General features: G+C 67.5%; 43 protein-coding genes and 1 pseudogene (1 of these 44 cut by a window edge). 19 read left to right on the forward strand and 25 right to left on the reverse strand.

Features of this window, described 5'->3' with window-relative positions; all coding sequences use genetic code 11:
• From rpsM to ACWDTD_RS02300, 4 genes are all read right to left on the reverse strand, one after another.
• Positions 1–239 carry the 5' portion of a 30S ribosomal protein S13 gene (gene rpsM / locus ACWDTD_RS02285; RefSeq protein WP_449745422.1) on the reverse strand. Its footprint begins 130 nt before the window's first position, so 239 of the gene's 369 nt are visible here — the first part of the coding sequence; it begins with the start codon at positions 237–239; its stop codon lies beyond the left edge, outside the window.
• A 181-nt stretch (positions 240–420) separates the two neighbouring features.
• Positions 421–534, reverse strand: coding sequence for a 50S ribosomal protein L36 (gene rpmJ / locus ACWDTD_RS02290; protein WP_005207978.1), 114 nt, complete (start codon positions 532–534; stop codon positions 421–423).
• A 74-nt stretch (positions 535–608) separates the two neighbouring features.
• A complete protein-coding gene (gene infA / locus ACWDTD_RS02295) occupies positions 609–830 on the reverse strand; it encodes a translation initiation factor IF-1 (protein WP_005170487.1) in 222 nt (73 codons plus the stop codon).
• A 270-nt stretch (positions 831–1,100) separates the two neighbouring features.
• On the reverse strand, positions 1,101–1,619 hold the full coding sequence (locus ACWDTD_RS02300; protein WP_449745423.1) for a flavodoxin domain-containing protein: 519 nt from the start codon (positions 1,617–1,619) through the stop codon (positions 1,101–1,103).
• A gap of 180 nt (positions 1,620–1,799) precedes the next feature.
• Here ACWDTD_RS02300 and ACWDTD_RS02305 point away from each other — a divergent pair, with 180 nt between their 5' ends.
• The 5 genes from ACWDTD_RS02305 to ACWDTD_RS02325 all read left to right on the forward strand — a co-directional run bounded on the left by ACWDTD_RS02305 (position 1,800) and on the right by ACWDTD_RS02325 (position 8,814).
• Complete coding sequence (locus tag ACWDTD_RS02305) at positions 1,800–5,051, forward strand: carboxyl transferase domain-containing protein (protein ID WP_449745424.1); 3,252 nt, start codon at positions 1,800–1,802, stop codon at positions 5,049–5,051.
• 34 nt (positions 5,052–5,085) lie between these two features.
• Entirely contained in the window at positions 5,086–6,867 is a 1,782-nt protein-coding gene (locus tag ACWDTD_RS02310; protein ID WP_449745425.1) for an AMP-binding protein, read from the forward strand.
• The gene (locus ACWDTD_RS02315; RefSeq protein WP_449745426.1) at positions 6,864–7,493 is read left to right on the forward strand and encodes a TetR/AcrR family transcriptional regulator; all 630 of its coding nucleotides are present in this window, start codon (positions 6,864–6,866) and stop codon (positions 7,491–7,493) included. Before ACWDTD_RS02310 ends, ACWDTD_RS02315 begins: the two co-directional genes overlap by 4 nt.
• A gap of 200 nt (positions 7,494–7,693) precedes the next feature.
• Entirely contained in the window at positions 7,694–8,089 is a 396-nt protein-coding gene (locus ACWDTD_RS02320) for a phage holin family protein (RefSeq protein ID WP_449745427.1), read from the forward strand.
• Complete coding sequence (locus tag ACWDTD_RS02325) at positions 8,086–8,814, forward strand: SIMPL domain-containing protein (protein ID WP_449745428.1); 729 nt, start codon at positions 8,086–8,088, stop codon at positions 8,812–8,814. The genes ACWDTD_RS02320 and ACWDTD_RS02325 overlap by 4 nt, the downstream gene beginning before the upstream one ends.
• Before the next feature lie 64 nt (positions 8,815–8,878).
• On the opposite strand, the gene ACWDTD_RS02330 is transcribed toward ACWDTD_RS02325, so the two are convergent.
• Positions 8,879–9,724: an LLM class F420-dependent oxidoreductase gene (locus ACWDTD_RS02330; protein ID WP_449745429.1), complete on the reverse strand. Its 846-nt coding sequence runs from the start codon at positions 9,722–9,724 to the stop codon at positions 8,879–8,881.
• Between the two features lie 94 nt (positions 9,725–9,818).
• On the opposite strand from ACWDTD_RS02330, the gene dtd reads away from it, so the two are divergent.
• Complete coding sequence (dtd, locus tag ACWDTD_RS02335) at positions 9,819–10,268, forward strand: D-aminoacyl-tRNA deacylase (RefSeq protein WP_449745430.1); 450 nt, start codon at positions 9,819–9,821, stop codon at positions 10,266–10,268.
• A 30-nt stretch (positions 10,269–10,298) separates the two neighbouring features.
• A complete protein-coding gene (gene fdhD, locus ACWDTD_RS02340; RefSeq protein WP_449745431.1) occupies positions 10,299–11,150 on the forward strand; it encodes a formate dehydrogenase accessory sulfurtransferase FdhD in 852 nt (283 codons plus the stop codon).
• A gap of 58 nt (positions 11,151–11,208) precedes the next feature.
• Here the strand turns inward: fdhD and map are convergent, their stop codons facing one another.
• The 9 genes from map to rpsH all read right to left on the reverse strand — a co-directional run bounded on the left by map (position 11,209) and on the right by rpsH (position 16,875).
• Positions 11,209–12,003, reverse strand: a complete 795-nt coding sequence (gene map, locus ACWDTD_RS02345) for a type I methionyl aminopeptidase (RefSeq protein ID WP_449745432.1) — start codon at positions 12,001–12,003, stop codon at positions 11,209–11,211.
• Positions 12,004–12,055: 52 nt separating this feature from the next.
• A complete protein-coding gene (locus tag ACWDTD_RS02350; RefSeq protein WP_449745433.1) occupies positions 12,056–12,610 on the reverse strand; it encodes an adenylate kinase in 555 nt (184 codons plus the stop codon).
• Positions 12,607–13,926, reverse strand: a complete 1,320-nt coding sequence (gene secY / locus ACWDTD_RS02355; RefSeq protein ID WP_449745434.1) for a preprotein translocase subunit SecY — start codon at positions 13,924–13,926, stop codon at positions 12,607–12,609. The genes ACWDTD_RS02350 and secY overlap by 4 nt, the downstream gene beginning before the upstream one ends.
• 264 nt (positions 13,927–14,190) lie before the next feature.
• Positions 14,191–14,631 (reverse strand): 50S ribosomal protein L15, encoded by a 441-nt coding sequence (rplO, locus tag ACWDTD_RS02360; protein WP_449745435.1) that lies wholly within the window; start codon positions 14,629–14,631, stop codon positions 14,191–14,193.
• 5 nt (positions 14,632–14,636) lie between these two features.
• Positions 14,637–14,816 carry a 50S ribosomal protein L30 gene (rpmD, locus tag ACWDTD_RS02365; protein WP_449745436.1) on the reverse strand — a complete coding sequence of 60 codons (180 nt, stop codon included), beginning with the start codon at positions 14,814–14,816 and terminating at the stop codon, positions 14,637–14,639.
• Between the two features lie 5 nt (positions 14,817–14,821).
• On the reverse strand, positions 14,822–15,472 hold the full coding sequence (gene rpsE, locus ACWDTD_RS02370) for a 30S ribosomal protein S5 (RefSeq protein WP_449745437.1): 651 nt from the start codon (positions 15,470–15,472) through the stop codon (positions 14,822–14,824).
• A 46-nt stretch (positions 15,473–15,518) separates the two neighbouring features.
• Positions 15,519–15,923, reverse strand: a complete 405-nt coding sequence (rplR, locus tag ACWDTD_RS02375; protein ID WP_449745438.1) for a 50S ribosomal protein L18 — start codon at positions 15,921–15,923, stop codon at positions 15,519–15,521.
• A 3-nt stretch (positions 15,924–15,926) separates the two neighbouring features.
• Entirely contained in the window at positions 15,927–16,463 is a 537-nt protein-coding gene (gene rplF, locus ACWDTD_RS02380) for a 50S ribosomal protein L6 (protein WP_449745439.1), read from the reverse strand.
• A gap of 13 nt (positions 16,464–16,476) precedes the next feature.
• The gene (rpsH, locus tag ACWDTD_RS02385; RefSeq protein WP_449745440.1) at positions 16,477–16,875 is read right to left on the reverse strand and encodes a 30S ribosomal protein S8; all 399 of its coding nucleotides are present in this window, start codon (positions 16,873–16,875) and stop codon (positions 16,477–16,479) included.
• Positions 16,876–17,571: 696 nt separating this feature from the next.
• Here rpsH and ACWDTD_RS02390 point away from each other — a divergent pair.
• From ACWDTD_RS02390 to ACWDTD_RS02420, 7 genes and pseudogenes are all read left to right on the forward strand, one after another.
• Positions 17,572–18,321: a DUF2127 domain-containing protein gene (locus ACWDTD_RS02390; protein WP_449745441.1), complete on the forward strand. Its 750-nt coding sequence runs from the start codon at positions 17,572–17,574 to the stop codon at positions 18,319–18,321.
• A 103-nt stretch (positions 18,322–18,424) separates the two neighbouring features.
• Positions 18,425–19,546, forward strand: coding sequence for an endonuclease domain-containing protein (locus ACWDTD_RS02395; RefSeq protein WP_449745442.1), 1,122 nt, complete (start codon positions 18,425–18,427; stop codon positions 19,544–19,546).
• Positions 19,528–20,190 carry a MarR family transcriptional regulator gene (locus tag ACWDTD_RS02400; RefSeq protein ID WP_449745443.1) on the forward strand — a complete coding sequence of 221 codons (663 nt, stop codon included), beginning with the start codon at positions 19,528–19,530 and terminating at the stop codon, positions 20,188–20,190. Before ACWDTD_RS02395 ends, ACWDTD_RS02400 begins: the two co-directional genes overlap by 19 nt.
• Positions 20,190–23,435: a helicase HerA domain-containing protein gene (locus tag ACWDTD_RS02405; protein ID WP_449745444.1), complete on the forward strand. Its 3,246-nt coding sequence runs from the start codon at positions 20,190–20,192 to the stop codon at positions 23,433–23,435. Before ACWDTD_RS02400 ends, ACWDTD_RS02405 begins: the two co-directional genes overlap by 1 nt.
• Before the next feature lie 111 nt (positions 23,436–23,546).
• Entirely contained in the window at positions 23,547–23,876 is a 330-nt protein-coding gene (locus tag ACWDTD_RS02410; protein ID WP_449745445.1) for a LuxR family transcriptional regulator, read from the forward strand.
• A 292-nt stretch (positions 23,877–24,168) separates the two neighbouring features.
• Complete coding sequence (locus ACWDTD_RS02415) at positions 24,169–24,783, forward strand: DUF4262 domain-containing protein (RefSeq protein WP_449745446.1); 615 nt, start codon at positions 24,169–24,171, stop codon at positions 24,781–24,783.
• 179 nt (positions 24,784–24,962) lie between these two features.
• A pseudogene (locus tag ACWDTD_RS02420) lies at positions 24,963–26,053 on the forward strand (esterase/lipase family protein).
• A 165-nt stretch (positions 26,054–26,218) separates the two neighbouring features.
• Here ACWDTD_RS02420 and ACWDTD_RS02425 read toward each other — a convergent pair.
• From ACWDTD_RS02425 to rplN, 4 genes are read right to left on the reverse strand one after another with little or no spacing between them, the layout of a single operon-like run.
• Positions 26,219–26,404: a type Z 30S ribosomal protein S14 gene (locus tag ACWDTD_RS02425; RefSeq protein ID WP_449745447.1), complete on the reverse strand. Its 186-nt coding sequence runs from the start codon at positions 26,402–26,404 to the stop codon at positions 26,219–26,221.
• A 1-nt stretch (position 26,405) separates the two neighbouring features.
• Positions 26,406–26,984, reverse strand: a complete 579-nt coding sequence (gene rplE / locus ACWDTD_RS02430) for a 50S ribosomal protein L5 (RefSeq protein ID WP_449745448.1) — start codon at positions 26,982–26,984, stop codon at positions 26,406–26,408.
• 1 nt (position 26,985) lies between these two features.
• On the reverse strand, positions 26,986–27,303 hold the full coding sequence (gene rplX / locus ACWDTD_RS02435) for a 50S ribosomal protein L24 (protein ID WP_449745449.1): 318 nt from the start codon (positions 27,301–27,303) through the stop codon (positions 26,986–26,988).
• A gap of 1 nt (position 27,304) precedes the next feature.
• On the reverse strand, positions 27,305–27,673 hold the full coding sequence (gene rplN / locus ACWDTD_RS02440; protein ID WP_449745450.1) for a 50S ribosomal protein L14: 369 nt from the start codon (positions 27,671–27,673) through the stop codon (positions 27,305–27,307).
• A gap of 482 nt (positions 27,674–28,155) precedes the next feature.
• On the opposite strand from rplN, the gene ACWDTD_RS02445 reads away from it, so the two are divergent.
• A complete protein-coding gene (locus ACWDTD_RS02445; RefSeq protein WP_449745451.1) occupies positions 28,156–29,154 on the forward strand; it encodes an alpha/beta hydrolase in 999 nt (332 codons plus the stop codon).
• A 42-nt stretch (positions 29,155–29,196) separates the two neighbouring features.
• Here ACWDTD_RS02445 and ACWDTD_RS02450 read toward each other — a convergent pair whose 3' ends face one another.
• Both ACWDTD_RS02450 and ACWDTD_RS02455 read right to left on the reverse strand, forming a co-directional pair.
• Entirely contained in the window at positions 29,197–29,583 is a 387-nt protein-coding gene (locus ACWDTD_RS02450) for a LuxR C-terminal-related transcriptional regulator (RefSeq protein ID WP_449745490.1), read from the reverse strand.
• Positions 29,584–29,761: 178 nt separating this feature from the next.
• Complete coding sequence (locus ACWDTD_RS02455) at positions 29,762–30,439, reverse strand: response regulator (RefSeq protein WP_449745452.1); 678 nt, start codon at positions 30,437–30,439, stop codon at positions 29,762–29,764.
• Positions 30,440–30,554: 115 nt separating this feature from the next.
• Between ACWDTD_RS02455 and ACWDTD_RS02460 the strand changes: the two genes are divergently transcribed.
• A complete protein-coding gene (locus ACWDTD_RS02460; RefSeq protein ID WP_449745453.1) occupies positions 30,555–31,310 on the forward strand; it encodes an acetoacetate decarboxylase family protein in 756 nt (251 codons plus the stop codon).
• Between the two features lie 90 nt (positions 31,311–31,400).
• Positions 31,401–32,414, forward strand: coding sequence for a pirin family protein (locus ACWDTD_RS02465; protein WP_449745454.1), 1,014 nt, complete (start codon positions 31,401–31,403; stop codon positions 32,412–32,414).
• 76 nt (positions 32,415–32,490) lie between these two features.
• Here the strand turns inward: ACWDTD_RS02465 and ACWDTD_RS02470 are convergent, their stop codons facing one another.
• Positions 32,491–33,147 carry a CE1759 family FMN reductase gene (locus ACWDTD_RS02470; protein ID WP_449745455.1) on the reverse strand — a complete coding sequence of 219 codons (657 nt, stop codon included), beginning with the start codon at positions 33,145–33,147 and terminating at the stop codon, positions 32,491–32,493.
• Entirely contained in the window at positions 33,144–34,244 is a 1,101-nt protein-coding gene (locus ACWDTD_RS02475; protein ID WP_449745456.1) for an LLM class flavin-dependent oxidoreductase, read from the reverse strand. Before ACWDTD_RS02475 ends, ACWDTD_RS02470 begins: the two co-directional genes overlap by 4 nt.
• A gap of 164 nt (positions 34,245–34,408) precedes the next feature.
• Between ACWDTD_RS02475 and ACWDTD_RS02480 the strand changes: the two genes are divergently transcribed.
• Together ACWDTD_RS02480 and ACWDTD_RS02485 are read left to right on the forward strand one after the other, a co-directional pair.
• Positions 34,409–34,915 carry a DUF4878 domain-containing protein gene (locus ACWDTD_RS02480; RefSeq protein ID WP_449745457.1) on the forward strand — a complete coding sequence of 169 codons (507 nt, stop codon included), beginning with the start codon at positions 34,409–34,411 and terminating at the stop codon, positions 34,913–34,915.
• A gap of 122 nt (positions 34,916–35,037) precedes the next feature.
• The gene (locus ACWDTD_RS02485; RefSeq protein WP_449745458.1) at positions 35,038–35,601 is read left to right on the forward strand and encodes a DUF4190 domain-containing protein; all 564 of its coding nucleotides are present in this window, start codon (positions 35,038–35,040) and stop codon (positions 35,599–35,601) included.
• A 20-nt stretch (positions 35,602–35,621) separates the two neighbouring features.
• On the opposite strand, the gene ACWDTD_RS02490 is transcribed toward ACWDTD_RS02485, so the two are convergent.
• The 3 genes from ACWDTD_RS02490 to ACWDTD_RS02500 all read right to left on the reverse strand — a co-directional run bounded on the left by ACWDTD_RS02490 (position 35,622) and on the right by ACWDTD_RS02500 (position 48,508).
• Positions 35,622–35,975, reverse strand: coding sequence for a hypothetical protein (locus tag ACWDTD_RS02490; RefSeq protein WP_449745459.1), 354 nt, complete (start codon positions 35,973–35,975; stop codon positions 35,622–35,624).
• A gap of 244 nt (positions 35,976–36,219) precedes the next feature.
• Positions 36,220–36,450: an MbtH family protein gene (locus ACWDTD_RS02495; protein ID WP_449745460.1), complete on the reverse strand. Its 231-nt coding sequence runs from the start codon at positions 36,448–36,450 to the stop codon at positions 36,220–36,222.
• 10 nt (positions 36,451–36,460) lie between these two features.
• Positions 36,461–48,508, reverse strand: coding sequence for an amino acid adenylation domain-containing protein (locus ACWDTD_RS02500; RefSeq protein WP_449745491.1), 12,048 nt, complete (start codon positions 48,506–48,508; stop codon positions 36,461–36,463).
• Positions 48,509–48,511: the final 3 nt, after the last annotated feature.

Consider the following 48,511-nt stretch of genomic DNA (forward strand, 5'->3'; position numbering starts at 1 on the left):
CGACGGATGTCGGCCTGCACCTCGCGGCGGAGGTCACCCTCGACCTTCACCGAGGATTCGATGTATTCACGCAGCTTGGTGACATCTGCGTCGGTGAGGTCCTTGGCGCGCAGGTCGGGGCTGAGCCCGGTGGCGTCGAGGATCTCCTTGGAGGTGGTACGACCAACCCCGTAGATGTAGGTGAGTGCGATCTCCAGCCGCTTTTCGCGGGGAAGATCCACACCTGCAACACGTGCCATGTGGCGGTTTCCTTTTCATGTCAGAGGTCTGCTCCTAGTCCGTCCTGAACGCTGTCAGGCTCCGGCCTCTGAACCGGAGGTGGGCGACGACTCGTCTGTCGTCGCTGGTGCTGGGAGTTCCTGTGTTATTCGGTTGTTCAAGCGACCCGGAGTGGGTGCCGTGAGCCCTGCGGCCCGGTGATCAGCCCTGACGCTGCTTGTGACGCAGGTTCTCGCAGATCACCATGACCCGACCGTTACGGCGGATCACCTTGCACTTCTCGCAGATCGGCTTGACGCTCGGCTGAACCTTCACGTCCGCTTCTCCTTGCTGGTTGTGCAGGCACGGCGAAACCGCGCCTGTTGTTCTCCCCGACGTGCGGGAAAGTCTTACTTGTAGCGGTAGACGATCCGCCCACGACCGAGGTCGTAGGGCGACAGTTCCACGACGACCCGATCCTCGGGCAGGATGCGGATGTAGTGCTGCCGCATCTTGCCGCTGATGTGGGCGAGAACCTTGTGACCGTTCTCCAGCTCAATGCGAAACATCGCATTGGGCAGGGGTTCGATGACTCGTCCCTCGACCTCGATGGCCCCGTCTTTTTTCGCCATGTCCTCCGCGATCCTGGCCGCGCGATCCCCGTTCGCCATGGCGAACGGATCACCGCGTTGCCCGGTTGAATCCGTGTTTGTCCGCTACTGTGATGACACCCGCCTCACGGCAGGGTCATCACCGTCCACGCTGGCGCCGGAGTCGCGCGCCGGGTGATGACACGCGTAGACCGGCACGGCACGCGCACCGACGATCCATGTTACGCGAACTGCGCGAACAGTCCAAATAGCGGTCCGGGCCGCATTCCCGGCACCCGCCGGGGCTGCGGATCAGGTGCGTGCGGCACCCAATTCGGCCGCGATCCCGTCGGCCCAGTGGCGGATCTGATCCCAATCGCGCGCGTCCCGCAGGCCCTCCGGCGTGTTCTTGGCCATCCCCTTCTCCACGAAGCCCCGCGGATCGGTCGGCATCCGCCCGCCGAACACCGTGTGACCACGCAGCCCGACCGACTCGGCGAGCTCGAGCACCTTACGTGGCTCGAGCCACTTCGAATCCTCCGCCAGATCCTGCTCGACGTGATCACCGACCGGACCCGAGCTGAAGATCCAGAACGGAACTCGTCCGAGTTCGGCTCGATGGTGTTTCAGGAACGCCGTCGCCTCCCTGCGCCAGCGCCCCATGTACACCGCGCTGCCCACAATGACCGCATCGTGGTTGCCGACGGTTGCCTCCCCCACCTCCAGACAATCCGTGTCGAGGCCGTGACCACGCAGTTCCTCGGCGATGGCCTCGGCGATCTCGGCGGTGGAGTGGTGTTTGGTCGCGTAGGCGACGAGAACGGTGCCCATGACCCGATCGTCCTCCTTATGACACGGGTGAGCCAGGGCACAACGACCGCGGTCGGGTTGCACCACACCGTCGCGGCCGGGCCGGGCATTGCCTGTTCCGGACACCGCGTGCGATGGCGTACTGTACTGACAGTGACGTCAGCGTCAGCGGCGGAGTCAGCATCGGCGAGGAGTGAAAACATGGCCCGGATTCTGGTGGCGAATCGCGGCGAGATCGCCGTGCGGATCGTGCGCGCGATCCACGAACTCGGCGACACCGCCATCGCGGTGTACGCCGCCGACGACGCCGATGCCCTGCACGTCCGGATGGCCGACGAGGCCCACCGGCTGCAGCAGAGCGGCCCCGCGGCCTACCTCGACGCCGCCGACCTTGTCGAGACCGCGGCGCGCTGCGGCGCGCACATGATCCACCCCGGCTACGGATTCCTGAGCGAGAACGCGGCGTTCGCCCGGGCGGCTCGCGAAGCCGGGATCGTGTTCATCGGGCCTCCTCCCGAGGTGCTCGACGTGTTCGGCGACAAGACCGCCGCGCGGGCTCTGGCCGCCAAGGCCGGTATCCCCATCGCCCCCGGCTCACCGGGCCCGGCGACTCTCGACGACGCGCAGGCATTCTTCGCCACGCACGGACCGCTGATGATCAAGGCGGCCGCCGGCGGTGGTGGCCGCGGCATGCGCGCGGTGCGGCACGAATCCGAGCTGGCCGAGGCCTACACCCGATGCGCTTCGGAGGCGGCGGCGGCCTTCGCCGACGACACCCTGTTCGTGGAGAAACTCATCGAGAATCCGCGCCACATCGAGGTGCAGGTCATCGGCGACGGGCACGGAGCACTCACCCACCTGTGGGAGCGCGATTGCAGCATCCAGCGTCGCCATCAGAAAGTGATCGAGGTGGCGCCCAGCCCCGATCTACCCGGGGACGTTCGCCGGGCCGTTCTCGACGCGGCGATCGCACTGGCGGGACTCGCCGGGTACGAGAACCTGGGTACCGTCGAATTCCTGGTCTCCGGCGACGAGTTCTATTTCATGGAGGCCAATCCCCGCCTGCAGGTGGAGCACACGGTCACCGAGGAGATCACCGGGATCGATCTGGTGACGACGCAGATCCGCATCGCCCGCGGCGAACGCCTCGCCGACTGCGGACTGGCGACACCACCCGCCCCACGCGGATACGCCGTGCAGGTGCGGGTCAACTCCGAGACACTCGACGAGCACGGCGAACCCCGGCCCGACGCGGGGGTACTGAACGAGTTCGCACCGCCCTCGGGTCCGGGCATCCGCGTGGACACGGCCGGCCATCCCGGCGCGACGGTGTCGCCCCGATACGACCCGCTGCTGGCCAAGGTCGTCGCGCACGCGGGGTCCTTCGCCGGGGCCGCCCGGCGCGCCGCGGAGGCGATCGCCGACTTCGTCGTCGAGCCGGTTGCGACCAATCGTGCACTGCTGCATGCGATCCTGACCGATCCGGAGTTCATTGCCGGCACCTGGGACACCACCTTCGTGCCCGGCCGTCTGTCGGATTTGGCCGGTCACGAACTTCCCGGCACCCGACCGGTCGCCGAACCCGCGCCGACGGCCGGGCCCGTCGCGGCGGAACTGCCCGCCGACGCACACGTCATCTCGGCACCCATGTCGGGTGTCGTGGTGTCGATCGACGTGCAGGCCGGCAGCGAGGTCGGCGCCACTGCGTCGATCGCGGTGCTCGAGGCGATGAAGATGGAGCACGTCGTGCGTGCCGGCGACGATGTGCGGGTGACCCGCGTGCTGATCGCTCCGGGCGACCTCGTGGCATCGGGTGCACCGCTGGTCGTGGTGGAACCCGCCGACGTCACGGCCGCCGGGGTTGCGCGTGCGCTCGAGCCGGACAACCCCGAGCCGGACGATCCCGATTGGTCGGCCGAAGTGGCCGAGATCGATCGCCGCGTCGCGTTCGCCGAAACCATGGGTGGACCGGCGAAGATTGCACGGCAACATGATTCGGGACGCCTCACGGCGCGTGAGCGCATTGCGCGCCTCGGCGACGCCGGCAGTTTCACCGAGATGGGTGCGCTGTCGGGCTTCCCGACGGTCGACGATGCGGGCCACACGGTCTCGGTGTCGCCCACCAACTTCATCGCGGGCACCGCCCGCATGGACGGACGGAAGGTCGCCGTCGGCGTCGACGACTTCACCGTGCGCGGAGGCGCCGGCGATGCGGCGATCCACGCCAAGCAGATCTTCCTGGAGCGCTACGCCAACGAGATGCGTTTACCGATGGTGCGCCTGCTCGACGGCCAGAGCGGCGGCGGCAGCGTGAAGATGGCGCTCGACGCCGGCTACACGTATGTCCCGTTCAATCCGGCGTGGGATGTGGTGGTGGACAACCTGTCGCTGGTTCCGGTGGCCGCGGCCTGTCTGGGTCCCACCGTGGGTCTGGGCGCTGCCCGGCTGGTGATGTCGCATCTCTCGGTGATGGTCGACGGCGTGGGTCAGGTGTTCACCGCGGGCCCGCCCGTGGTGCGCAGCGCCACCGGGGAGAATCTCACCAAGGAGCAACTCGGTGGTTCGGATGTCCACCGCGACAACGGAACCGTCGAACGCATCGTCGCCACCGAGGACGACGCCTTCGAGACCATCCGCCGCTTCCTGTCGTACCTGCCGACAAGTGTCTTCGAGACCCCACCGGTCACCGAGTGCGCCGATCCGCCGGCACGACGAGAAGAGTCACTGCTGTCGGCGGTGCCGCGCAATCCGCGACACCCGTATGCGATCACCCCGATCCTCGACGCGGTCTTCGACGCCGGGTCGGTGTTCCGCTACGCCGAATACGGCGGCGGAACGCTCACGGCGCTGGCACGGCTGGCCGGCCATCCCGTCGGCGTCATCGCCGCGGACCCTTTTGCGGGAGCCACCATGTCGGCGTCGGGCGCGCTGGCGATCACCCGGCTGGTGGACCTGTGCGAGACGTTCCACCTGCCGATCGTCAGTCTCACCGACCAGGCAGGCATGACGATCGGGCTCGAGGCCGAACGTCGCGCCACGATCCGGCACGGCGCGCGGGCCATCACCGCCGTGTACCAGGCACGGGTACCGCAAGCCGAGATCATCGTGCGCCGCGTCTACGGCGTGGGCGGTGCGGGCATCGTCAACCGTCATAGGGCACAACGCAGTTGGGCATGGCCGTCGGGCGACTGGGGTTCACTGCCGATGCAGGGCGGCGTGGAGGCGGCGTTCGGCGCGCAGATCGGGGCGGCCGACGACCCGGAGGCCGAGGCGGACCGCATACGCGGCATGCTCACCGCGCTCACGTCACCGTTCCGCACCGCGGAGAAGTTCGGTGTCGCCGACCTCATCGACCCGCGCACCACCCGGGAGTTGCTGTGCGACTGGGTGTCCGACGCCTATCGAATCGTGCCGACACTGCTCGGACGCCCGTCCTACGGCACGCGTCCCTGACCGCCCCCGACCGCCACCTCACCACAGGAGAATCATGTCCCCCTCGTCTGCGATCGACCCCCGGCACCCCGATCCCGCATCCCTGCTCGCGGTGCTCGCCGCCGATGGCGAGATCATCACCGAACGGCTCGACCATTGGGTCGGCGTCACCCCCGAGGCGCCGCTTCTGCACTACGGCGAGGAGTCGCTCACGTTGAGCTACGCCGAGTTCGGCGACCTCACCGACCGCATCGCCGGGAACCTCGCCGCGCACGGCATCGCCAAGGGTGACCGGGTCAGTGTGCTCACCACCAACTCCCACATCGCCGCCGTCCTGATGTTCGCGATCTGGAAGGCGGGCGCGGTGTACTGCCCCGTCAACTTCGCCTACACCGGGCGGCTGCTGGCCTACCAGCTCGACGACACCGCACCGGCGCTACTGATCACCGACGCGACGCACCTGCCCGCCGTCAACGACGTCGCCGTCGAACTGCGCCATCTCCCCACCGTCGTCGTGTACGCACCCGAACCCGGCGCCCATGACCATGTGGCCGACGTCGCCGCGGTGAATGCCCGCTTCGCGACGTCGGCGTGGGCCGATCTCGTGGCGGCCGCCCCGCGCCCCGCGGTCACCGTCGGCTTCGACGATCCGGCCAACATCGTGTACACCTCGGGCACCACCGGACCGGCCAAGGGCGTGGTGCAGCCCTATCGGTGGATGGCGCAGTACACCTTCGGGTTACGGGCTCCGCTCACCGCCGACGACGTGATCTACAGCGACCTGCCCATGTACCACGTGGGCGGCGCCATCGCCAACGTCGCTCGCGCGGCGTGGGTGGGATGCTCGGTGGCACTGTGGGATCGGTTCAGCCCCAGCGATTTCTGGCGACGCATCGCCTCGTGCAACGCCACCACCGCGATCCTGCTGGACGTGATGATCCCATGGCTGATGAACGCCGAGCCGCGCACCGACGACCGCGCCAACACGCTCAACAAGGTGTACATGCAGCCCCTGCCGCTCCATCACGCCCACGTGGCGCAGCGCTTCGGATTCGATTTCGTGCTGGCCGGTTTCGGCCAGACCGAGTCGGGCGCGACGGTGAGCGCCTTCATCGAGGAGACCACTGCCGGAGCAGGCACACCCGACGAGCACTACCGCGGACTCGACCACGCCGACATCATCGACCGCGCGCAGCAGCGGGGGATCCGTGTGCTGAGCGGAGCCCAGGTGACGCGCAAGGGGTTCATGGGCAGCCCCGGTCCGTTCTGCGAGGTCACGATCCGCGACGATCACGACGGCGAATGCGGTGTGGAGGAACCGGGCCAGCTGGCGGTGCGACCCCGCTTGCCGGCGCTGACGATGCTCGGCTACCACAACAAGCCGGAGGCCACGGTGGCGGCGTGGCGCAACCTGTGGCTGCACACCGGCGACGCCGCGGTGCGCGCCGCCGACGGCACCATCTACTTCGTCGACCGTCTGGGCGACCGCATTCGCGTTCGGGGCGAGAACCTTTCGTCGTTCCAGGTGGAGGATCTGGTGAATCAGCATCCGGCGGTGCAGTACTGCGCCGCCTTCGCCATCGCCTCCGAGGCCGGGGATGAGGACGACGTGGTGGTGTTCGTGGTACCCGCCGAGGGTGTCGTGCTCACCGTCGAGGACATCGATGCGCACGCCGCAGCGGTGATGCCGAAGTACATGCGTCCGCGTATCGTGCGGATCGTGGACGACCTGCCGCGCACCGCGACCAACAAGATCGAGAAGTACCGCCTGCGCACGCAGATCGTGAACGAGCGGGCGCAGCAACCGAGCGTGTCACCCGGGTCGCGGCCGTCGTGACCGAGGCGGCCTGGGCGCGGGCGCGCACCTCCCGCGAGGGAAAGGAACACGAGACCCGAAGCCACCTGCTGCGCCGAGCCGCGGAGGTGTTCGCCGCACGTGGGTACGCCCACACCACCATCGCCGACATCACCGACGCCGCCGGGGTGTCGCGGGCGTCGTTCTATCTGTATTTCACGTCCAAGGCCGACGTCTTCGCGTCAGTGGCGGCCACGGTGCGCGACGATTTCCTTGCCGCACACGAGATCCGCGACGTCGACGAGAGTGATCCGGTGGCGCTGGGCCGCGCCTCCACCGCGGCATTCCTGACCGCCTACGCCCGCCATCTCGACCTGATGACGGTCATCGAACACCAGGCGCTGGCCGATGAGTCGATCGCGTCCATCTGGCGTGAGATCCAGGAACGGCCGCGACGTCGGGTGGTGCGCTATCTGCGTCGTCTCGCCGATTCCGGGGAGGCCGACCTCGCCGCCGACCCCGAGTCGGTGGCCGACGCAGTGTTGGGCATGTTCGAACGTTTCGCTCACCGTCGCCTCACCGATCCCCGCGAATTCGACCGCGCGGCGTCGTCTCTCAACGCCATGTACCTGCGCCTTCTCGGCATCGAGGGCGCCGACGACGAATAGTTCCCGCACGCGGCAGCCCCCAACATGCGGTCAGCCACCGCCAGCGCCTCATTTGACGTTTGGCTGCAACCGGTTCCGCGTCACGTGGCGACACGCTGGCCCGAACGATCGCATCACCCGACGCATGGTCGAACTCGGCCTGTGAGGCGCTTCGGGAAGAACTGCGCCGCGCGGCGTCGACTTTGGCAAGATGACCGGACATGCGTGCATTTCTGATCGAGGCCGGCCTCACCGGTTTCGCCCTGTGGATCGCCACACTCATCGTGCCCGGACTCGACTTCGTGTTCCCCGCGAATTCGTCGGTGCTGACGCAGTTCGGCGTGGTGGTGCTGGTCGCCCTGATCTTCGGTGTCATCAATGCGTTCATCAAGCCGATCGTGCAGATCCTCTCCATCCCGCTCTACATCCTCACGCTGGGGCTGATCCACATCGTGATCAACGCGTTCATGATCGAGATCACCGCCTGGATCACGCGCAACACCACTCATTGGGGCCTGGAGGTGGACAGCTTCTTCTGGTCGGCAATCCTCGGTGCCCTGGTGATCTCGATCGTCGGTTGGGCGATCTCGATGCTGCTCAAGGAACCGGTGCGATGAGGCGGCCGGTGCCGCGGGCAGTAGCGGCACTCGCCGCGACACTGGTCCTGCTCGCCGTCACACTTCTGGCGGGTTGCGGCGGCGACGACGGTTCGGACAAGACCAGAACCGTGACGGTTGTCGGGAGCGGAAAAGTGACCGGAGTTCCCGACACCCTGCGCGCGGACGTGGGCGTCGAGGCCACCGGGCCCGACGTGTCGACGGCACTCAACGAGTCCAATGCCACGGTCAAGAAGGTCACCGACGCCGTGGTGGCGGCCGGGGTGGACCGCAAAGATGTCGCGACCCAGAATGTGTCGCTGACCCCGCAGTACTCCACACCCGCTCCCGGCGGTACCAACGAGATCACCGGCTATCAGGCGTCCAACACGATCCGCATCACGATGCACGACACCGCGAAGGCGTCGCAGGTACTGTCGGCGGCCGCCACCGCCGGCGGCGACAGCACACGCATCAACAACGTGGCCTTCTCCATCGACGACGATTCGACATTGCTCGAGCAGGCCCGCAAGGCGGCGTTCGACGATGCGCGCACCCGCGCATCGCAGTACGCCTCGCTGGCCGGTGATTCGCTCGGCAAGGTCATCACGATCACCGAGTCGTCGGGCGACGCGCAACCGCAGACGCCGCAGCGCTCCTCCGACGTGGCCGTGTCCGCGGTGCCGTTGGAACCGGGCCAGCAGACGGTGTCGTTCACCGTGACCGTCACCTATGCGCTGACGTGAGTTCGGCCCGGCGATCAGTGCCGTATTTCGGTGTCACCTGCTGACACCGAAGTACGGCACAAGGTCAGGACGCGCCGATGATCGCGGCGAGCTCGTCGACCGGTGTCTCCGAACCGAGGACCTGCACGGCCACGTGGTTCGCCCCGGCGGCGAGGTGCTCGTCGATCTGGCTGCGCACCGCCGCGGCGCTGCCGTGGGCGACCAGCGCGTCGATGAGGGCGTCGCTGCCGCCGTCGGCGATGTCGGCGTCGGTGTAGCCCAGGCGCTTGAGGTTCGAGGTGTAGTTGCGCAGGTGCAGGTAGGGCTGATCGACCGGCGGGCGTCCCACCGCACGCGCCGCGGTGGGATCGGTGTCGATCACCACCTTGTGTTCGGGCGCGAGCAACGCGTCGGCGCCGAGGATCTCGCGGGCCTGCGCGGTGTGTTTCGGTGTCGTCAGATAGGGGTGGGCTCCCAGCGAACGCTCCGCCGACATGCGCAGCATCCGCGGTCCCAGCGCGGCGAGCAGGCGTCGCTCCACCGGGACCTTCTTGCCATCGAGCGCGTCGAGATAGTGTCCGACGGCCACGAACGGTGACGTGTACTCGGCCGTCGCCTCGGGATGACCGGCACCGATACCGAGATAGAAGCGCCCCGGGAAGTCCCGCTCGAGCTGGTGATACTCACCCGCGATGGCGTCGGGATCGGTGTTCCAGATGTTGACGATGCCGGTGGCCACCGTGAGCCGCTCGGTGGCCTCGAGGACCTTCCGTACCGGCCCGAGATGCTGGGGCGAACCACCCAGCCAGATCGTGCCGTACCCGAGGTCCTCGATCTGCCGCGCCTCGTCGGGCGAGAACCGATTGAACCAGCCCCACGCTCCATGGGTGCCGAACCGTGCGATGTGCTCGTGCCGCGTTGCTGCGCTCATGAGATCGGCAACCGCCTAGGTGTGCGGCCTATTCCGGTCTCACCGTGGCGACACCGGGTGTTCACCCCGGCGCTCATCTGTGATGCTGGTCGGCATGCGAGCGGTCATCCAGCGGGTCAGCGAGGCGTCGGTGTCGGTCGACGGTGAGGTCGTCGGGGCCCTCGACCTCGCGCCGGGCACGCTGGGCCTCGTCGCGCTCGTCGGGGTCACCCACGACGACACCGTCGATCACGCCGCGAAACTCGCCGACAAGATCTGGCGGCTGCGGATCCTCGACGGGCCCGATGGGCGTGAGCAGTCCGCCGCCGATCTCGACGCCCCGATCCTGGTGATCAGCCAGTTCACGCTGTATGCCAACACGGCGAAAGGGCGTAGGCCGTCGTGGAATGCGGCGGCCCCGGGACCGGTCGCCGAGCCACTCGTCGACGCCGTGGTCGATGTGCTGCGGAAGGCGGGCGCGGTGGTTGCCACGGGACGTTTCGGCGCGCACATGCACGTGCAGCTGGTCAACGACGGCCCGGTGACGCTGGTACTCGACGTGTGAGGCCCCCCGGCCGGACTACGCTGGCATGCCATGGGACGTATCACCGCGCGCCGCCGGGTGATTCGCGTGCGTCGCGACGCCGAACCCGTCACCCGGCCCGACGCGCTCGCCGTCGAGGAACCCCTCGAGATCCGGATCGGCGGGTCGAGGCTGGCCGTCACCATGCGCACCCCCGGCCACGACGTCGAGTTGGCCGCAGGTTTCCTGGTGTCCGAGGGCGTGCTGCTGCACGCGGCAGACCTGTCCACGGCCCGCTACTGCGCGGGCACCGACCCGGACGGGCTCAACACCTACAACGTCCTCGACGTGACGCTGGCCCCGCACGTCGCCGTGCCCGACCCGTCGCTCGCACGCGATTTCACCATCTCCAGCGCGTGTGGCGTCTGCGGCAAGGAGAGTATCGAATCAGTCACCACGCGTTCATCTTTCGATGTATCCGCGGACGAGCTCAGCGTCGACGCCGACGTGGTGCTCGACCTTCCCGATCGGATTCGTGAGCAGCAGAAGGTGTTCGAGAAGACCGGCGGGTTGCACGCGGCGGGCCTGTTCGATCCGGTCACCGGTGAACTGCTGGTGCTGCGCGAGGACGTCGGACGGCACAACGCCGTCGACAAGGTGATCGGCTGGGCGCTGATGCAGGATCGGTTACCCCTGCGCGGACACATCCTGCAGGTGTCGGGACGCGCAAGTTTCGAACTGGTCCAGAAGGCCGTGATGGCCGGTATCCCGATGCTGTCGGCAGTGTCGGCGCCGTCGTCGCTGGCCGCCGACCTCGCCGACGAGCAGGGACTCACCCTGGCCGGCTTCGTGCGTGGTGAGTCGATGGTGCTCTATACCCGCGCCGACCGTGTACGGACGACCGCACTGACCCCGAATCGATGACTGTGCCGTAGATCGGTGCCGACTATTGACACCGATCTACGGCACAAGCGATCACACGTTAGAGCGGACGCTGCGTGAGGATGCGTGGTCCGTCGGCGGTGACCGCGACGGTGTGCTCCCAGTGCGCGGCGCGCGAGCCGTCGTCGGTGACCACGGTCCAGTCGTCGTCGAGGACGGTGGTGTCGGTGGTGCCGAGGGTGAGCATCGGCTCGATGGCCAGGGTGGAACCGATCACCAGGAGCGGTCCGCGGCCGGGATCGCCCTCGTTGGGCAGGAACGGGTCGAGGTGCATCTCGCGGCCGATGCCGTGTCCGCCATAACCGTCGACGATCCCGAAAGATCGCCCGAAACGGCTCTCCGCCTTGTGTGTTCCGGTTTCGATGGCATGGCTGATGTCGGTCAGCCGCGCGCCGTCGACCATCGCGGCGATACCCGCCTCCATGGACAGGCGGGTGGCCTCGGACAGTTCCTCGTCGGCAACCGACAACTCCCCCACCCCGAACGTCCAGGCCGAATCACCGTGCCAACCATCGAGAATGGCGCCGCAGTCGATGGAAACCAGATCACCCTCGGCCAGCACCACATCCGCTGACGGGATGCCGTGCACCACAACGTCGTTCACGGAGCTACAGATCGAGCCGGGAAACCCGTGGTAGCCCTTGAACGACGGGACGGCACCGGCCTCGCGGATCACCGTTTCGGCCACCTCGTCGAGGTCGAGGGTGCTCACCCCGGGGGCCGCGGCGTTACGCACGGCGACCAGCGCGGCCCCGACGATCGCGCCGGCCGCGGCCATCGCGTCGAGTTCGCCGGCGGTGCGGAACGGTACGCGCTTGGGTTTACGAAATCCCATGGCTACCGTCCGCCCACCGGAGGCGACACGACCGACGATGACATGAGAACGGTCAGGACACGCCCGCACCGAGCGCGCTGAGCACACGCTGATGCACGTCCTGGATGTCGCCCACCGCGTCGACGGTCTTCACCGCGTCGCCGTAGTACTCGAGCAGCGGCGCGGTTTCCTTGTTGTAGACGTCCATGCGGTTGCGGATCACTTCTTCGGTGTCGTCGGCGCGACCGCGGGCCAGCATCCGCTCCACCACCACGTCGGTGTCGACGACGAACGAGAGCACCGCGTCGAGCGGGTTGCCGAGGTCGGCGAGGATCTCCTTGAGCGCATCGGCCTGCGCCGTCGAGCGGGGGAACCCGTCGAGGATGAAGCCCTTGGCGGCATCGGGCTCGGCCACTCGGGCACGCACCATGTCGACGGTGATCTCCGGCGGCACCAGGTCGCCCGCGTCGAGGTAGCGCTTGGCCTCGACACCGATGGCGGTGCCCTGCGAGATGTTGGCGCGGAAGAGGTCGCCGGTGGAGATGTGCGGGATGCCCAGCGCCTCGGACAGGAGTTCTGCCTGGGTGCCTTTGCCTGCGCCGGGGGGGCCGAGAAGAACGAGTCTCACTTGAGGAATCCTTCGTACTTGCGTTGCATCAATTGACTGTTGATCTGCTTCATCGTGTCCAGTCCCACGCCGACCATGATCAACACGGCCGTGCCCCCAAATGGCAGGTTCTGCACACCACCGCTGTTACCGATCTCGAGGAACAGGTTTGGCAGTACCGCGATGATACCCAGGTAGATCGAGCCGGGCAGAGTGATACGGCTCAGCACGTACCCGAGGTAATCGGCGGTGGGTTGCCCCGGCCGGATGCCCGGGATGAAGCCGCCGTACTTCTTCATGTCGTCGGCCCGCTCTTCCGGATTGAACGTCACCGCCACGTAGAAGTACGTGAAGAAGATGATCATCAGGAAGTACACGGCGATGTACACCCAGTTGCTGGGATCGGCCAGATACGTCTGCACCCAGGTCTGCCAGCCCGACTCGGTGCCGTCGGAACTCTTGGTGAGCTGGACGATGAGCTGCGGCAGATACAGCAGCGACGAGGCGAAGATGACCGGGATGACGCCGGCCTGGTTGACCTTGAGCGGCAGGTAGGTCGACGAGCCGCCGTACATCTTGCGACCCACCATCCGCTTGGCGTACTGGACGGGGATGCGGCGCTGGCCCTGCTCGATGAAGACCACACCGGCGACGATGATGAGGGCCGCCACGCAGACGAGACCGAAGACCAGTCCGCCGCGGCTGGTGAGGATCGCGCGACCCTCGGCGGGGATACGCGCGGCGATACCGGCGAAGATCAGCAGCGACATACCGTTGCCGATGCCGCGTTCGGTGATCAGCTCACCGAACCACATGACGAGGCAGGCGCCCGCGGTCATCACCAGCACGATGATCGACAGGCCGAAGATGGACTGGTCGGTGAGCACCTGGCCGCACTCCTGCGGAAGCAGGGTGCCGCGGTCGGCGAGCGCCACGATGCCGGTGGACTGCAGCAGGGCCAGCGCCACCGTGAGGTAGCGGGTGTACTGCGTCATCTTGGCCTGGCCGGACTGGCCTTCCTTGCGGAGCTGCTCGAACCGCGGGATCACCACGGTCAGCAGCTGCACGATGATGCTGGCGGTGATGTAGGGCATGATGCCGATCGCGAACACCGACAACTGCAGCAGCGCGCCGCCGGAGAACAGGTTGATCAGCGAGTAGACCTGGTTGCCGCTACCGCTGTTGATGCGGTCGATACAGGCGCTGACCACCTTGTAGTCGACGCCGGGTGACGGCACGGTCGCGCCGAGGCGATACAGCACGATGATGCCGACGACGAAGAGGATCTTCTTCCTCAGGTCGGGCGTCCGAAAGGCCGCGACGAGGGGGGAAAGCACTAACTCCTCCTAGGAACGACCACGCGTGTCCCCGGGGTACCTGTCCCCGGGCGAGCGCGGCGTGCTCGGCAATCGACGTTGATCGGTGGTTGCGGTCGGTGTGGCTCGGGCCCCACGGGGCCAGAGTCCCGCTGTCTGCGGTCCGGCAACCCCTGTGACTCTACCGTGACCGGATGAGTGGACTTCACCGGTGGCCCACCGGCACCGCGGCGGGCGGCAGTGAAGTCTGCCGCCCGCCGCGGAACGGGATATGGGTGAACCGGATCAGAGCTCGGTGACGCTGCCACCGGCAGCGGCGATCTTCTCCTTGGCCGATGCCGTGAACTTGTTGGCGGTCACGTTGACGGCGACACCGAGTTCGCCGTCGCCGAGAACCTTCACCAGCTTGTTCTTGCGCACCGCACCGGCGGCGACGAGTTCGTCGACGCCGATGGTGCCGCCCTGCGGGAAGAGCCGGGCGATGTCGCCGATGTTGACGACCTGGTACTCGACCCGGTTGGGGTTGGTGAAGCCCTTGAGCTTCGGCAACCGCATGTGGATCGGCATCTGGCCGCCCTCGAATGCGGCGGGCACGTTCTTGCGTGCCTTGGTGCCCTTGGTGCCGCGACCGGCGGTCTTGCCCTTGGACCCCTCACCGCGACCCACGCGGGTCTTCTCGGTCTTCGCGCCCGGAGCGGGGCGAAGGTGATGCAGTTTGATGGTCATTGCTGTTAAACCTCTTCGACTGTCACGAGGTGCCGGACCACGTTGATGAGACCGCGGTTGATCGGGGTGTCCTCGCGGGTGACGGTCTGGCGGATGCCCCTCAAGCCGAGGGTGCGCAGGCTGTCACGCTGGTTCTTCTTGGTACCGATGGTGCCCTTGACCTGGGTGATCTTGAGTTCGGCCATGGCTATCAGACTCCTTGTCCCGCTCGGGCCCGCAGCATGCCGGCCGGGGCAACGTCTTCGATCGGCAGACCGCGACGGGCCGCGACCTCTTCGGGACGCTGCAGCATCTTCAGCGCGGCCACGGTGGCGTGCACCACGTTGATCGCGTTGTCGCTGCCGAGGCTCTTGGCGAGCACGTCGTGCACGCCTGCGCATTCGAGGACGGCACGCACCGCGCCACCGGCGATCACACCGGTACCGGGGCTGGCCGGACGCAGCATCACCACTCCGGCAGCGGCTTCGCCCTGCACGGGATGGGTGATGGTGCCGGCGATCAGCGGCACGCGGAAGAAGTTCTTGCGAGCCTCTTCGACGCCCTTCTGGATCGCGGCCGGGACTTCCTTGGCCTTGCCGTAGCCGACGCCGACCATGCCCTGGCCGTCGCCGACCACCACGAGGGCGGTGAAGGAGAAGCGTCGACCACCCTTGACCACCTTCGACACGCGGTTGATGGTCACCACGCGCTCGAGCTGGTTGCGGTCCTGTTCGCGTCCGCCACGGTCGTCGCGACGGCCACGGCCGCCGCGGCGATCGCCGCGCTGGTCGCCACCGGCGGTGGCGTTGTTGTTGTCGTTTCCGGCGGGTCCGTTTCCGCCGTCACGCTGACGTCCGGGCATCAGAGGTTCCCTCCGGTCATGTTGGTGAAGCTGTAGAAAATGGTCATCAGAACTGCAGGCCTCCCTCGCGGGCGGCGTCGGCGAGCGCGGCGATACGGCCGTGGTAGTCCTTGCCACCACGGTCGAACACGACGGCGTCGACGCCGGCTGCCTTGGCGCGGGCGGCGATCAGCTCGCCGACCTTGGCGGCCTGCGCGGACTTGTCGCCACCGGCGGCGCGCACGTCGGCCTCGATGGTCGACGCCGCGGCCAAGGTCTTGCCGGCCAGGTCGTCGATCAGCTGCACGTGGATGTGGCGGCTGGAGCGCTTGACCACCAGGCGGGGACGCTCGGGGGTGCCGGCGACCTTTTTGCGCAGGCGGAAGTGTCGATTCGCGGTCGCGGTGCGACGGCGGGTCGACACGTCCTTGCCGAGCGGCTTGCGAACGGTCTTGGTTGCTGTATCACTCATGGCTTACTTACCCGTCTTTCCGACCTTGCGACGGATCTGCTCACCCTCGTAGCGAATGCCCTTGCCCTTATAGGGGTCCGGACGACGCAGGCGGCGGATGTTCGCCGAGATCTGGCCGACTTGCTGCTTGTCGATTCCCGACACCGAGAACTTGGTGGGCGACTCGACGGCAAAGGTGATGCCCTCGGGCGCCTCGATCGGCACGGGGTGGCTGTAACCGAGCGCGAACTCGAGGTCGCGGCCCTTGGCCTGCACGCGGTAGCCGACACCGAAGATCTCCATCTTGGTGGTGTAGCCCTGCGTGACGCCGGTGACCAGGTTGGCGACCAGCGAGCGGTTCAGGCCGTGCAGGGCACGGTTGCGGCGCTCGTCGTTGGGGCGGGTCACCACGATGGTGTTGCCCTCCTGGGCCACCTCGATGGGCGAGGTGACGGTGTGGCTCAGTTCGCCCTTGGGACCCTTCACGGTGACCGTGGAGCCGTCCACGGAGACGGTCACACCCGCGGGGATCTCGATGGGGTTCTTACCGATACGCGACATGTGTAGGCCTCCCTTACCAGACGTAAGCGAGGACTTCGCCGCCCACGCCCTGGTTGGCTGCCTGACGGTCGGTGAGCAGGCCCGACGACGTGGAGATGATGGCCACGCCGAGGCCGCCCAGCACCTTGGGCAGGTTGGTGGACTTTGCATACACCCGCAGGCCCGGCTTCGACACGCGACGCAGACCGGCGATGGAGCGCTCACGGGAGGGGCCGTACTTGAGGGAGACGACGAGGTTCTTGCCGACCTCCGCGTCCTCGACGCGGAAATCGGTGATGTAGCCCTCGCGCTTCAGGATCTCGGCGATGTTCACCTTGAGCTTGGACGACGGGAGGGTCACCTCGTCGTGGTACGCCGAATTGGCGTTACGCAGACGTGTCAAGAAGTCTGCGATCGGGTCAGTCATGGTCATGGTTGACCGTCAACCTTTCTCGTAGCGGTTCCCATGCAGCGCCGGTCGGAGGGAAATCCCTCATGACCTGCGGTGGGCCTTCCACGAAGTGGATAGTTGTGTAAGGTTCTCGCCGCCGATGCCCTTGGTTTTTCACCGGCACCGGCGACTATTCACTGTGGCCGTGAACCCCGCGTGTGTACGCATACTTGCGACTGCGGACACACCCAAGGCGCACAGGCAACCGTTCTAGTGTAGAGAATCTGCTGGCCACACCCAAATCGACGACCGCGAACCCTTCGCGGCACGCGGAGTCACTCCGCGCGGTGCGGACGGAACGCCATCACGCAGATACTGGAGCCCTCCGAGAGTTTCGCGCCCGTATCCCCCGGCGCACCGTCGCGGTGGACACGCTCGCCGACCCGACGAGCGTCGTCGAAGCGGTGGCTTGTGGCGGTTCCGAGGTTCGCCATCGGGGGTTCATCGAGCACCGACCGTCTCATCGCGGTAGATCTCGACATCACCTCACACACCTCGTGGAACCGCATGGTGTGGTCGACGGAGCGTCAGGCGATCGGCGACTTCCGGGATCTGTTGTATGCCACCAGCACTGGGTTGACCGGCGATGTCGGCGCACCGGGACACAAGGGTAGTCGAGAGGGTGAGATGACCGCGGCGTCGTGACGCTTCCACCACGGGCAGAGCTACCCTGCTGCGGTGAACTGGGAACTGGTCTCCTGCGGTCTGCGCGGCCACGAAACCTACCGCCCCGACGAAGCGGATCTCGCCGACCACCTCCGCTCGGACACCGCCGTCGGCGATGCGTGGCGGTGTCTGCGATGCGGAGACTTCGTCGTCGGCGACCCGCGCAGCAGCGGACCGGCCGATCACGCGCCGGAGGTCCCCCGCGGTCGCATGCTGCGCGATCTGATCATCATGCGGTTACTGGCAATCGAGCGCCTGATCCGCGGCATCTTCCTGGTGATTGCCGGGTCGTTCGTGATCGAGCTGCGCAACAGCCAGCAGACGCTGCACGAGAAGTTCGACGCCGAGATGCCGCTCCTCAAACCGATCGCCGACCAGATCGGCTGGAACATCGACGACTCGAAGGTCGTGCAATGGATCGAGAAGGCCACAACGCTGTCCACGACGACCATCGTTCTCGTCGGCTGCGCAGTGCTGGCCTACGGACTCAGCCCGCTCGTCGAGGCATACGGGTTGTGGTTCGCCAAACGCTGGGGTGAGTACTTCGCAGTGATCGTCACGAGCATCTTCATCCCCCTCGAGATCTACGAACTCGTCGAGAAAGCAACAGTGTTCAAGGCTCTGCTGCTCGCGATCAACGTGGCCGCGGTCGTGTGGCTGATCTGGAGCAAGAGACTGTTCGGAGTACGCGGCGGCGAGACCGCGTTCCACGCCGAGCACAGCGCCGAGAGCCTCCTCACCGTCGAGCGGGCGGCGGGCTGACCGGAGCCGCACCGCGACACGTGACGGGAGCAGCGCCGCGGCGGCGCTCCGCCACGCAGCTCGCCCGCACACCTGTCGGCTGCGGCGACTATATTCACCTCCGATGACCCACGCCGACAGTGATGTGCCGCCACTGGTCGGCCATGCGATCCGTCCCGGACGGGTCTTTCGCCTCGCCGACGTACACGGTTCGGCGATCGATGAACTCGCCGACGCCGTCGCATCTCAATTGCCGGTGATCCTCGACTACCGCGGCCCCGATGAGCGGACCGCACGGCAGGTCACCGCTGAGATCCTCGACGCGCTCGAATCGACACTCATCACCTTGTTTCCGGCCTGGCTACCCCACAGGTCATCGGGTGATCGAGTCGACGTCGACGAGGCGGAAACCCTCGCGCGCCAACTGTGCGCTCACGTCGGCCTGGCCACTGCGGTCGTCGTACCACTCGCGCGTTCCGGCGCTTCCCACAACTCCACGACGCCGCATGCGGTGCCGGAACAACGCGCAGCGACCCTCGTCGCGTTACTACGCCACTTCTATGGGCGCGGCGAGGTCGTGCTGGCGGTGCGCGCGAGCAGCACGCTCTCCGAGTCCGCTCAGCAGGCGGCCGCGGCGGCCTGTGCGTGGCTTGCCGAACACGGCCGCATCACCGTCTGGCTCACAGCCGACGCACTGCCTGTGGTGCGCCGAATCCCTGTGCTACGCCTCGGCGTCGCCGTCCCGACCGACCCGATCCCGGCCGACCCTCTCCCGACCGACCCGATCCCGACCGACCCGATCCCGATCAACACCGAGCGACCGATCCTGATCGTCTCGCGGCCAACAGGCGCTCCCGCCCCGCACAGTGCTGCCGAGCAGGCACTCGAACACGCGCTGGCGCAGCATGAATGGGCACGCGGCCGGGTGTGGAACCGCTGCCCCTCCGATCTCGCGGCGCTGTCGGGCGTTGCCGTGGTCGACGTCCTGTGGCCGGATGAGCGCGTCGTCGTCGAGGTCGACGGCCCCGACCACCGTCGCGCCGACAAGTACGCGCGCGACCGCAGTCGGGACAACATGCTGCAACGCCACGGCTACCTCGTACTGCGCTATCCCAACGAAACAGTCCTCGACGATCCATTGTCGATCGTGGCAGAACTGCGCGACGTTCTCACTCATCGAAACCCGAATACCGGATCACTGCACCGGACACTCATGAAGGAGTCACCGTGGACCACCCGGAGCTGACACCGAGCCAGAGCGCGGTGCTCTTCGTCCTGATGGCGGAGTCGGCGGAGGTGTCGACGCCGCGCCTGCGCGAGCTGGGCCCCAACCTGGACAAAACCGCGCGACAGCGGTTGATCGACCACGGCCTGATCGAGTCGCGCAAGGGCGACCGCAACGCGTTCTACCACTCGCTCACCGATCGCGGATGGGCCTGGTGCGCAGACGAGTTGCGCTCCGGTCCACCAGCCCGCTCGTTGCCGCCGGTCCGCGCGCTCTACGCCGTACTCAACGCGATCGGACGACATCTCGACGCCGAGGACCTGCGTCTGTACGAGATCTTCGGGCGTTCGCGTCCCGTCATCGAGGGCGCTCCGACAACCCCGCAGACCGACTCGGCCTCCGGCGCGGTCACCCCCCGGATCGTCGCAGCCTACGAGTCATTGGCTGCGCGCCGCGGGGCACTGGTCGACGTCGGCGCGCTGCGTTCGGCACTCCCCGATGTGAGCCGCACCGAATTCGACGCGGCGATTCTCACGTTGCAGGACCGCCCCGGAATCAGCCTGATACCGCAGGACGACCGCGCCCGTTTGCGCGAGGCCGACCGAACCGCAGCCGTTGTGGTGGGCACACAACCGTGCCACCTGTTCGCCATCGAGGAGGCCTGATGGACAACGGAATCCGGCAGGCACTCGAGTCGATTCGTCTCGACTGGGCCGATACCCCCGACGACGTCTGGGGCACGTCGGGGGCTTATCACGTAGCAGGCCTGCACGAGCAGGTCACCGACGAGACGATGCGCAGTTTCGTCGACGCGCAGCGGGCGGAGTCGGCAAGTCCCATCGGCGTGGTGATCCGCGGCGAAGCGGGATCGGGAAAGACGCACCTTCTGGGCCAGATCCGCCAACGTGTGCAGGAACGCGGCGGCTACTTCTTCCTCGTCAAATTGCTGGATGGCAGCGACTTCTGGAAGTCGGTGACGGTCGCAATGCTTGAAAGCCTCAGTCGTCCGGGTCTCGATCATCCCACCCAACTCGCGCAACTCCTCGACCGCCTCGCCCGGGAAGCCGGGGTGACCGAATCTACGCGCGCCGCAGTCGTCGGCGATTCATCGCTGACCGCGTCCGCGCTCGAAGAGTTCGTGGCAGGCGTGTATCGGCATCATCCCCATCGTCGACGCTCACAGCACATCCTGCGCGCGCTGGTACTGACCGCGTCGCAGGATTACGACGCGAGGGATCTCGGTGAGGCCTTCCTTCACCTCGACGTCGACGACGCAGACGATTTGGCCCAGTGGGGTATCCGCAACGCGACACTCGGGTACCAGGAAATGGTGCAGAACATCTCGCGCATCGTCGCATTCGACTCTGCCGCAGTCCTGGCCGTCGACCAGATCGACACACTCATCGAAGCGGGATGGTCAACGGCCGCAGACGAGAACTCCGTGGTCAATCGCGTGGCTCACGGCCTGATGGCGTTGCGCGAGAACATGAGTCGCACGACAACCGTCGTTTCGAGCATCACAGCCGCCTGGGAACACCTGGAGAGCCGCGTGATGCGCTCCGCGGTCGAGCGCTTCCGCACACCGCCGATGCTGCAACGGCCGCCCTCCGCCGACTTCGCGCGTGAACTCCTGGCCAAACGCTTCGCACCAGGCTTCGCGGAGGTCGGGTTCACACCACCCCGACCCTACTGGCCGGTCGACGACGCTGCCCTCGCCGACGCTCAGCGCTACACCCCGCGCGAGATCATGATGGCTGTCGACCGTCAGATCGCGGTGCTGCTGCGCAGTGACACGTTCACACCGATCACGGCCCTCACCGCGCCCGAGGCTGCTGCGCGAGTCGTCCGCGAGACCACGAGTGAGCGGGAGACCACCTCCTCGCTCGCAGGCGATACCAGTTCGACCACACCTGATCTCGCGATGATCGAGAAGCGCTACCGCGAACTGATCGAGCTCGCCGATCCAACCGACGCACTCGACTACACAACAGAGGATGCCGTCGTGCCCGACTTGCTGGCGGCCGGTCTCGGCGCATGGATCGAAGCACTGCCCACCAAGGCCGGGGAATGGCATCACGATCCCAAGCCCGGCACAAAAGCCGTGCTGCACGGCCGAATTCGCCATGTCATCGATCCGGCCCGGGAGTTCGACGAGTCGTGGAGCTTCCGCGCTCTCGCCGCCACACACCCGCGCTCGGTGCAGTCACGCCTCACCAATGCGAACAATGCTGCCGGGCTCAGCCTGGGCGAGGTCGAGCGTACCCTCGTGGTGCTCCGACGCCAGCCGTGGCCGACTGGACCCAAAACCGCCCAGTTGGTAGACGAGTTGCGTGCGCGCGGAGGTCGCGTGATCGCGTGGACCGACGACGATATTCGCCGGCTCATGGGACTGGCGCAATTGCGGTCCGAGCGATCACCGCACCTGCACGAGTGGATCGTCGAACGTAACCCGGCAGCCGAGATCGACTTCCTCACCGAGGTTCTCGCACCCGGATTGGACAAGGCGATCACCACCGACACCGAGGCTCCGGAGGTCGAGCACGCGCACGAAGGGGAAGCGCAGAAGGCACAACCCGGCACCCACGCCGCCGACAGTCACACCTCGACCGAATCGATCACCCCCGACGAGCCGAGCCCTCCCACCGAATCACGTACGTCCGGTCCGCAGCGTGCCCTCGACGTGCTACCCATCGGCGTTCGAACCGCGAGCGGTGAACCCGTAGCGGCGCCACTGGAGTCGTTCCGCAAACATGTAGCGATCTTTGCGGGTTCCGGTTCCGGAAAGACCGTTCTCATTCGACGAATCGTCGAAGAGGCCGCTCTGCAGGGGGTTTCGTCGATCGTCCTCGACATCAACAACGACCTCGCGCGGCTTGGCACCCCCTGGCCCGACGGCACCCGCGAGTGGGCCCCTGGCGAACACTCGCTCGCCGACCGCTACTTCGCCGACACCGAGGTGGTGGTGTTCACTCCCGGGCGACGCTCCGGCCGCCCTTTGAGCTTCCGACCGCTACCGGAATTCGCCTCGCTCGAGAGCGATACGGACGAGTTCACCGCCGCCGTCGACTCTGCGGTCGGCGCTCTGCTGCCAAAGGCACGCCCCACCGAACGAGGGGCCCGCGCCACACGCTACGAGGCGGTATTACGCCAGGCAATGGTGTACTTCGGCCGCCGGGGCGGCGGAACCCTGCAGTCCTTCGTCACTTTGCTGTCTGAATTGCCCGACGGAGTCAGCACCCTTGCCGACGCACCTCGACTGGCGATCGACCTTGCCGAGAATCTGAAAGCGTCAATGGCCAACGATCCCCTGCTCGACGAGGACGCGACTCCCGCCGACCCGGGCCTGCTACTCACTCCGTCGTCGGGATATCGCGCGCGTGTCTCCGTCATCAATCTCGCGGGCCTCGGCAGCGAGTCCCGGGTCGCGAATTTCGTCGGGCAACTGCAGATGTCATTGTTCGCATGGATCAAGAAACACCCCGCCGCAGACCGTCCATTGGGCGGCATTCTGGTGATGGACGAGGCACAGAACTATGCACCGTCGCAGGGCGTCACGACCGCGACGCAGAGCACTCTGGCGCTGGCATCTCAGGCACGCAAGTACGGATTGGGACTGATCTTCGCAACCCAGGCGCCGAAGGGAATCCACGGGCGGGTGTCGGGCAATGCGTCGACCCACTTCTTCGGAAAACTGAACCATCCCAATCAGATCGAGGCAGCCAAGGATCTCGCGAACAGCAAGGGGAGCCCGATCCCGGATGTCGGACGATTGTCGACCGGGAGGTTCTACACCGCCGTCGACGGCGGCCGCTTCGTCCAGGTGCAAACCCCACTGTGCCTGAGCTACCACCCTCAGAGCCCACCGACCGAGGACGAGGTTATTGCCATCGCTCGCACACCGCGCGCCTGACGGCGCGCTCACATCATGAGATTCCGGGCGCGGTGCCGCAGGTCGACGACACGCAGGTGTGAAGTCCGCTAATGCCGCACGTCCGTCGTGCATCACGTGCCATCGTGAGACATGGACTCCACCCGACTCCCAGCCCTCGCCGACGAACTCATCGCCACAGCGCGCACCGCACACAGTCGCAGAGCCGGTCACACCCTCCATGGCGATTCGTCACGTCACCTGCGTCAGACAGTGATCGCCCTTGCAGCCGCCGCCGAACTCGCCGAACACGAGAGTCCCGGTGAGGCAACCCTGCAGGTCCTCCGTGGCGACGTCACCCTCACCGCGGGCCCTGACGACTGGCACGGCACGGCGGGTGACCTCGTCACCATTCCCGACGCCCGACACACCCTGAGGGCGAACGACGACTCCGCAGTGCTCCTCACCGTGCTGGCGCACTGACCCGAGCCGTCTCCCTTGGCCCTCCGTCATACTTACCCGTCATACCGATCAAAGACAGTGGCCCCGCTTCCCTGTCGGGAAGCGGGGCCACTCATCGAGAAGCGTTACCGCAGAAGCGGTGTCAGCAGGTGGAAGAGCCCGCCGACTGAGGACGAGGTCGAGGAAATAGCACGTCGCACATTCCGCTGATCTGCTACTCGACTCCATTCACACCCATCGTTCGAGGTATCCATCGGACTTGTCGGACCGGCGTGATCTCATGGTCACACCCGTTCGAACAAAGGAGCGAATCATGTCCGATCACGCATCAGCCATCCGTGGCATTCCGCGCTGGCATCCCAATCCGCTGGTGCAAGACGCACTGCATCGCATCCGCTCATACGGTTGGTCGGTCACCGCCGTCTCCGAGCTCTGCAAATACTGCGCGGATGAAGGCAAAACGCCCGAGGAGATCCCCGATGCCGCGTTCGCCTACACCGCCGGTCTGGTGCTGCACGATCAGCCGGAGCTCCTGGTCTTCGGCCTCGATGCCATCACCGCGAACGGTGTTCTCAACGAGCTCGGAGACACCCTTCACCGATGCGACTGGCGGAGCCTGGTGGCCGCGGACACCGAGATCGCCTTGCGATCACTCGACGTACCGGTGCGCCTCATCGAGGTGATCGACAAGGACGACATGACGATTGCGAATGAGTTGTTCCCCGACGCACCTGCGGTGCAGGTCGTATGGCCCGACGACCACGGCATCTACCCGTGGGACGAGCGGTACGGACTCGATCACGTTCACCAACCGATCAAGGGGCTTCTCCCCGACCCGAATATCCGAACCGTCGGTCCGCGGGTGATCTCACGCAGTTACGGACCCAACCGACAACAACGCCGTCGACGTCGCCCCACTGCCGGGTGACGCAGGCAACGTGTGGCCCCACCCTCCATGTGGACGGCGGGGCCACACATCAAAAGCTGTGATCGCAGAATGCACGTGATCGAAGTGTGCGATGTGCCACGCTGCTAGGCGCTACATAGTAATGTTCCGGTTCGCGGTGGCAAAGGGTCAGCCGCATTCAGCCGAAAGCGCCCCGAGTGATTACTACGCCGGTACACCGACATTTCCGCATCCACCGTCTCGCCACATTCTGTGCGGCAGTCGCGGCAGCCGTGACAATCGGAATCGGGCTCGCGGGCCCGGCAGCCGCGGCCACGCAGCAGCAACTCGCCAACTACATCTCCGACGGGCTCCGCAAACCAGTCGTCGCCGAGACCTTCTTGCTGAACGGGCCGAGCACCTGGTTCACCCCCAAAGGCAACGGGCCCGAGCAGGATTCGTTCCTGCCCGCCTTCGCTTACGGGCTCACCAGTCCCACCGTCGGCCCCCCGGGCGCGAACGACTGGTCGTGCAAGCCGACGCAAGGCAAGAACCCGATCGTCCTTGTTCACGGCACCTGGGAGAACGCCTACAACAACTGGGCGATGATCTCACCCGCGCTCAAACGCGCCGGCTTTTGTGTTTACGCACTGAATTACGGAATCCAGTCCACCGCTGCCGGCGGCGGAGTCGTCGCAATGTTGCCGGGCGCCTACGCCACGGGTGACATCGTGAAATCCGGAACCCAGATCGCCGAATTCGTGGACAAGGTACGCCGATCCACCGGAGCCGCCAAGGTCGACATGGTCGGCCATTCGCAGGGCGGAATCTCGCTGCGACAATACATCCGGTTCGATGGGGCGCCGACAAGGTGGCGCGCGTGGTCACCCTGGGTGCGACCAACAATGGCACCACCTTCGACGGCATAGGAACGCTCGGGCGCACCGTCAACAACCTCGGTATCGACGTCCTCGGTCCCGTCGCGCTGGGCGTGGGGGTGGCGGGCATCCAGCAGGTCTACGACTCGCCGTTCATCAGGAACCTGAACGCCGGCGGCGTGTACGCAATCGGGGATATCAAATACACGATCGTCGCAACCCGTTATGACGAGGTCACCACTCCGTATTACTCGACCTTCTTCCCCGCTGGCACCAAGAACACGCGCAACGTAACGCTGCAGGACGGCTGCACTCAGGACACCTCCGATCACGTGTCGATGGTGTACTCCCCACGCACCACGTCGATCGTGCTCCGTGCCCTGGGCGCCGACGTACCTCTGGTGTGTGCGCCCAATGCGTGGGTGTTCGGCTGAGATCGCCTCCAACGACGAATCGGCCCCGCCTCCCATCACGGTAGGCGGGGCCGAATCGTATGTTGTTGTGTCGCTGGTGGTTTCGACAAGCTCAACCAGCGGTCAGACACTCAACCAGCGGTAGGGCGCTCAACCAGCGGTCGAGCTCATCTCACCGGCGGAAAGTCACCAGCTCGACTTCTGCACACCCGGGAGCTCGCCGGCGTGCGCCATTTCGCGCAGGCACACACGGCACAGACCGAACTTGCGGTAGACCGCGCGCGGACGACCGCAGCGGTTGCACCGGGTGTAGGCCCGCACGGCGAACTTGGGCTTCGCGTTGGCCTTGTTGACCAGAGCCTTCTTTGCCATCTCAGTTGTCCTTCACGGAGTTGTCTTTGAACGGGAAGCCGAGGTGACGCAGCAACGCACGGCCCTCGTCGTCGGTGGTCGCCGAGGTGACGACGGTGATGTCCATACCCCGCGGCCGGTCGATCTTGTCGATGTTGATCTCGTGGAACATCGACTGCTCGTTGAGGCCGAAGGTGTAGTTGCCGTTGCCGTCGAACTGACGATCCGAGAGTCCGCGGAAGTCGCGGATACGGGGCAGCGCGATGGACACGAGCCGGTCGAGGAACTCCCACATGCGGTCGCCGCGCAGCGTGACGCGCGCACCGATCGGCATGCCCTCACGCAGCTTGAACTGAGCGATGGACTTGCGGGCCCGACGGATCTCCGGCTTCTGACCGGTGATCAGGGCGAGGTCGGCGACAGCGCCGTTGATGAGCTTGGCGTCACGGGCGGCATCGCCGACACCCATATTCACCACGACCTTCACCACACCCGGGATCTGCATCACGTTGGCGTAGTCGAATTCGGTGTTCAGCGCGTCCTTGATCTCGGCACGGTAGCGCTGCTTCAGCCGGGGCTGGGTCTTCTCAGTTGTGGTCATGTCAGATGTCCTTCCCGTTCTTGCGGGAAATCCGGACCTTCTTACCGGTCTCCTCATCCACGCGGTAGCCGACGCGGGTGGGGTTGCCGTCGGAGTCCACCACCATCACGTTCGAGACGTGGATGGGGGCCTCCTGGGTCACGATGCCGCCAGAGGATGCGCCACGCTCGTTGGCCGAGGCGGCGGTGTGCTTCTTGATGCGGTTGACGCCCTCGACCAGGACCCGCTGCTCCTTCGGGAAGGCCTGGATGACCTTGCCCTTGGCGCCCTTGTCCTTGCCCGAGATGACGATCACGGTGTCACCCTTGTGCACCTTCATGTCAGATCACCTCCGGTGCCAGCGACACGATCTTCATGAACTTCTTCTCACGCAGCTCGCGGCCCACCGGGCCGAAGATGCGGGTACCGCGGGGGTCGCTCTCACCCTTGAGGATGACGGCGGCGTTCTCGTCGAAACGGATGTAGCTTCCGTCCGGACGGCGGCGCTCCTTGGTGGTGCGCACGACGACCGCCTTGACGACCTCTCCCCGCTTGACGTTGCCGCCGGGGATGGCGTCCTTGACAGTGGCGACGATGACGTCACCAATGCCGGCGTAGCGCCGAGACGAGCCGCCCAGCACGCGGATGCACAAGATTTCCTTGGCTCCGGTGTTGTCGGCGACCCGCAGGCGAGATTCCTGCTGAATCACTCGTTAGTCTCCTTGACCTGGATGTCGTCGACACGGCGAATCCACCGGGGTGGATCACCGCATCTGTGCGCCGGATTTCCGACCCGACGCACACGGTCTGTTGCCGCCGAACACGCGCCTGCCTGGGCTTTTGCATCCGATCGATGATCCGATGCAACAGTCCAGTGGGTTCGCGGGCCGACTCGCGGCGCGTAGCGCACCGCAGGCAACCCCACAAGTGTAGGCGAATCCGCAGGTGGGGGCCAAATCGCGTCCACCTCGACATCACCGCCGGGCCGGGCACGGGGGGTTATGGAGACCCGCGGCCACGTACGCGGCCCGATTCGGTAAACGCGTACGGTACAGCCACCGCGTCTACCGAATCGCACCGCGTCGACGGCTAACGCGCGCGATCACACCCCGCAGTCACCGCGACGTCGTCGACATCGCTGACAATGTAGGTTGTCGATAGCCAATTGCGACGACCCGACGACGGGAGGCCCATGCGCCGACTTCGACTGCTGTGGGTGGCCACTCTCGCCGCGGTGATGGCGTGCCTGGCCGGCACCGCGGGTCCCGCGCTCGCCGCACCCGCCACCTCCCACATCGAGAGCCTCACCGACGACGATCCGCAGCAGGTCACCGCGATGGTCTACTCGGCGGCGATGAGCCGCACCATCCCGGTGACGGTGCTGACCCCCAAGGACCGTCACCGTCGCGCCCCCACGCTGTACCTGCTGAACGGGGCCGGCGGCGGCGAGGACTCGGCCACCTGGGACGCCCGTACCGATTACAAGAAGTTCTTCGCCGACAAGAACGTCTACGTCGTGACCCCGATCGGCGGCGCGTTCTCGTACTACACCGACTGGCAGCGCGACGATCCGGTACTCGGCCGCAACAAATGGCAGACCTTCCTCACCAAGGAGCTGCCGCCGCTGCTCGACGCGCACTTCCCGACCACCGGCAAGAAGGCCGTCGCCGGCATCTCGATGGCGGGCACCACCGTGTTCAACCTCGCGCTGGCGGCACCGGGGCTTTACACGTCGATCGCCTCGTTCAGCGGGTGCGCGCGCACCAGTGATCGGTTGGGCCAGCAGTACATCCGCTTCGTGGTGCAGGACCGTGGCGGGGGCAACATGGTGAACATGTGGGGCCCACTGGACGGACCCGGCTGGCGTGTCAACGACCCCTACCTGAACGCAGAGCGGCTGCGCGGCACCAAGATCTACATGACCTCGGGCACCGGACTACCCGGACCGCACGAGCAACTGAGCGATCCGAGTATCGGCGGCGACGGGCTGGTGCTGGCCAACCAGGCGCTGCTCGGCGGTGTCATCGAGCTGGCCATCGACCAGTGCACCCGCCAGATGGCCACGCGACTGGCGCAGCTCCACATCCCGGCCCACATCAACCTGCGGTCCACCGGCACGCACTCGTGGGGCTACTGGCAGGACGACCTGTATCAGACGTGGCCGCTCCTGGCACGCGACATCGGCGCCTGAGATCGGGGTCGGGATCGGCCGGCGGGCGGCCGATCCTTCACCTCACCAGCGGTCGAGTGTGGTGTGTCCGTCTTGCAGCGCGCGCACGAACAAGTGGGTCTTGGTGGGCGCCGGGCGGCCGACCGCGGTGTACTTCACCCGAATCCTCGCCAGGTGGGTACTCACCGTCGAGGAGGAGATGAAGAGGGCTTCGGCAGCCTCTTCCTTGGAATCGGCGGCGAGCCACGCGAGCAGCACCTCCACCTCGCGATCGGAAAGATCGGGTCGGCGCACCGGCGGTGCAGCCGGTGCGGCGGGCCGATAATCCGCGATACGGGTGACCTGCGCCGCGCCTTGCTTCACGGGGGCCCACCGCCTCGACTGGCCGGACTCCGATCCCCCTCCGAGCGGTGCTCGATAGGGAGATCCGGGAACTACGCTCACGAGCAACGTCCTCACTGACTCAACAGACAACAACAGAGATCCCCGACTCTGAGAAGATGGTATGAAGTCGCTGTTCAGGACGGTAGACCCAGAAATGGGGTCTTGGTTGCAGTTGCAAGTTTTGTCTAATTCACGGCGTTGACGCAGGTGAGGCTCACCGTGACACGCGCGACCCTCGTGCCGATCACTGGCCGCGCTGCGCATCCTCACGCCGGGGCACCGGCAGCCAACCGTCCTCGATGGCCCGCTTGTAGAGATCGACCTTGGTGCGCGTGGGTCGTCCCGCCTCCGCATACTTCTGCCGGATGCGTTTGAGGTATTCGTTCACGGTCTCGGCGCTCACTCCCAGCGCCGCGCTCACGCCGGCCGACGTCTCGCCGGACGCATAGAGCGCCAGCACCTTCTGTAACTGTGGGCTCAGATCCACCCCGGCGATGTCGGGGTCGCCGTCGATTGCCGCCGCCCATTCGGTGGTCGGTATCGCCCGGCCGGCCCCGGCGGCCCGGATGGCGTCGATGATCTCCGCCTCCGACGCAGACTTGAGCACCATGCCCAACGCGCCCGCACGCGCGGCCGACCTCATCAGAGGCGGATGCTCCCCCGACGTATAGACGACGACGCGCGCGTTGTGTTCGGCCAGGCGCAGCACGTTCTCGCGCGGGGTGGTTCCGTCGGCGAGGCGCAGATCGAGAAGGACCACATCGAGATCGGACGTGATCGCGAGCAACTCGTCGACCGTCGGAGCCGTCGCGGCGAGCACGAGGTCGGCCTCGTGTTCGAGGATCGCCTCGATACCCCAGATGGGTGACCGGTGGTCGTCGACCATCCCCACGCGCACCGTTTCGGCTCGGTCACCATTCATCGACGAGGTCGCCTCCCACCCGATCGTTCCGGGATTCAGTACACCGCACCGAGAGCGATCGCACAGAACTGCAACGTGTTACATTTTGCGTCATGCGTCATTCCCGGAGGCAACAGTGACGACCGGCTCGACGCACGACGTCCTGGGCACCACCGTGGCCATGCCCGTCGAGATCCGCGACGCGCGATGCTTTGCCGCCGCATTCACCGCCGACGCCGCCGCCTTGCAGCGGGCCATGAACGATCCGGAGCATCCGGATGTTCTACGGCCACTGCAGATCCGCCCGGGTCGCGGCCTGTGCATGCTGGTGTTCGTCGACTACGTGGACGGCGACCTCGGACCGTACAACGAGTTCGGTGTGTGCCTTCTCGTGGACGATCCGGCCCACCGGTCGAGCCCGCTCGGCGCACTGGCGTCGCTGGCCCGCGGCGATGCGCATGCGATGGTGCAGCGACTACCCGTCGACGGCGAGTTCACGTGCGCCGCCGGTCGCGGAATCTGGGGCTTCCCGAAGTTCATGGCCCAGTTCGAGGCCGATCACGACGGACCGCACAAGCATGCGAGGGTGTCCGAGGACGGCGAGTTGATCGCCGATCTACGCCTGGGCCGCGGAGTTGCCGTCCCGGTGCCCTCGGCCGGCACCGAACTCACCGCGTACGCGCGCATGGACGGCACGCTGCGTTCGATCCCGTGGCGACTGGGGTCGCTCACCGGCGTACGCGCCAGACCCGCGGGTGCGACCCTGCGTCTCGGCGACCATCCCATCGCCGACGAACTGCGCTCGCTGCGCCTGAGCCGACACGCGCTGATGACGATGTCGGTGGCGCATCTGGAGATGACCTTCGCCGACGCCACGGTCGTACCGGACTGACCCTCGTCCGGGCGGACCCTCGTCCGGGCTGCGCCAGTCCGGCGGCCCGTAGACTTGCCGCACGAGTTCCATGTGCCGAAAGTGAGCGCTATGAGCAACCTCGAGGTCCACCCGTCGGAGGTCGAGTGCCACACCGTCACCGAGGACGCCGACCCCGATCGTGACGGGTCGATCCGCGTCGACATCCTGACCGCCCGCGACGTCCCGCTGGGCGGGCCGCGGGCGATGACCGTGCACCGCACCCTGCCGCAGCGATCGCGATCGCTGATCGGGGCATGGTGTTTCGTCGACCACTACGGTCCCGACGACGTCTCCCGCACGGGTGGCATGGATGTGCCTCCGCATCCGCATACCGGATTACAAACCGTGAGTTGGCTGTTCACCGGCGAGATCGAGCACCGCGACACCTTGGGCAATGTGGCCATGGTGCGCCCGGGCGAGCTCAATCTGATGACCGCGGGCCGCGGCATCGCCCATACCGAGGTCTCCACGGCCGACACCACGGTGCTGCACGGAGTGCAGTTGTGGGTGGCGCTGCCCGCCGACGCCGCCGACACCGCCCGCGACTTCGTCCACTACGTCCCACCGGAGATCACCGTCGGCGCGGTGCGGGCCCGGGTGTTCCTGGGTGCACTGCTCGGCGATGTGTCGCCGGTGCACACCTTCAGCCCACTGCTGGGTGCCGAATTGCTGCTGCCGCCGGGCGCCGAGATCGAGATCGCGGTGAATCCGTCGTACGAACACGGCGTCCTGGTCGATCAGGGCGTGGTGGAGGTGCGTAATTCCGCAGGCAGCGCGATCTCTCGTACCGAGATGGGATATGTCGGCGTCGGAGCGCGAAACCTGGTGCTGGTCAACGTTTCCGACGACATCGCCCGCGTGGTCCTGTTGGGCGGGGAACCGCTGCGCGAGAACATCATCATGTGGTGGAACTTCGTCGGCCGCAGCCATGACGACATCGTCGAGTTCCGCCGGGAGTGGATGGCGCACAGCGAGAGATTCGGTCAGGTGCAGGGCTACGAGGGCGACGTGCAGCATCTGCCCGCCCCCATACTGCCCGGAACACGACTGCGTGCCCGGGAGAACACTCCCGGGCACGCATGAGTCCATCGAGAAGCAGTGATCGGTATGGCTTTTGCGTCGGATTCCGACGCAAAAGCCATACGGACCGGTGTGGCGATCAGGCCCCGCCGAGCAACCGGGCGAAGTTGGCGATTCCATCGGCTTCTTGCCGGTCCGCCGGACGCGATGACGAGACCGGGTCAGAGGACGTACTGGCGCCGGCATGTGGCGGAGTCAGCGCGACGAGCTGGGCGGCCGCACGTGTGATGCGGTCGGCCAAAGGCACGGTATCGGTGGAGCCGCCGGCCCAGTCCTCGGCCGCGGCGTACACGCCGGTCGGGACCACCACGGTCCGTAGATACGCGAACAACGGCCGCAGCGCGTGGTCGAGCACCATCGAGTGTCGCGGGCTGCCGCCGGTGGCGGCGATCAGCACCGGCTTGTCACGCATGGCATCGACGTCGACGAGGTCGAAGAACGACTTGAACAGCCCCGCGTAGGAGGCGTTGAACACCGGCGTGGCCGCGATCAGCGCGTCGGCCCGCTCGACGTGCCGGATCGCGTCGGCGACGGCGCCGCTGGGAAAACCGCCGGCCAGCGACCGTCCGATATCCACTGCGAGATCGCGCAGGTCGATCACCTCGACGTCGACGCGATCTCCGCGGGAGGTTGCCATTCCGGTCGCGGCCTCGACAAGCCGGTCGACCAGCATCCGGGTCGACGACGGATCGCTCAGGCTGGCGTTGACGGCGACCAATCGCGTGGTGTTGCTCATGCGTTGACCTCCTCGGTGGTGTCGGCGGCGGTGCGGGCGGCGACCAGCGACGCGTGGGTGGGTGCGTCGGGCACGTCGGCCGGACGTCCCTGCGCGAATCCCTTCCGCAGTTCGGGGAGCACCTCGCCGAGTTCGTCGAGCTGCTCGAGCACCGTCTTCAGCGGCAGTCCGGCGTGGTCGACGAGGAACAGCTGCCGCTGATAGTCGCCGAAGGACTCCCGGAACGACAGCGTGCGGTCGATGAACTCCTGCGGACTACCCACGGTCAGCGGGGTCTCACGGGTGAAGTCCTCCAACGACGGCCCGTGACCGTACACCGGCGCGTTGTCGAAGTACGGACGGAACTCGTTGACGGCGTCCTGCGAGTTCTTGCGGATGAAGAACTGACCGCCGAGCCCGACGATCGCCTGATGCGCCTGCCCGTGGCCGTAGTGCTCGTAGCGTTCCCGATAGAAGGAGATCAGGCGCTCGAAATGCTCCTTGGGCCAGAAGATGTTGTTGGCGAAGAAGCCGTCACCGTAGTAGGCGGCCTGTTCGGCGATCTCCGGGCTGCGGATCGACCCGTGCCACACGAACGGTGCCACGTCGTCCAGCGGCCGCGGGGTGGAGGTGAACGAGGTCAGCGGAGTGCGAAACTTGCCCTCCCAGTTCACCACGTCCTCGGTCCACAACCGGTGCAGCAGGTGATAGTTCTCGATGGCCAGCGGGATGCCCTGCCGGATGTCCTTGCCGAACCACGGATAGACCGGCCCGGTGTTGCCGCGGCCCAGCATGAGGTCGACGCGGCCGTCGGTGAGGTGCTGCAGCATCGCGAAATCCTCGGCGATCTTCACCGGATCGTTGGTGGTGATCAGCGTGGTCGCGGTGGACAGTTGCAGCGTCGACGTCTGCGCGCCGATGTAGGCCAGCGTCGTCGTGGGTGACGACGAGAAGAACGGCGGGTTGTGATGCTCACCGATGGCGAAGACGTCGAGACCGATGTCCTCGGCCTTCTTCGCGATCGTCACCATCGCCTTGATGCGCTCGTGCTCGGTCTGCGCGACACCGGTGGTGGGGTCCGGGGTGATGTCGCTGACGGAGAAGAGTCCGAATTGCATGTCGTGCCTCCTGGTGGACGTTCGGTTCGGAGTGTCATTCATCCTAACCGGACTATAGTCCGCTTAATTCCCGACCGTCGGCCGCGGCAAGTTGGCCGACCGCCGGGGCCGCCCGACCCGCGTGGGGTTAGTGTGTGCTTACTAAACCCTCGGGAGGAGTAGCAATGAAGCTTCGCACATCGGTCGTTGCGGCCCTGATGGCCGGCGCGACCGTCATCGCCGTGGCGGGATGCTCGGACAGCGACACGGTCAGTGACGCCACCAGCAAGGCATCCACCGCGATCGCATCCAAGGCCAGCGAGGCCGCGGCGGCCGTCGCGGGTCTCACCAATTCCGACGCGCAGGAGATCCTCCGCAAGGCCGTGGACCCGAACACCTCGGCCACCGACCTCGAGACCGTTGTCGACACCACCAATCCCGCCACCAAGGCGGCCATCATCGCCTACGCGAAGGGCTCGTCGATGGGCGGTTACACGCCTGATGTGTACACGGTGACGTCGGTCAAGAAGACCGGGGACAACACCGCCGACGCCACCGTGGAGGTCAAGAGCCCGCACACGCCGCAGCCGGTGGACATCACTCTGGGTTACGTGAAGGTCGACGACACGTGGAAGCTCTCCGGCGATGCCGTCACCCAGCTCTCCTCGATGATGGGTCAGCACGGCGGCTGAGCCTGCCTTATCGACACACCACGCGCCGCACCGGAAGACATTCCGGTGCGGCGCGTTCGCGTTCACCTCGGTCGTGTCCACAACCCGCCGGTAACATGAGTTCTGAGGTTGAGGAGGCCCCGATGCGAACCGATCACCCGACGCACCCCATCGCTGCACCGGTGACCGATCGCCACGTGCGCTGGCCCGCCTCGAACACCCTCGACCCGTTTCCGGTCGCGGATGAGTCCGCAGTGACGCCACCCGCACCCTCGGTTGCGGCACCGGCGGCCGTTTCCGCAGCAGCGCCCGCGCCCTGGGCGGCCCGCGCCCGCGAGGATGCCCCACTTCCCGAAGTGGGCGACTACTGGGATCTCGACGCCCCGATCGCCTACACGCCGCCCGCGCCGACACGAGTGGTGTCGCGCACCGTTTCGGTGCTACCGCCACGCCGGACGGCTCCGGCGAGCGCAGTCGCACTCATTCTGGCGCTCACGTCGGTGCCGCTGATCCTGATGGCCGGTGTCGGCGGAGTACTCGGGCTACTGTCGATCGCGCTCGGCGCCGTGGGGATACGGCAAGCCCGTCGCGATCCGGTGCGTTACCACGGGAACGGCCGGGCGGTGGTGGCCATCGTGCTGGGCACGATGAGCATGATGATCGGATTGCCGATCCTGATGGTGGTGTTGCTGGTCCTCGGCGCGTAGGCCGTCAAGCGTGTGGTGCGTCAGCCCGCCACACGCAGTGTGCCGCCACTGGACGGTAGGTTCCGGCCCAGCCACGCGAGCACCTGGTCGACCATTTGCCCCTGCTTCGCCGGATCGCTGATCTCGGCCAATGCGGGCAGCCGCTGGATCAGCGCGGCGTAGATCGCGGCTTCCGGCGCCATGCCGTGACGGTCCATCACGCTCTCGTACGACACCAGACTCTCGGCGAGTTGACCGTAGGTCGCCGCCTGGTCCCCCAGGCGCACAGCAGTCATCCACGGCGTCGCCTCCGCACGCCGCATCACGTCATTGCGCAATTCCGCCATCATCAGAGTCCGCCCACCCCACGTGTCGACGTCTGCAACCTCAGCCATATCGTCTCCCGATCGTCGGCCTCAGCACTTCCACTCAGGATGCACCCGCGTGGTTAGTTCGGCCGACGAAGCATCAGCACATGTGATCAAAGCCACATGAATTCGTGTTCTTTGTAAAGCCAATGGTACGGACGAGTTCAGAAGTGGCCAATGTTGCTGATGTTACTGGTGTTAAAGCGTTACTCGGGTGTCACAGGACGGCGACCAGCCGGCAACCGAGCGACACCCTCGCACACACCTCCGATCAGGAGGCGTCACCGGCCCGGTCGGCCTCCATCGCCTCGATGAGGCTCTTCGGCCGCAGATCGGTCCAGTTCTGTTCGACGTATTCGAGGCACGCCGCTCGGCTGTCCTCCCCGAACACCTTCGTCCACCCGTCGGGGATGTCGGCGAAGGTGGGCCACAGCGAGTGCTGATTCTCGTCGTTCACCAGCACGAAGAAGCGGCCGTTCTCGTCATCAAAGGGGTTGGTCATTCTCGTTTCCTTATCTCTCGTCCTTGACGTCCATGGTGGTGCCCATGGACGACGTCATAGTGGCCGTCGCGATCGTGGTTTCTGACAGTCGCTGCGCCAGAACCGGTCCGATCACAGCGAGTGCCTCGGCATTGGCCATGCCGAGATGGTCGGCGTCGACGTCGACGTTGACCACGCCCCCGCCCACGTGCGGTTCCCATGCCCGCGCGACCGCCGATGGGTCCTCCTTGTCACGGGTGGCGGTGAACACGAGCAGCGAGCCGTCGAACGGATCGGGGCGGAACCGCTCCACCAGTTCCTCACCGCCGGCGAAACTGTCCATCACCCATTGCACCTGGTCGTCACGCAGGAGTCCCATCGAAGCGATCCGGTCCCGAACGATCGCGGCCACCTCGTCGGCGGAGTTCGCGTGCACATCGTCGCCCAGATCGAACAGATCCCGCCACCCGCCGAGGAAGTCGGCGACGAGTTCACCGCCGGGCCGCACCCGGGCTACCTCTTCCTGCTCCGGCGTTGCGCCCTGTTCCGGGTTGCCGGGAGGCACCGGCGAGGAATCCATCACCGCGAGGAAGGCAACCTCCTCGCCGTCGGCGCGCAGTCGGGTGGCGACGGCGTAGGCGATGTATCCGCCGAGAGACCACCCGAGGAGGTGATACGGGCCGTGCGGTTGCACGCGGCGGATCTCGGCGAGGTAGCGCTGCGCCATCTCCTCGACCGATGTGGCCGACGGTTCGCCGGACACCGCATGCGGGTCCTGCAGCCCGTACACGGGCCGGTCGTCGAGGTAGGGCACGAATCCGCCGTAGAACCAGGCCAGCCCCCCGGCGGGGTGAACACAGAACAACGGGGGCCGCGTGCCGCGCGCGTTGAGCGCGATGAGCACCTCACCGGGTCCCGACGCCGCGCCCTCGATGCGGGCGGCGAGCCCGCGCGGGGTGGGTTCGTTGAACAGCCACCCGAGCTCGAGGTTCTCGCCGTGCTGTTCGCGCAGCGCACCGAGTGCCCGTGTCGCCGACAACGAGTCGCCGCCGAGATCGAAGAAGCTGTCGGTGGCGCCCACCCGGTCGAGGCCGAGGACCTCACCGAACACCGCGGCCACGGAGGCCTCGACGGGGCCGTCGGGCTCCACATGCGTGCCGGCGGCCAGCTGCGGTTCGGGAAGGGCCCGCTTGTCGAGTTTGCCGACCGGGGTGAGTGGCAGTGCGTCGAGCACGGTGATGCTCGCCGGGACCATGTGCGCCGGCAGCCGCTGCCCAAGGAACCGGCGCAGCTCGGCGACGTCCACGTGGCCCGCCGAGGCGTCGGGAACCACGTACCCGGCCAGGGCGGTCGCGACGGCGCCACCGATCCCGACGACCACCGCCGACTCCACCGCGGGATGGGCGGCAAGGGCCGTCTCGATCTCGCCGAGTTCGATCCGCAAGCCGCGCAACTTCACCTGATCGTCGCTGCGTCCGGCGTATTCGAGGACGAGTGCGCCGTCGCGGTTGCGCTGCCAGCGCACCACGTCACCGGTGCGGTACATGCGCTCGCCCGGTGCGCCGTCGGGGTGCGCCACGAAGCGTTCGGCGGTCAGCCCCGGCCGTGCCAGGTATCCGCGGGAGAGCGGGAGTCCGGTGATGTAGAGCTCGCCCGGCACGCCCTCGGGGACGGGATGCAGCCGCGCGTCGAGGACCTCGATTCCCGCGCCCCGGATGGGTCCGCCCATCACCACGCGGTCTCCCGGTCGCGACGGACGGTCGAAGGTGACACTGATCGTGGTCTCGGTGGGGCCGTAGATGTTGTGCAGGCTCACCCGCGGCGACCACGCATCGACGACCGTCGGCGGCACCGCCTCACCGCCCACCGCGACGCCCGTCAGATCCGGCAGCGCCGAGGGGTCCAGCGTCGACAGCACCGTCGGGGTCAGGAATGTGTGGGTGACCCGTCGATCCCGCATGAACTGCTCGAGCCGGCCGCCGCCCACGGCATCGGCCGGACGGTAGGCGATCTCACCGCCGAACGCCGTCGCGAGCAGGTATTCCAGCACCGACGCGTCGAAGCTGGGTGAGGCGAAACCGAGCACCACCGGCCGCGGAACCGCGGGGAAGGTCGACGACTCCACGTCGGCGTAGTTGGCCAGTCCGGCGTGCGTGACGCTCACGCCCTTGGGTCTTCCGGTCGATCCGGACGTGTAGATCACGTACGCGACGTTGTCGGTGCGCACCGGGGCACGCAGGTGCCCGGATGTCACCGGCTCCTGCGGGTACGCCGACACCTCGGCCGTCACCGCCGGATCGTCGAGATCGACCCACTCCAGTCCGGGCTGTACGGGCATGGTGCGCGAATGGGTCAGACCCAGCACGGCGCCGGAGTCCTCGACCATGGTCGCCACCCGCTCGGCCGGGTAGTCGGGGTCGATCGGCACATAACCCGCACCCGTCTTGGCGACGGCCCAGATGGCGGTGAGCAGATCCGCCGAGCGGCCGATCGCCAGGGCGACAAGTGTTTCGGTCCCGGCGCCTCGCGAGATCAGCCAGCGCGCAAGTCGATTGGAGTCGGCGTCGAGTTGCGCGTAGGTCAGCGTCGCGCCCGACGCGTCGCTCACCGCGACGCGCTCACCGTGGGCGGTCGCGGCGTCGGCGAAGATCTCGGCGAGTAGCCGCGGCGGCGTTCCGGGCCCGCCGTCGACGGGGGTCAGCTCGGCCGAATGCGCCGCATCGACCAGGCCGATGTCGGCGGTGAGCCGGGTCGGGTCGGCGGCCATTTCCCGCAGGATCTCGACGAGGGCACGGCCGAACACCTCGACCTGGCCGTCGTCGAATGCGGCGGGAAGATACTTGAGTGTCAACGAGATCCGGCCGCCCGGCATCGGCGCGGTGGCGATGTTGAGCGGATAGTGCGTGGCATCGGTGCCGTCGAAATCGAGGATCTGCAACCCGCCGTTCTGGCCGGTGTCCGCGGCCGCCAGCGAGTCGCTGTCCACCGGATAGGACTCGTGCACCGTCAGCGTGTCGAACAGTTGCCCGACACCCGCCAGCGCGATCAGTTCGGTCAACCCGACGTGCTGATGGTCGAGCACCGCCACCTTCGCCGCCTGCAACCGGGCCAGCACCTGTGACACGGAGGCGTCGGGATCCACGTCGACCACTGCGGGAACCGTGTTGATGAACAGACCGACCATCGACTCCGCACCCGGCAGGTCGGCCGGGCGGCCCGATGTGGTCTCGCCGAAGGTGACCACCTGGCTACCGGTCAGCCGTGACAGCAGCACCGCCCAGGCCAGTTGCAGCACCGTGGCCACCGTCGCGCCCTCGGCTCGCGCGAGGCGTTCGATACCGCTCACCGTCTCGGTGTCGAGCACCGTCCGCTGATCGCGGGGCAGCACCTCGGCCACTGCCGAGGTTCCCGGTGAGACAAGCGTCGGCCCCTGCACCGGCGCGAGGACCTCGCGCCAGGCGGCGCGCGCGGCGTCGGGATCAGCGGCTGCGATCCGTCGTGCATGGTCGCCGAAATCGCTTCCGGCACCGGCTGTCCCGACAGTGCCGGTGTATGTCGATCCGGTCGCGTAGAGCGCGAGGAGATCGGCGAGAACCAACGGGCCCGACCATCCGTCGATGAGGATGTGGTGATTGGTGACGATCAGGTGAGCGGTGCCCCCCGACGCCGGATCACCGTGGCGGACGAGCACGAATCGCATCAGCGGCGCGGACTCGAGGTGGAAACCGCGGCGCCGCTGCGAGTCGGCGATCTCGGCCACCACGGCCTCGGCGTCGGCATCGGATGCGACGTCGACGACCTCCCAGGGCACCTCGACCGTCTCGGGGACCACGGTGACCACGGCACCCCCCGGACAGCGCACGAACGCCGACCGGAGCGCGCGGTGATGGCCGAACAGCGATTCGGCGGCCCGGTGCAGACGATCGGCGTCGATCGTCCCGCCGAGGTGGAGCACCGCCTGCACCACGTAGACATCGACGGCGTCGGCCGCCAGTTCCGACTGCACGTAGAGGCCACTTTGCAGTGGCGTCATCGGCCAGATGTCGGCGCCGGGGAACCGCGCGGCGAGAGTGTCGAGATCGTCCTGACCGATCGCCGCACCGGGGACGTCGGAGGGCGAGAGGCCCGGACCGCCGGGACGGCTCGCCGCGGACGCGACGGCCGCCAGTTCGGCCGACCACCGCGCGCCCAGGTCATCGATGTCGGCGACGGTGAACGCGCCGGCCGGGAAGAGCAGATCGGCGGAGAGCTCACGACCGCCGGGTGTGGTCGCGGTTCCCACGTTGACGGTCAGCGTGCTCATCGCCACCATCCGTCCCGACACCGACGCCGGGAGCATCGGCGCAGCCGGGTCGGCGGCCAGCGGCAGTGCCGGGCCGTTGTCGCCACCCCGGGTACCGGCGCCCAGATAGTTGAATCCGATTGCGGGCAAAGGGCATTCGGCGATGTGCTGGTCGTACTGTCGCAGCAGGCCGTAGCCCAGGCCGTGGTCGGGTTGACCCACCCGCTCTTCCTTGGCGGACTTGACCGCGTGCACGATGTCGGCCCCCGGATCCACCAGCGCCGGGGTGATGGAGGTGAACCAGCCCACCGTGCGCGACAGGTCCGCCGAGTACGGGGCGTCGCCGGCGGCGAGGGTGTCCTCATGGCGTCCGTGGCCCTCGACGAGCACCGACATCGGGGCGTCGTCGACGATGCCGCGCGCCTGCTGCCACGAACGCACGGCGCGTGCCAGCGCACCGAGCAGCGCGTCGTTGACGTGTCCGCCGAACGCCTCGGGAACCGTGGTGAGCAGCGCCTCGGTGGTCTGCGCGGGCACGCGCATGGTCACCGTGGACAGGGTGGCGAAGCGGTCACGGTCACGGTCGAAGGTGACGCCCAGGTCGGTCGGAGACCGGTCGACGCGCGCCAGCCAGTGCGCCACCTCGTCGGCGCGGGCGGGCGTGCGATCGGTGAGCGCCGTCTGCCACGCCCGTGCCGAGGTGACCTCGGGACGCAGGGCCGCAACGGTTCCCGTGCTCATCGCCGCCCACGCGGTGATCAGATCCTCGATGATGATCGGCCATGACACCGCGTCCACGCCGAGGTGATGGACGGCGAGCACCACCCGCGCGCCGTCGATGCCCGCGACGTACACCGCCGACACCAGTACACCGTCGGCCGGCGACAGCCGGCCCAGCGCGTCGGCGTGTGCGTCGCGCACGGCGTCGGTGAACGCCGGGTCGCCGACCATGGCGTCGACGGATCGATCGGTGACCGCCGCCCGGGCGCCGGTGCCGGCGTCCGCGATCCAGGCGCCGTCGACCAGCGCCAGGCGCGCCGAGAGCATCGGGTGCGCGGCCACCACCGGGTCGAGGATGCCGCGCAGCGCCGCGGTGTCGAAACCCTCGGGTGCGATGAGCGTCATCGCCTGGGAGAAGTCCGCGAAATCGGCCGGCGTGTCGGAGAGTTCGATCATCCACGCGGCCACCGGCGAGAGCGGGAGACCGCCGCGGGCACCACCCTCGGGTTCGGGCAGCATCGGCAGCCGGTCGTGACCGCCCGCGGCCGCCGCCGCCAGCCCGCGCACCGACTTGTGCTCGAAGATGTCGCGCGGCGAGATCGGCAGCCCGGCGGCGCGCGCCGACGACGACAGGGTGATCGCCAGGATCGAGTCGCCGCCGAGAGCGAAGAACGAGTCGGTCATCGCGACCCGCTCGAGCCCGAGCACGCCGGCCACCAGTCGGGCCAGGGTGGCCTCGGCGGGTGACGCCGGCACCGCGTCGTCGCCGTCGACGGCGTCGAACGTGGGCTGCGGCAGCGCCGCGCGATCGAGTTTGCCGTTGGCGGTCAGCGGCAGCCGGTCGATCGGCACGATCACACCCGGCACCATGTACGACGGCACCGCCCGCGCGACGGTGTCGCGGATCGCGTCGACGTCGACTGCATCGGGCCGGTCGGCGGCCACGTAGCCGACGAGTTGCTCGCCGCGACCGGGGATGTCGATCACCGATGCGGCGGCCGCGTTGACGTGCGGTGCGGCGGCCAGCGCCGCCTCGACCTCGCCGTATTCGATGCGGAAGCCATGCAGTTGCACCTGCGCGTCCCCACGCCCCAGGTACTCGATGTCGTCGCCGACCCGACGCGCCAGATCACCGGTCCGGTACATGCGGGTGCCGCCGCCGTCGAACGGGTTGGCAACGAACCGGGTGGTGGTGAGTTCGGGCCGACCGAGGTAGCCCTGGGCCAGTTGTCCACCGGTGACGTAGATTTCGCCGACGACGCCGGGCGGGACGGGATGCAGGCGCGTATCGAGGATGTGGATGCCCAACGACCGCAATGGCCGCCCGATCAGGGATGCATCGGCGCCGGTGACCGATGTGCGGTCGATCGGGCGGAAACTCACGTGCACGGTGGTCTCGGTGATGCCGTACATGTTGACCAGTTGCGTGGTGTCGGAGGGGTTCTCGGCGAACCACCGGCTCACCTGATCGAAGGCGAGGGCCTCACCGCCGAACACGATGTAGCGCAACGCGAGGTCGGCGCCGACACGACGACGTGCGTCGATGAGCTGATAGAACGCCGACGGCGTCTGGCTGAGTACCGTCACCTGTTCGCGCTCCAGGAGCCCGACGAAGGCATCCGGGTCGCGGGCGACGTCGCGGTCGACGATCACCAGCCGCGCACCCGACGCGAACGGCCCCCACAGCTCCCAGACCGAGAAGTCGAACGCGTACGAGTGGAACATCGTCCACACATCGGTGGGTGTGAACTCGAAATCGTCTGCCGCGGTGTCGATCAGCGTGACCACGTCACGGTGAGTGACCCGCACGCCCTTGGGCCTTCCGGTGGAGCCGGAGGTGTAGATGACGTAGGCGCCGGAGTCGGGCCGGATCGCGACCGTCGGCGGCGCCGATCCGGCGCCCTCGGCGGCCAGGTCGTCGACGGCGGTGGCGGTGACGCCATCGGGCAGTGCGGTGAAGAGGTCGTGTCCCGCGGTGGCCGCATCGGTGATGATCAGGTCGACCGACGCGTCGGACACGATGAATGCCAGGCGCTGCAGCGGATTGGTGGTGTCCAGGGGCAGGTAGCCGGCACCCGTTTTGAGCACACCCAGGATGGCGGCCGCGAGGTCGACGGTGCGCGCGGTGGCGATCCCGACGAGGTCCCCGGGGACCACACCGCGGCCGATCAACGCGCTGGCCACCGCATCCGAACGGGCGTCGAGGTCGCCGTAGCCCAGCGACGCAGCGCCTGCGGTCACCGCGATCCGTTCCCGGTGTGCGCGGACCGTCGCCGCGAACAGGTCCACCAGACTGCGGTCACTGCGCGCAGTGTCGACCACAGGTGCGGGCAGCGCGGCCAGCGCCGCGGTCTCCCGCTCGGACAGCAGCGCGATGTCGCCCACCGTCACCGCCGGATCCGCACCGCACGCGTCAAGAACCTTGAGCAGGCGGTCGGCCATACCGGCGACGGTCGACTCGTCGAACAGGTCTGTGGCGTAGACGATCTGGGCGGTCCACGGCTCGCCCTGCGCGCCGGTGGCGATCCCGAACGCGAGGTCGACCTTGGCCGGGGTCTGCTGCGGGGCGATCGGCGCGACCCGCAACCCGGCAACGGTGGTGGTGTCGGTTCCGGCCGCGAACTCCGGCAGCATCCCCTGGTGGAATGTCAACAACACTTGGGTCAGTGGCGAGAATGCCTCCGACCGCACCGGATCCAGGTGATCGATGACCGCCTCGAACGGCACGTCGGCGTGCGCGAACGCGTCGAGGTCGGTGACCCGCACGGCGTCGAGCAGATCGGCGAACGACGTTCCCGGATTCACCTGGCTGCGCAGCACCAGGGTGTTGACGAACATACCCACCAGCGGATCGAGCTCGCGCCGCCCGCGGCCGGCGATCGGGGTTCCCACGGTGATGTCGGTGGTGCCCGACAGCCGGGCCAGCACCACCGCGAGCGCGGCATGCACCACCATGAACGGGGTGGCGCCGAGTTCTGCCGCCACGTGCGACACACGGTCCGCCACCGGCGCCGGAATCTGGAAGGGCACCTGCGCACCACGCTCGGACGCCACCACAGGGCGCGGGCGGTCGGTGGGCAGTTCCAGCACGTCCGGCACGCCCGACAGCTGCGCCGACCAGTACGAGAGCTGTTGCGCCACCACCGAATCGGGATCATCGGGGCGGCCGAGCTCGGCGTGCTGCCACAACGCGACGTCGGCGAACTGCACCGGCAACGGCGCGAACTGCGGGGAGGTGCCGGCTGCGCGCGCGGCGTAGGCGGCGATCATGTCGGTGACCAGCGGTCCCATGGATTCGCCGTCGGCGGCGATGTGGTGGACGACGAGGGCGAAGACGACGTCGTGCTCGCCGCCGCGCCACAGCCGGGCGCGGACCGGCGGGCGGGCGGTGACGTCGAATCCCTGGGTGAGCGCCGCAGCGAGGTCGTCCTCCGAATCGATGACGGCCCAGTCGAGTTCGCCCCAATCGAGTTCTTCATGGACGGCATCGGCAGTGGCGATCTCCTGCACCGGGGTGCCGTCGACGGCCGGATAGCGGGTCCGCAACACCTCGTGGCGCACCACCACATCGGCCACGGCCTCCCGCAGCGCGGCGACGTCGAGGTCACCGGTCAGCCGCAGCAGCACCGGCACGTTGTAGGTGGATGAGGCCGGATCGAGCTGGTTGATGACCCACATCCGCGACTGCGCGAACGACAGCGGAATGCGGTCGGGTCGAGGGTCGGCGGGACGGATCGCGGCGATCCCCGGCGTCCCACGCCGCCCGATGGCCGCAAGTGCACGGACCGTCGGGCGCTCGAAGACGTCGCGCACACCGATGTCGGTGCCGAGCACGTCGGCGACCCGAGCGGCCACCCGGGTGGCCGACAGCGAGTTGCCGCCGAGGTCGAAGAAGCTGGTCGTGACGCTGACCGGTCCGCTGCCGAGCACCTCGGCGAAGGCGGCGGCGACAAGCTCCTCGTCCCCGCTCGCGGGGGCCGCGAAGGTGGTGTCGTCGTCCTCCTCGAGGACGGGTTCGGGCAGCGCACGCAGATCGAGCTTGCCACCGGGGGTGAGGGGCATCTCGTCGATGACCTGCAGGGAGGCCGGGATCATGTGTGCCGGAAGGCGTTCGGCGGCGAAGCGGCGAAGCTCGCCGAGGTCCACCCGATCGTCGGCCACCACGTACGCGGCCAGCGCGGTGGCCGTCGAACCACCCACGCCGATCACCACCGCCGAGTCGACGTCGGGGTGCGCAGCCAGTACGGCTTCGATCTCGCCGAGTTCGATGCGCAGTCCGCGCAGCTTCACCTGGGTGTCGATGCGTCCGACGTAGTCGAGCTCACCGGCGGTGGTGATCCGCACCAGGTCGCCGGTGGCGTACATGCGCGCACCGGGCGTGGTGGAGAACGGGTCGGCCACGAACGACGTGGCCGTGAGCCCGGGGCGTCCGAGATAGCCGCGGGCCAGCGAGTCGGTGGCCGCGAGGTAGAGCTCACCGATCGCCCCCTGGGGCACCGGATGCAGACGGGAGTCGAGGACGTGGGCACCGAACCCGCGGATCGGTCGTCCGATGGTCACCGGCCGGCCGCCGTGCGACACCGCTGCGGTGGCCCACACCGTGGTCTCCGACGGGCCGTACAGGTTGAGCATCCGTAGGTCCGGGTGTGCCGTGGTCCACCGGTCGACGAGGTCCGGCGGGCAGGCCTCCCCCGCGGTCGCCAAATTGTGCAGACTCGCACCGAAGCGGGTGTCGACCGTCCCGAGCACCGTGGGTGTGATGATCGCGTCGGTCACCGCGTCCTTCTCGATCACCGCGCCGAGCGCGTCGGACGCGTACTCGTCGGAGGTCGCGATCACCAGGGTGTGGCCGAGGCCGATGCCCCACAGCATCTCGAGCACCGAGGCGTCGAAGCTCGGTGATGCGACGTGCAGCACCCGCACGTCGCGCGCCGTGACAGCCGAACCGGACACCTCGGCGAGGGCGTCGACGAGGTTGGCGATGCCGCGCTGCGCGACGCCGACGGCCTTGGGGCGGCCGGTGGAACCGGACGTGTAGATGAGATAGGCGAGGTCATCGAGCCGCACCACCCCGCGACGTTCCGTCGCCGGGATCGGATCACCGGAGATCCCCGGGGCCGTCAACGCGGCCACATCGAGCCATTCGCACTCGGATGCGCCGAGTTGCGCGATCGTGTCGGGCTCGGTGATGCCCAGTCGGGCAGCACAATCGGCGAGCATGAACGCGATTCGCTCGGGCGGATACGACGGCGCGATCGGCACGTAGGTGGCACCGGTGGCGAACACTCCGAACGCGGCGACCACCGAGGAGATCGACCGGTTCAAACCGACCGCGACCACGTCGCCGGGGCCCACCCCCCGGTCGATGAGCCTACGGGCCAACCGGTTGACGGCCTGTTCGAACTCGGCATACGTCATCAGCCGGTCGCCGCAGACGAGCGCCGGGTGCGCCGGATCGGTGGTTGTTGCGGCGAGGATCTCGACCAGCGTCCGCGGCGCGCTGTACCCGCCGTCGGCGGCGGGTTGCGTGCCGCCGAGCGAATTGCGGCTGTGCACAGCGAGTTCGGCCCCCGCACCGACGTCGCCGGCGAAGTCGATGTCGCCGACGGCGAGGTGCGGGTCGGTGACCATCGCGGTCAGCACGGCCCGCCACGACTCGGCGAATGCGCGCACCCGAGACTCGTCGAAGAGTGCTCTGGCATAGATGAATTCGGCGGTCATCGGGGTGTCGGACCGGCGATCGGACACCCCGACGGTCAGGTCGAACTTCGCTGTCGGATCGGCGAGATCGAGCGGTTCGGCCACCAGCCCGGCGGCCTCGATGCCGGCTCGCGAGTCGGTGCCCGCGGCGACGTGCGTGAACGCGATCTGCACCAGCGGTTCGAACGACGTGGACCGCTGCGGCGACAATTCGTCGATCAGGTCCTCGAAATGCACGTCGGCGTGCGCGAACGCGTCGAGGTCGGTGGCACGGACGGCGCGGACGAAATCGGCGATCGACGCCGCCGGATCGACCGCTGTTCGCAGTACCAGGGTGTTGACGAACATGCCGACCAGATCGGTGAGCGCCGAGTCGGTGCGTCCGGAGATCGGCGTTCCGATCACCACGTCGCCGGTGCCCGCCTGACGCGACACCATGATCGCCAGCGCAGCGTGCGACACCATGAACGGGGTGATCTCGTGCGCGGCGGCGAACGCCTCGATCCGGGTGGCCAGCGAGTCGTCGATGCGGACGGCGACCACCCCTGCCGCACTGCTCCGCACGGCCGGCCGCGGCCGATCCATGGGGAGGTCGGTCACCACCGGCAGTCCCGCGAGATGTGCTCGCCAGTAGTCCATCTGACGGCCGATCGGGCTCGACGGGTCGTCGACGGCGCCCAGCACCGAGTGCTGCCAGAGCGCGTAATCGGCGTACTGCACAGCGAGCGGCGAGGGTGCCGGGACTGCCGGATCGATGCGATGCAGGTAGGCGGCGAGCAGATCGCCCACCAGGACCGGGATCGAGCCGCCATCGAAGGCAATGTGGTGCACGGTCAGCGCGAGTTCGTGTTCGCCCTCACCCACCCGCAGAATGCGGCCGCGGACGGGCAGTTCACGGGTGACGTCGAACCCGGTGGTGACCGAATCGACAAGCTGCGCACGCCGATCCGCGAGCGCCCAGTCCAGCGTGGTGCGGGCGTCATCGGGATCGAGGATCTGCTGGGCAGGGCCCTGCGCGTCGGCCGGGTAGATGGTGCGCAGCACCTCGTGGCGTTCGACGACATCGCCGAGCGCCGCCCGCAAGATCTCCGGATCGAGGTCGCCGGTCAGGCGCAGCACCATGGGGATGTTGTAGGAGGCAGAGGTCGGGTCGAACCGGTTGATGAACCACATCCGTGACTGGGCCGCCGACAACGGCACCCGTTGTGGTCGCGCCACCGCGGCGACGCGCGGCAATACGGGGTCACGTCCGGCGATGGCCTCGGCGAGTTCGTCGACGGTGGGGGCATCGAACAGATCACGCACCGACACCTGCACCCCGAACACATCAGCCACCCGCGCCGCCACCCGCATCGCCGACAACGAATTACCACCCAACGC

The sequence above is a fragment of the Gordonia sp. NPDC003425 genome (genome assembly GCF_053588635.1).

Excerpts from the sequence above, each read along its gene's own strand:
- ACWDTD_RS02475 (WP_449745456.1), bottom strand. The coding sequence starts at position 34,244 with ATGCAATTCGGACTCTTCTCCGTCAGCGACATCACCCCGGACCCCACC.
- ACWDTD_RS02310 (WP_449745425.1), top strand. The coding sequence starts at position 5,086 with ATGTCCCCCTCGTCTGCGATCGACCCCCGGCACCCCGATCCCGCATCC.
- ACWDTD_RS02490 (WP_449745459.1), bottom strand. The coding sequence starts at position 35,975 with ATGGCTGAGGTTGCAGACGTCGACACGTGGGGTGGGCGGACTCTGATG.
- fdhD (WP_449745431.1), top strand. The coding sequence starts at position 10,299 with ATGGGACGTATCACCGCGCGCCGCCGGGTGATTCGCGTGCGTCGCGAC.
- ACWDTD_RS02330 (WP_449745429.1), bottom strand. The coding sequence starts at position 9,724 with ATGAGCGCAGCAACGCGGCACGAGCACATCGCACGGTTCGGCACCCAT.
- rplX (WP_449745449.1), bottom strand. The coding sequence starts at position 27,303 with ATGAAGGTGCACAAGGGTGACACCGTGATCGTCATCTCGGGCAAGGAC.
- ACWDTD_RS02455 (WP_449745452.1), bottom strand. The coding sequence starts at position 30,439 with ATGAATGGTGACCGAGCCGAAACGGTGCGCGTGGGGATGGTCGACGAC.
- ACWDTD_RS02495 (WP_449745460.1), bottom strand. The coding sequence starts at position 36,450 with ATGACCAACCCCTTTGATGACGAGAACGGCCGCTTCTTCGTGCTGGTG.
- ACWDTD_RS02320 (WP_449745427.1), top strand. The coding sequence starts at position 7,694 with ATGCGTGCATTTCTGATCGAGGCCGGCCTCACCGGTTTCGCCCTGTGG.
- ACWDTD_RS02305 (WP_449745424.1), top strand. The coding sequence starts at position 1,800 with ATGGCCCGGATTCTGGTGGCGAATCGCGGCGAGATCGCCGTGCGGATC.
- infA (WP_005170487.1), bottom strand. The coding sequence starts at position 830 with ATGGCGAAAAAAGACGGGGCCATCGAGGTCGAGGGACGAGTCATCGAA.
- map (WP_449745432.1), bottom strand. The coding sequence starts at position 12,003 with ATGGGATTTCGTAAACCCAAGCGCGTACCGTTCCGCACCGCCGGCGAA.
- ACWDTD_RS02485 (WP_449745458.1), top strand. The coding sequence starts at position 35,038 with ATGCGAACCGATCACCCGACGCACCCCATCGCTGCACCGGTGACCGAT.
- rpsH (WP_449745440.1), bottom strand. The coding sequence starts at position 16,875 with ATGACCATGACTGACCCGATCGCAGACTTCTTGACACGTCTGCGTAAC.
- ACWDTD_RS02395 (WP_449745442.1), top strand. The coding sequence starts at position 18,425 with ATGACCCACGCCGACAGTGATGTGCCGCCACTGGTCGGCCATGCGATC.
- ACWDTD_RS02325 (WP_449745428.1), top strand. The coding sequence starts at position 8,086 with ATGAGGCGGCCGGTGCCGCGGGCAGTAGCGGCACTCGCCGCGACACTG.
- dtd (WP_449745430.1), top strand. The coding sequence starts at position 9,819 with ATGCGAGCGGTCATCCAGCGGGTCAGCGAGGCGTCGGTGTCGGTCGAC.
- rplF (WP_449745439.1), bottom strand. The coding sequence starts at position 16,463 with ATGTCGCGTATCGGTAAGAACCCCATCGAGATCCCCGCGGGTGTGACC.
- ACWDTD_RS02445 (WP_449745451.1), top strand. The coding sequence starts at position 28,156 with ATGCGCCGACTTCGACTGCTGTGGGTGGCCACTCTCGCCGCGGTGATG.
- rplR (WP_449745438.1), bottom strand. The coding sequence starts at position 15,923 with ATGAGTGATACAGCAACCAAGACCGTTCGCAAGCCGCTCGGCAAGGAC.
- rpsE (WP_449745437.1), bottom strand. The coding sequence starts at position 15,472 with ATGCCCGGACGTCAGCGTGACGGCGGAAACGGACCCGCCGGAAACGAC.
- ACWDTD_RS02480 (WP_449745457.1), top strand. The coding sequence starts at position 34,409 with ATGAAGCTTCGCACATCGGTCGTTGCGGCCCTGATGGCCGGCGCGACC.
- ACWDTD_RS02405 (WP_449745444.1), top strand. The coding sequence starts at position 20,190 with ATGGACAACGGAATCCGGCAGGCACTCGAGTCGATTCGTCTCGACTGG.
- ACWDTD_RS02465 (WP_449745454.1), top strand. The coding sequence starts at position 31,401 with ATGAGCAACCTCGAGGTCCACCCGTCGGAGGTCGAGTGCCACACCGTC.
- ACWDTD_RS02415 (WP_449745446.1), top strand. The coding sequence starts at position 24,169 with ATGTCCGATCACGCATCAGCCATCCGTGGCATTCCGCGCTGGCATCCC.
- rpmD (WP_449745436.1), bottom strand. The coding sequence starts at position 14,816 with ATGGCCGAACTCAAGATCACCCAGGTCAAGGGCACCATCGGTACCAAG.
- ACWDTD_RS02425 (WP_449745447.1), bottom strand. The coding sequence starts at position 26,404 with ATGGCAAAGAAGGCTCTGGTCAACAAGGCCAACGCGAAGCCCAAGTTC.
- ACWDTD_RS02300 (WP_449745423.1), bottom strand. The coding sequence starts at position 1,619 with ATGGGCACCGTTCTCGTCGCCTACGCGACCAAACACCACTCCACCGCC.
- ACWDTD_RS02470 (WP_449745455.1), bottom strand. The coding sequence starts at position 33,147 with ATGAGCAACACCACGCGATTGGTCGCCGTCAACGCCAGCCTGAGCGAT.
- rplO (WP_449745435.1), bottom strand. The coding sequence starts at position 14,631 with ATGACCATCAAACTGCATCACCTTCGCCCCGCTCCGGGCGCGAAGACC.
- rplE (WP_449745448.1), bottom strand. The coding sequence starts at position 26,984 with ATGACCACAACTGAGAAGACCCAGCCCCGGCTGAAGCAGCGCTACCGT.
- ACWDTD_RS02410 (WP_449745445.1), top strand. The coding sequence starts at position 23,547 with ATGGACTCCACCCGACTCCCAGCCCTCGCCGACGAACTCATCGCCACA.